At 53.4% G+C, this 55139-nt stretch carries 74 protein-coding genes (1 of these 74 running past the window's edge); 16 read left to right on the top strand and 58 right to left on the bottom strand.

Annotated elements, in window-relative coordinates; genetic code table 11:
• From flhA to JXO50_11430, 17 genes are all read right to left on the bottom strand, one after another.
• Positions 1-478: the start of a flagellar biosynthesis protein FlhA gene (flhA, locus tag JXO50_11510; GenBank protein MBN2333718.1), read on the bottom strand. It extends 1610 nt beyond the left edge of the window; only the first 478 of its 2088 coding nucleotides appear in the window; it begins with the start codon at positions 476-478; its stop codon lies beyond the left edge, outside the window.
• 103 nt (positions 479-581) lie between these two features.
• On the bottom strand, positions 582-1643 hold the full coding sequence (gene flhB / locus JXO50_11505) for a flagellar biosynthesis protein FlhB (protein MBN2333717.1): 1062 nt from the start codon (positions 1641-1643) through the stop codon (positions 582-584).
• A gap of 91 nt (positions 1644-1734) precedes the next feature.
• Complete coding sequence (fliR, locus tag JXO50_11500) at positions 1735-2529, bottom strand: flagellar biosynthetic protein FliR (protein MBN2333716.1); 795 nt, start codon at positions 2527-2529, stop codon at positions 1735-1737.
• A 6-nt stretch (positions 2530-2535) separates the two neighbouring features.
• Entirely contained in the window at positions 2536-2805 is a 270-nt protein-coding gene (gene fliQ / locus JXO50_11495) for a flagellar biosynthesis protein FliQ (GenBank protein ID MBN2333715.1), read from the bottom strand.
• A 26-nt stretch (positions 2806-2831) separates the two neighbouring features.
• On the bottom strand, positions 2832-3533 hold the full coding sequence (fliP, locus tag JXO50_11490) for a flagellar type III secretion system pore protein FliP (protein ID MBN2333714.1): 702 nt from the start codon (positions 3531-3533) through the stop codon (positions 2832-2834).
• Positions 3534-3653: 120 nt separating this feature from the next.
• Positions 3654-4706 (bottom strand): flagellar biosynthetic protein FliO, encoded by a 1053-nt coding sequence (locus tag JXO50_11485; GenBank protein ID MBN2333713.1) that lies wholly within the window; start codon positions 4704-4706, stop codon positions 3654-3656.
• Entirely contained in the window at positions 4703-5134 is a 432-nt protein-coding gene (gene fliN, locus JXO50_11480; protein ID MBN2333712.1) for a flagellar motor switch protein FliN, read from the bottom strand. Before fliN ends, JXO50_11485 begins: the two co-directional genes overlap by 4 nt.
• 86 nt (positions 5135-5220) lie before the next feature.
• Positions 5221-6213 carry a flagellar motor switch protein FliM gene (gene fliM / locus JXO50_11475; GenBank protein MBN2333711.1) on the bottom strand — a complete coding sequence of 331 codons (993 nt, stop codon included), beginning with the start codon at positions 6211-6213 and terminating at the stop codon, positions 5221-5223.
• Positions 6214-6234: 21 nt separating this feature from the next.
• Positions 6235-6753 (bottom strand): flagellar basal body-associated FliL family protein, encoded by a 519-nt coding sequence (locus JXO50_11470; protein MBN2333710.1) that lies wholly within the window; start codon positions 6751-6753, stop codon positions 6235-6237.
• A gap of 83 nt (positions 6754-6836) precedes the next feature.
• Entirely contained in the window at positions 6837-7571 is a 735-nt protein-coding gene (locus tag JXO50_11465; protein ID MBN2333709.1) for a flagellar motor protein MotB, read from the bottom strand.
• 76 nt (positions 7572-7647) lie between these two features.
• Positions 7648-8433 (bottom strand): OmpA family protein, encoded by a 786-nt coding sequence (locus JXO50_11460; protein MBN2333708.1) that lies wholly within the window; start codon positions 8431-8433, stop codon positions 7648-7650.
• Positions 8434-9192, bottom strand: coding sequence for a motility protein A (locus tag JXO50_11455; GenBank protein ID MBN2333707.1), 759 nt, complete (start codon positions 9190-9192; stop codon positions 8434-8436).
• Between the two features lie 536 nt (positions 9193-9728).
• Complete coding sequence (locus JXO50_11450; protein MBN2333706.1) at positions 9729-10316, bottom strand: helix-turn-helix transcriptional regulator; 588 nt, start codon at positions 10314-10316, stop codon at positions 9729-9731.
• 45 nt (positions 10317-10361) lie between these two features.
• Entirely contained in the window at positions 10362-10904 is a 543-nt protein-coding gene (locus JXO50_11445; GenBank protein ID MBN2333705.1) for a 2-oxoacid:acceptor oxidoreductase family protein, read from the bottom strand.
• A 45-nt stretch (positions 10905-10949) separates the two neighbouring features.
• Positions 10950-11702 (bottom strand): 2-oxoglutarate oxidoreductase, encoded by a 753-nt coding sequence (locus tag JXO50_11440; GenBank protein MBN2333704.1) that lies wholly within the window; start codon positions 11700-11702, stop codon positions 10950-10952.
• A gap of 66 nt (positions 11703-11768) precedes the next feature.
• Entirely contained in the window at positions 11769-12842 is a 1074-nt protein-coding gene (locus JXO50_11435; GenBank protein MBN2333703.1) for a 3-methyl-2-oxobutanoate dehydrogenase subunit VorB, read from the bottom strand.
• 5 nt (positions 12843-12847) lie between these two features.
• The gene (locus JXO50_11430) at positions 12848-13051 is read right to left on the bottom strand and encodes a ferredoxin family protein (protein MBN2333702.1); all 204 of its coding nucleotides are present in this window, start codon (positions 13049-13051) and stop codon (positions 12848-12850) included.
• A 552-nt stretch (positions 13052-13603) separates the two neighbouring features.
• Here JXO50_11430 and JXO50_11425 point away from each other — a divergent pair.
• The 4 genes from JXO50_11425 to JXO50_11410 all read left to right on the top strand — a co-directional run bounded on the left by JXO50_11425 (position 13604) and on the right by JXO50_11410 (position 17635).
• Positions 13604-14128 (top strand): hypothetical protein, encoded by a 525-nt coding sequence (locus JXO50_11425; GenBank protein MBN2333701.1) that lies wholly within the window; start codon positions 13604-13606, stop codon positions 14126-14128.
• 103 nt (positions 14129-14231) lie between these two features.
• A complete protein-coding gene (locus JXO50_11420) occupies positions 14232-15431 on the top strand; it encodes a PHP domain-containing protein (protein MBN2333700.1) in 1200 nt (399 codons plus the stop codon).
• Between the two features lie 170 nt (positions 15432-15601).
• Positions 15602-17014, top strand: a complete 1413-nt coding sequence (locus tag JXO50_11415; protein ID MBN2333699.1) for a dephospho-CoA kinase — start codon at positions 15602-15604, stop codon at positions 17012-17014.
• Positions 17015-17149: 135 nt separating this feature from the next.
• Positions 17150-17635 (top strand): peptidylprolyl isomerase, encoded by a 486-nt coding sequence (locus tag JXO50_11410; protein ID MBN2333698.1) that lies wholly within the window; start codon positions 17150-17152, stop codon positions 17633-17635.
• Positions 17636-17719: 84 nt separating this feature from the next.
• On the opposite strand, the gene JXO50_11405 is transcribed toward JXO50_11410, so the two are convergent.
• A complete protein-coding gene (locus tag JXO50_11405) occupies positions 17720-18151 on the bottom strand; it encodes a PaaI family thioesterase (protein ID MBN2333697.1) in 432 nt (143 codons plus the stop codon).
• Between the two features lie 140 nt (positions 18152-18291).
• On the opposite strand from JXO50_11405, the gene JXO50_11400 reads away from it, so the two are divergent.
• A complete protein-coding gene (locus JXO50_11400; protein MBN2333696.1) occupies positions 18292-18534 on the top strand; it encodes a hypothetical protein in 243 nt (80 codons plus the stop codon).
• 52 nt (positions 18535-18586) lie between these two features.
• On the opposite strand, the gene JXO50_11395 is transcribed toward JXO50_11400, so the two are convergent.
• On the bottom strand, positions 18587-19060 hold the full coding sequence (locus JXO50_11395) for a DUF1285 domain-containing protein (protein MBN2333695.1): 474 nt from the start codon (positions 19058-19060) through the stop codon (positions 18587-18589).
• A 241-nt stretch (positions 19061-19301) separates the two neighbouring features.
• On the opposite strand from JXO50_11395, the gene JXO50_11390 reads away from it, so the two are divergent.
• Positions 19302-19595 carry a hypothetical protein gene (locus JXO50_11390; protein MBN2333694.1) on the top strand — a complete coding sequence of 98 codons (294 nt, stop codon included), beginning with the start codon at positions 19302-19304 and terminating at the stop codon, positions 19593-19595.
• Between the two features lie 92 nt (positions 19596-19687).
• Here the strand turns inward: JXO50_11390 and groL are convergent, their stop codons facing one another.
• The 4 genes from groL to selD form a co-directional block, all read right to left on the bottom strand.
• Positions 19688-21337: a chaperonin GroEL gene (groL, locus tag JXO50_11385; protein MBN2333693.1), complete on the bottom strand. Its 1650-nt coding sequence runs from the start codon at positions 21335-21337 to the stop codon at positions 19688-19690.
• Between the two features lie 57 nt (positions 21338-21394).
• The gene (gene groES, locus JXO50_11380; protein MBN2333692.1) at positions 21395-21718 is read right to left on the bottom strand and encodes a co-chaperone GroES; all 324 of its coding nucleotides are present in this window, start codon (positions 21716-21718) and stop codon (positions 21395-21397) included.
• Positions 21719-21980: 262 nt separating this feature from the next.
• Positions 21981-24074: a U32 family peptidase gene (locus JXO50_11375; protein ID MBN2333691.1), complete on the bottom strand. Its 2094-nt coding sequence runs from the start codon at positions 24072-24074 to the stop codon at positions 21981-21983.
• Positions 24075-24092: 18 nt separating this feature from the next.
• Positions 24093-25148 (bottom strand): selenide, water dikinase SelD, encoded by a 1056-nt coding sequence (gene selD / locus JXO50_11370; protein ID MBN2333690.1) that lies wholly within the window; start codon positions 25146-25148, stop codon positions 24093-24095.
• Between the two features lie 323 nt (positions 25149-25471).
• On the opposite strand from selD, the gene JXO50_11365 reads away from it, so the two are divergent.
• From JXO50_11365 to JXO50_11350, 4 genes are all read left to right on the top strand, one after another.
• Positions 25472-26347: an HlyC/CorC family transporter gene (locus JXO50_11365; GenBank protein ID MBN2333689.1), complete on the top strand. Its 876-nt coding sequence runs from the start codon at positions 25472-25474 to the stop codon at positions 26345-26347.
• Complete coding sequence (gene lnt, locus JXO50_11360; protein ID MBN2333688.1) at positions 26344-27915, top strand: apolipoprotein N-acyltransferase; 1572 nt, start codon at positions 26344-26346, stop codon at positions 27913-27915. Before JXO50_11365 ends, lnt begins: the two co-directional genes overlap by 4 nt.
• Before the next feature lie 206 nt (positions 27916-28121).
• Positions 28122-29528 (top strand): aminodeoxychorismate synthase component I, encoded by a 1407-nt coding sequence (gene pabB, locus JXO50_11355; protein MBN2333687.1) that lies wholly within the window; start codon positions 28122-28124, stop codon positions 29526-29528.
• A 46-nt stretch (positions 29529-29574) separates the two neighbouring features.
• Entirely contained in the window at positions 29575-30435 is an 861-nt protein-coding gene (locus JXO50_11350; protein MBN2333686.1) for an aminotransferase class IV, read from the top strand.
• Positions 30436-30563: 128 nt separating this feature from the next.
• Here JXO50_11350 and JXO50_11345 read toward each other — a convergent pair whose 3' ends face one another.
• The 3 genes from JXO50_11345 to JXO50_11335 form a co-directional block, all read right to left on the bottom strand.
• Positions 30564-31307, bottom strand: a complete 744-nt coding sequence (locus tag JXO50_11345) for a hypothetical protein (protein MBN2333685.1) — start codon at positions 31305-31307, stop codon at positions 30564-30566.
• Complete coding sequence (locus JXO50_11340; protein ID MBN2333684.1) at positions 31304-32050, bottom strand: ParA family protein; 747 nt, start codon at positions 32048-32050, stop codon at positions 31304-31306. Before JXO50_11340 ends, JXO50_11345 begins: the two co-directional genes overlap by 4 nt.
• 103 nt (positions 32051-32153) lie before the next feature.
• A complete protein-coding gene (locus JXO50_11335; GenBank protein MBN2333683.1) occupies positions 32154-33632 on the bottom strand; it encodes a response regulator in 1479 nt (492 codons plus the stop codon).
• A 392-nt stretch (positions 33633-34024) separates the two neighbouring features.
• On the opposite strand from JXO50_11335, the gene cobU reads away from it, so the two are divergent.
• The 6 genes from cobU (at position 34025) to JXO50_11305 (ending at position 39077) form a co-directional block, all read left to right on the top strand.
• Positions 34025-34555: a bifunctional adenosylcobinamide kinase/adenosylcobinamide-phosphate guanylyltransferase gene (cobU, locus tag JXO50_11330; GenBank protein ID MBN2333682.1), complete on the top strand. Its 531-nt coding sequence runs from the start codon at positions 34025-34027 to the stop codon at positions 34553-34555.
• Between the two features lies 1 nt (position 34556).
• Positions 34557-35303 carry an adenosylcobinamide-GDP ribazoletransferase gene (gene cobS / locus JXO50_11325; protein MBN2333681.1) on the top strand — a complete coding sequence of 249 codons (747 nt, stop codon included), beginning with the start codon at positions 34557-34559 and terminating at the stop codon, positions 35301-35303.
• A gap of 118 nt (positions 35304-35421) precedes the next feature.
• A complete protein-coding gene (locus tag JXO50_11320) occupies positions 35422-36054 on the top strand; it encodes a histidine phosphatase family protein (protein MBN2333680.1) in 633 nt (210 codons plus the stop codon).
• 5 nt (positions 36055-36059) lie between these two features.
• A complete protein-coding gene (locus JXO50_11315; protein MBN2333679.1) occupies positions 36060-36728 on the top strand; it encodes a septal ring lytic transglycosylase RlpA family protein in 669 nt (222 codons plus the stop codon).
• Between the two features lie 95 nt (positions 36729-36823).
• Positions 36824-37984 carry a TIGR00303 family protein gene (locus tag JXO50_11310; protein ID MBN2333678.1) on the top strand — a complete coding sequence of 387 codons (1161 nt, stop codon included), beginning with the start codon at positions 36824-36826 and terminating at the stop codon, positions 37982-37984.
• Positions 37959-39077 (top strand): phosphotransferase, encoded by a 1119-nt coding sequence (locus tag JXO50_11305; protein MBN2333677.1) that lies wholly within the window; start codon positions 37959-37961, stop codon positions 39075-39077. Before JXO50_11310 ends, JXO50_11305 begins: the two co-directional genes overlap by 26 nt.
• A gap of 170 nt (positions 39078-39247) precedes the next feature.
• On the opposite strand, the gene rplQ is transcribed toward JXO50_11305, so the two are convergent.
• From rplQ to JXO50_11145, 32 genes are all read right to left on the bottom strand, one after another.
• Positions 39248-39796, bottom strand: a complete 549-nt coding sequence (rplQ, locus tag JXO50_11300; GenBank protein ID MBN2333676.1) for a 50S ribosomal protein L17 — start codon at positions 39794-39796, stop codon at positions 39248-39250.
• Between the two features lie 78 nt (positions 39797-39874).
• Positions 39875-40912, bottom strand: coding sequence for a DNA-directed RNA polymerase subunit alpha (locus tag JXO50_11295; GenBank protein MBN2333675.1), 1038 nt, complete (start codon positions 40910-40912; stop codon positions 39875-39877).
• Between the two features lie 24 nt (positions 40913-40936).
• A complete protein-coding gene (gene rpsD / locus JXO50_11290) occupies positions 40937-41563 on the bottom strand; it encodes a 30S ribosomal protein S4 (GenBank protein ID MBN2333674.1) in 627 nt (208 codons plus the stop codon).
• A 10-nt stretch (positions 41564-41573) separates the two neighbouring features.
• Entirely contained in the window at positions 41574-41966 is a 393-nt protein-coding gene (rpsK, locus tag JXO50_11285; protein ID MBN2333673.1) for a 30S ribosomal protein S11, read from the bottom strand.
• A 145-nt stretch (positions 41967-42111) separates the two neighbouring features.
• Entirely contained in the window at positions 42112-42480 is a 369-nt protein-coding gene (gene rpsM, locus JXO50_11280) for a 30S ribosomal protein S13 (GenBank protein MBN2333672.1), read from the bottom strand.
• A 23-nt stretch (positions 42481-42503) separates the two neighbouring features.
• Entirely contained in the window at positions 42504-42617 is a 114-nt protein-coding gene (gene rpmJ, locus JXO50_11275) for a 50S ribosomal protein L36 (protein ID MBN2333671.1), read from the bottom strand.
• Between the two features lie 57 nt (positions 42618-42674).
• The gene (gene infA, locus JXO50_11270; protein MBN2333670.1) at positions 42675-42896 is read right to left on the bottom strand and encodes a translation initiation factor IF-1; all 222 of its coding nucleotides are present in this window, start codon (positions 42894-42896) and stop codon (positions 42675-42677) included.
• A gap of 43 nt (positions 42897-42939) precedes the next feature.
• Complete coding sequence (gene map / locus JXO50_11265) at positions 42940-43692, bottom strand: type I methionyl aminopeptidase (GenBank protein ID MBN2333669.1); 753 nt, start codon at positions 43690-43692, stop codon at positions 42940-42942.
• Positions 43689-44327, bottom strand: a complete 639-nt coding sequence (locus JXO50_11260) for an adenylate kinase (protein MBN2333668.1) — start codon at positions 44325-44327, stop codon at positions 43689-43691. The genes map and JXO50_11260 overlap by 4 nt, the downstream gene beginning before the upstream one ends.
• A 68-nt stretch (positions 44328-44395) precedes the next feature.
• Positions 44396-45700 carry a preprotein translocase subunit SecY gene (gene secY / locus JXO50_11255; GenBank protein MBN2333667.1) on the bottom strand — a complete coding sequence of 435 codons (1305 nt, stop codon included), beginning with the start codon at positions 45698-45700 and terminating at the stop codon, positions 44396-44398.
• Positions 45693-46145: a 50S ribosomal protein L15 gene (rplO, locus tag JXO50_11250; GenBank protein ID MBN2333666.1), complete on the bottom strand. Its 453-nt coding sequence runs from the start codon at positions 46143-46145 to the stop codon at positions 45693-45695. The genes secY and rplO overlap by 8 nt, the downstream gene beginning before the upstream one ends.
• A gap of 43 nt (positions 46146-46188) precedes the next feature.
• Positions 46189-46374: a 50S ribosomal protein L30 gene (rpmD, locus tag JXO50_11245; GenBank protein MBN2333665.1), complete on the bottom strand. Its 186-nt coding sequence runs from the start codon at positions 46372-46374 to the stop codon at positions 46189-46191.
• A gap of 41 nt (positions 46375-46415) precedes the next feature.
• Entirely contained in the window at positions 46416-46913 is a 498-nt protein-coding gene (gene rpsE / locus JXO50_11240; protein MBN2333664.1) for a 30S ribosomal protein S5, read from the bottom strand.
• 86 nt (positions 46914-46999) lie between these two features.
• The gene (gene rplR / locus JXO50_11235; protein MBN2333663.1) at positions 47000-47365 is read right to left on the bottom strand and encodes a 50S ribosomal protein L18; all 366 of its coding nucleotides are present in this window, start codon (positions 47363-47365) and stop codon (positions 47000-47002) included.
• Between the two features lie 12 nt (positions 47366-47377).
• Positions 47378-47911 carry a 50S ribosomal protein L6 gene (rplF, locus tag JXO50_11230; GenBank protein MBN2333662.1) on the bottom strand — a complete coding sequence of 178 codons (534 nt, stop codon included), beginning with the start codon at positions 47909-47911 and terminating at the stop codon, positions 47378-47380.
• A 30-nt stretch (positions 47912-47941) separates the two neighbouring features.
• Positions 47942-48343, bottom strand: coding sequence for a 30S ribosomal protein S8 (gene rpsH / locus JXO50_11225; protein MBN2333661.1), 402 nt, complete (start codon positions 48341-48343; stop codon positions 47942-47944).
• Between the two features lie 15 nt (positions 48344-48358).
• Complete coding sequence (locus JXO50_11220; protein ID MBN2333660.1) at positions 48359-48544, bottom strand: type Z 30S ribosomal protein S14; 186 nt, start codon at positions 48542-48544, stop codon at positions 48359-48361.
• A gap of 26 nt (positions 48545-48570) precedes the next feature.
• Positions 48571-49110 carry a 50S ribosomal protein L5 gene (gene rplE / locus JXO50_11215; GenBank protein MBN2333659.1) on the bottom strand — a complete coding sequence of 180 codons (540 nt, stop codon included), beginning with the start codon at positions 49108-49110 and terminating at the stop codon, positions 48571-48573.
• A 26-nt stretch (positions 49111-49136) separates the two neighbouring features.
• Complete coding sequence (locus JXO50_11210) at positions 49137-49457, bottom strand: 50S ribosomal protein L24 (protein MBN2333658.1); 321 nt, start codon at positions 49455-49457, stop codon at positions 49137-49139.
• Positions 49458-49482: 25 nt separating this feature from the next.
• Positions 49483-49851 carry a 50S ribosomal protein L14 gene (gene rplN / locus JXO50_11205; protein MBN2333657.1) on the bottom strand — a complete coding sequence of 123 codons (369 nt, stop codon included), beginning with the start codon at positions 49849-49851 and terminating at the stop codon, positions 49483-49485.
• Positions 49852-49899: 48 nt separating this feature from the next.
• Positions 49900-50166: a 30S ribosomal protein S17 gene (gene rpsQ / locus JXO50_11200; protein MBN2333656.1), complete on the bottom strand. Its 267-nt coding sequence runs from the start codon at positions 50164-50166 to the stop codon at positions 49900-49902.
• Positions 50167-50177: 11 nt separating this feature from the next.
• Positions 50178-50372 carry a 50S ribosomal protein L29 gene (gene rpmC / locus JXO50_11195; protein ID MBN2333655.1) on the bottom strand — a complete coding sequence of 65 codons (195 nt, stop codon included), beginning with the start codon at positions 50370-50372 and terminating at the stop codon, positions 50178-50180.
• Entirely contained in the window at positions 50362-50784 is a 423-nt protein-coding gene (rplP, locus tag JXO50_11190; GenBank protein MBN2333654.1) for a 50S ribosomal protein L16, read from the bottom strand. The genes rpmC and rplP overlap by 11 nt, the downstream gene beginning before the upstream one ends.
• A gap of 49 nt (positions 50785-50833) precedes the next feature.
• The gene (gene rpsC / locus JXO50_11185; protein MBN2333653.1) at positions 50834-51487 is read right to left on the bottom strand and encodes a 30S ribosomal protein S3; all 654 of its coding nucleotides are present in this window, start codon (positions 51485-51487) and stop codon (positions 50834-50836) included.
• Between the two features lie 32 nt (positions 51488-51519).
• Entirely contained in the window at positions 51520-51855 is a 336-nt protein-coding gene (gene rplV / locus JXO50_11180; GenBank protein ID MBN2333652.1) for a 50S ribosomal protein L22, read from the bottom strand.
• 30 nt (positions 51856-51885) lie between these two features.
• Positions 51886-52164: a 30S ribosomal protein S19 gene (gene rpsS / locus JXO50_11175; GenBank protein ID MBN2333651.1), complete on the bottom strand. Its 279-nt coding sequence runs from the start codon at positions 52162-52164 to the stop codon at positions 51886-51888.
• A gap of 49 nt (positions 52165-52213) precedes the next feature.
• Complete coding sequence (gene rplB / locus JXO50_11170) at positions 52214-53035, bottom strand: 50S ribosomal protein L2 (GenBank protein ID MBN2333650.1); 822 nt, start codon at positions 53033-53035, stop codon at positions 52214-52216.
• Positions 53036-53074: 39 nt separating this feature from the next.
• Positions 53075-53371: a 50S ribosomal protein L23 gene (rplW, locus tag JXO50_11165; protein MBN2333649.1), complete on the bottom strand. Its 297-nt coding sequence runs from the start codon at positions 53369-53371 to the stop codon at positions 53075-53077.
• A complete protein-coding gene (rplD, locus tag JXO50_11160) occupies positions 53368-53988 on the bottom strand; it encodes a 50S ribosomal protein L4 (protein ID MBN2333648.1) in 621 nt (206 codons plus the stop codon). The genes rplW and rplD overlap by 4 nt, the downstream gene beginning before the upstream one ends.
• A 24-nt stretch (positions 53989-54012) precedes the next feature.
• Positions 54013-54645 carry a 50S ribosomal protein L3 gene (gene rplC / locus JXO50_11155; protein ID MBN2333647.1) on the bottom strand — a complete coding sequence of 211 codons (633 nt, stop codon included), beginning with the start codon at positions 54643-54645 and terminating at the stop codon, positions 54013-54015.
• 42 nt (positions 54646-54687) lie between these two features.
• Positions 54688-54996 (bottom strand): 30S ribosomal protein S10, encoded by a 309-nt coding sequence (rpsJ, locus tag JXO50_11150; GenBank protein MBN2333646.1) that lies wholly within the window; start codon positions 54994-54996, stop codon positions 54688-54690.
• 58 nt (positions 54997-55054) lie between these two features.
• A partial coding sequence (locus tag JXO50_11145) for an elongation factor Tu (GenBank protein ID MBN2333645.1) occupies positions 55055-55139 on the bottom strand: 85 nt, incomplete at its 5' end.

The following is a 55139-nucleotide window of genomic DNA, read 5'->3' as shown; positions in this document are numbered from 1 at the left end:
TGCCGGGCATGGCATCAAGGGTAAAGCGAGCCGCCACCTCGGCGATCCGCTCGGCACCCTTGGTGATGACAATAAAATTGATCAGCACCAGAATCAGAAAAATGATCGTCCCGACGACATAATTGCCGCCGACCACAAACTGGCCAAAGGCCCTGATAACCTGGCCCGCCGCCGCGGCGCCCTCGTTGCCCCTAAGGAGGATCAACCTGGTGGAAGCCACATTGAGGGAAAGACGAAACATGGTGGCAATCAGCAGCATCGAGGGGAAAATTGAAAAATCCAGCGCTTTAAGGACATACATGGAGATCAGCAGAATAACAATGGCCAAGGTGATATTCATGCTGAGGAAGGCATCCAGCATAATAGTCGGCAACGGCACAATCATGATCAGCAAAATGCCGATAACGCCCAAAGCCAGGAAGGCATCCTTGTTTTCTAGAAAATCGCTCAATGACAACTTCGCTAACCGTTCAGCCATGAACTCCATCCTTTATGAAACAGCCCTACATGATAGAGGGTATACTGTACACGGGCAAAAGCCGCCTGCCCCACACCTTGAACCTGTATCTAATGCCGTTCACTTACAGTTTTTTACCCTTTAAGCGGTAGACATGCGCCAGAATTTCGGCCACCGCCTGGTAAAGATCGGCCGGAATCATTTCGTTGATATTGACCATTTTAAAAAGAACCCTGGCCAGGGGTTTGTTTTCCATAATCGGCACCTGGTGTTGCCGGGCAACCTTCTTGATGTTTTCCGCAATCACCCCGGCACCTTTGGCAACCACCAGCGGAGCAGCGGATTTCTTCTTGTCATACAAAAGCGCCACCGCCAGATGGACCGGATTGGTAATCACCACGTCAGCCCGGGGAACTTCCTGCATCATCCGTTGACGAGCGGCTGCCATCTGCAGGCTGCGAATCCTGGCCTTCAGCTGAGGATCACCCTCCATCTGTTTGAATTCATCCTTCACCTCATCCTTGGTCATTTTCAAATCCTGGGTCCACTCCCAGCGCTGGTAGAGATAATCAAAGATGGCCAGCATCGTCAAAACCAGCCCGCACCGCCAGAGAATCTGGAACGAAATGGCGGCCAAAAATCGCAAAATCTCGGCAACCGGCTGGTTCAATAGCCCGAAAAACTCATGAAAATGGGCCCGATACACCGTGAAGGCCACATAACCAAGGACAATAATCTTGAAAAGCGATTTAAACAGGTCAACCAGCGAACGAAGGGAAAAAATCCTGCCAAAACCGGTTACGGGATTTATTTTGGAAAACTTGGGCGCAATGGGTTTGCTGCTCAGCATAAAGCCAACCTGCAAGACGTTGGCCAACACCCCCACCACTGCCAAACCCGCCATCAGGGGCGCGAGCAGCAGGAGAAACTGCTGCAGGGAAAAAAGCACCAGCTGATAAAAACCATCCGCCCCCAGGTCCATAGTCAGATAATTCTGGAAAATATTCTGCAGCAGCCGGCTGGAAGTCGTCATGAACCACTGGCCGCCGAAGTAGAAAAACATCAGGCTGGCCAGGAGAATCATCGCCGATGATACTTCCATACTACGGGCCACCTGCCCCTCCTTCCGGGCATCACGAATTTTTTTCGGGGTTGGTTTTTCAGTTTTGCTGGGATCACGGGCCATCTATTGCTGCTCCTCGCAAGAACGTACATGGTGCTGCATTGCAGCCACCAACCATTATTACCACCAGAAAAATTCTACCAAGGCAGCCCGTTCAACCGCTCCCTGATGCCTGCAGCACCAGAAAAATATCATTAAAAAGGTTCACATAAAGCCCCCGGAACATGGCCAGCATGTAGGGGGTTGAAAAAGCTAGCACCAGCAGGCCCAAGCCGATCTGCAGGGGATAGCCAACGATAAAAATATTCATCTGGGGAACGGTACGGGCCAACACCCCGAGGATGACGTTACAGAGCAACAGGGCCACCATCAACGGCGCCCCCAGCTTGATAGCAACGATAAAGATATTGGCGGCATAAGTCATGAGCATCGCAAGCAGCTCATCCGACAAGGTAAAGCCGCCCAGTGGAATAAGCTGAAAGCTGTCATTCATCGCCTTGATAAACCAACGGTGGGCCCCAAGCGACAAAAAGACCAGCAACGCAATCAAATACTGGAACTGGGCAATAATGGAAACCTGGACGCTGGAAACCGGATCAATGACATTGACAATCGAAAAACCCATTTGGAAACCCATCAACTGGCCGGCAGTCTGCACCGCCGCCAGCAGCATGGCGGCCAGGAAACCGACGGTAACCCCGATAGCCAGTTCACGGATAATCTGCAGCAGAACCATAACCAGCCCACCGGCGAAGAGGGGTGTGAATGAAGTCTGGCGCAGAAAGGGAAACAGCACTATAGCCAGCAGCAGGCTGATACCAGTTTTTAATAGTGCCGGAATTGCCTGGTCATTAAAGATGGGCACCATAAAAATCATCCCGGCAACACGAAACACAATCAGGACAAAAAGCTCTACCTCAGCAATGGAAAAGGCCGGGATGGTGATCATCTGCCGCTACCCGACAATCGATGGAATGCTGGCTAGCAGACGCACGGTAAAGTCAACCAGATAGCGCAGCATCCAGGGGAAAAAGATGATAATGGCTAAAAAAACCGCCAGAATCTTTGGAATAAAGGTCAGGGTCATCTCCTGGATAGAGGTAACCGCCTGGAAAATACTGACCAGCAAGCCAACCACCAGACCGAAACCCAGCATGGGCGCCGAAATGAGCAGGGTGGTTTCCAGGGCCTGTTTGGCAAAGCCGACAACAAAATCAGCAGTCATGCTCTCTCCTGAGACCGGATTGGGAGCTAAAAACTTTTCATCAGAGAACCGACCATCATATGCCAGCCATCAGCCAGCACAAAAAGAATCAGCTTGAACGGCAGTGAAATCATGATCGGCGGCAGCATCATCATCCCCATGGACAACAGCACACTGGCCACCACCATATCCAAGATAAGGAACGGGATATAGATGAGAAAACCAATCTGAAAAGCGGTTTTCAACTCGCTGATAACAAAGGCCGGAATAATAACATAGGTTGGAATGTCACTGACATTGCGGGGCTGCTCCAGTTTGGCCATCGAGATAAACATGGCCAGATCCTGCTCCCTGGTTTCATGAAACATGAACTGCCGCACCGGCGCCATCGCCTTTTCATAGGCATCCTGCTGGTTAATTTCCTTGGCCAGATAGGGCTGTACCGCCTGAACATTGATCTGTTGAAAAACGGGAAACATGATAAAGAATGTTAAAAAAAGGCTCAACCCGACCAGCACCTGATTGGGGGGCATCTGCTGGGTGCCCAGGGCCTGGCGGAGAAAATGAAAAACCACTACCAGCCGGGTGAAAGAGGTCATCAGCACCAAAATTGCCGGTGCCAGGGTCAAGACGGTCAGCAGCAGCAGAATCTGCATTGCTACCGAAATCTGCTGGGGATCGGACGAACCACTCAGACCGACCTGAAGTGCCGGCATCACCATCTCCTCGGCGGCCGCTGCCGGAGCCATAATCCAACAAAGGATCAGGGCGACAACAAAAATCAGACACGTTCCTCTTCCTGAAATCACGACCTATCCTTTTTTCCCGTTATACCATGTCGGCCGGCAGGCGACTGACCACTGCCCACCTTAAATCTGGTTCAACCCGTGCAGCCGGTCCTTGATCTGGTCCACCACCTGCCGGTAGCAATCCGGTTCAACCGCCTCGGCATAGCCGGCATGGCCGGACACGAACTCATCATTCATGGCTTTTGGGACGGTCATCGTGCCGGTCCCGAGGGAGCGAATAACCGCCATAAACGACGGCTGCTTCCCGGGCTTGGTCTGCAGCAGGCGCAAGGCCTCGACCTTTTCCGGGTCATCAATCTTGGTAAGCATGGAAAGGGTGTCACCGGAGATACCCACCACCAGCACCTCACCGGCAATATCGAGGAACATGACCTGACGTTTCATGCCGATGGGAACCGTTTGCAGCACGGTAACCAAGCGTTCATCAGCAGTGCCGCCGGTCTTGCGGAGCAGCCTTTTAATCGGCCTGTAACTGAACAGAATAAGGGCAACCAACACCGCCAGAACCCCGAAGATTCTCAGTCCTGAAGAAAGCAGGTTGGGAGATGAGACCTCAACAACATCTTCCTTGGCTACTGAAGGCAGCACAGCACCGGCCAGCAGGGTATTGATTTTTGCCAGTTTTTCCTGGTTGACCGACGGCGCCTGAGAGGGCAACCCTGCCCCGGATGATGCTGGCTGACTTTCAACTGCCAGCGGCCGGTACGGTTTAAAGAGGGTGACGATAAGCTGGCCGGCATCGCGATGAACTGCCAGATATCTGGTGAGGGAGAGAGCGGCATCCCTTTTATCAAATTGCCAGTACCAGCTGCCATCGCGCTGCTGGAGCCCGTAACCACTGAGCCATTCATCATTACAACGGGTGTAGATCGGTTCGGGGTTGATCAGCAGACCGTGGGGAAGCGGCAGCCATACCTGGGTGCCGGCATCAATAAAACGGGCCTCCACCTCCCCTCCCCCGGGGTTGACCGGCACTGTGAAGAATATCTGCTCATCATTGGTCGTCATCAGGGGATGACCACTTGAAGAAGCGTCAATCACCGGAACAGCCAGGCAGAAAAACCAACTACCCAAAAGCATAAGCAGGGCAAACAGGCGGCAGATTCTGATCATTTGAGCTGTTCTATCCTTTCGATGGGACTGATAATATCGGTCAGCCGGATACCAAATTTTTCATTGACCACCACAACTTCCCCCCGGGCCACCAGTTTATTGTTCACCAGCACGTCCAGGGGTTCTCCAGCAAGTTTTTCCAGTTCAACCACCGATCCCTGCCCCAGCTGCAGCAGGTCATTAATAATCATTCTGGTACGCCCCAGTTCCACCGAAAGTTGCAGCGGGATATCCAGGATAAAGTTAATATTGGGGGGCAGCGCCCTTCGCTGTTCGGCATCCAGGGACGGCAGCATGCCATTCTCCTTGCGGCCCTCATCGGCTACCGCCCGCTTACCGGCGGCACCACCTTTGGCTTCGTCCTTGATCATCTGCCGCTGCTGATCCAAATCAGCGGCAACATCATCCCAGGAAATCTCCTCAACCATTTCAGCGGCACTTTTCTCCGCTGCCTCGCCGGTCGCCTCACCCTCTTCCAACTCTTGATTCACTTGTTCAAACAGGTCATCGACCATTACTTGCCTCCCTCAATCCCGGTAATTTTCCTGCTGATTTTGACCGCTTTGGAACCTTTGGAAAAACCTGCCACCCCCCTGAACTTCTTCAGTTGTTCAATCTTCAGCAGGGGAAGTTCCGTTGAATCCTGCTGCAGGGTTATGATATCGCCAACCTCAAGACCCAATAATTGCCGGGGCGTTACGGAGGTCGTCCCAAGGGTGGCAGACAGCTCCACATCAACCTCCATCAACCGGCTGATCAACCGCTCCAGCCAAGTCACATCAACTTCAAGCCGCTCACTTTGAAATCCCGCATACAGCTTGTTGCGCATCGGTTCCACTAAGGAGTAGGGCAGACAAACAGTAATCGCCCCGGAAAACTCCTCCATCTCCAGAGTATAGGTGGAAAGAATGACCACATCGCTGGGCGGCACAATACTGACAAACTGGGGATTGATTTCCGAACGGACAAAGGAAAACTGCAGATCGTGGATTGGATTCCAGGCTTCCTCCATACAATGCAATGCCGCTTCCACCACTTTCTTAATCACCCGTTCCTCGATAGAGGTGAAATCCCGGCCCTCAACTTTAACCGTATCCCGGCCGCTGCCGCCAAAGAACATATCAATGAGGGAAAATACCAGCTTGCTTTCAACCACCATCAAGGCCAGCCCCCTTAAAGGATCCATCTTAAAGAGGTGGATACTGGCCGGCACGGGAATGGTTTTCAGGAATTCACCGAATTTCATCATGTCGGTAACCAGAGGGGTCACGTCGATGACCCGATGAAGCAGGCCGGAAAGCGCCGCCCTGAAATTGCGCGAAAAGCGCTGATTGATAATCTCCAGGGTGGGCATTTTCCCCCGGATAATCCGCTCCTGGCTGGTGAGATCATACCGGCTGACATCTTCCTCGGCCACGGGTTCAAACCCGGCCTCCGTTTCAATATCACCGTCACTCACGCCTTGGAGCAGGGCGTCAATTTCTTGTTGGGTCAGTACTTGACTCATGGTTTGCGCACCGTTGATCCGCTACTGGACAACAAACTCTTCCAGATAAATTTTGGTTATCTTGCCGGTGATGAGAAACGTATTGACACGTTTGACAATCTCCTCCCGGAGAATGAATTTGCCCTCCATGGAGTTCACCTCATCAGACGTCTTAGAACTCAAGAGCGTCAGAATCACGTCGCGTATCTGCGGCTGTCGTTTATCAATTTCCGCCAGCAGGTCTTCCGAACTCAATTCCAGTTTCATACTCACTTTCAGATATCGGCGGCCGGAGCCACCTGCCAGATTCACCACAAACGGCTTCAGGGAAAACACCGGCAGAATCTCCGGTTTTGGCCTTTTGGCTGCTTCCATCTGGGCCAGCTCTTCAGCGGTCGGCGGTTTCGGCGCCAGAAAAAAGTAATAGATTGCAAAACCACCGCCACCCACCACCAGCAGGGCAATAATGATAATGATGATCAGAAACAGTTTTTTGGGCTTCTTTCCCCCATCCTGTTCCGTAACTTCAGAATTTTCTTCACTGGTTTCTTTTTTTGCCATGAGAGATCTCCTCGTCAACGCTTTCTGCTCACCATACCAGTGGCAGTATTCTTCTTACTCTTAAGGCGTCAGCAACACAGGGGTTAGCTGTCACTATTTTCGGCCGGTGGATTCAGTCGGCTAACCCAACCGGACAACTTCATAACAATCCGCCGGTTACGGGACCGGTGTTCCGGGGTATCATTGGCCACCAGTGGCCGGTCAGGGCCAAAAGCCGCCAAAGACATGCGATCCTCTTTAATACCTTGCTGCCTCAGTTGGCTGGCGATGACATGACCGCGAACCGCAGCCAATACCCAGTTATCAGGAAAGGCTGCCGTATGCAGGGGAAAGTTATCGGTGTACACCTCAATGAGCAGGGGATCAGACTGATCGGCAATGAATGCTGCCAGCAACGCTAAAAACGGCCGGCCAGCTTTTTTCAGGGTCGCATCAAGGGTGCCAAAAAGAAAATCCGCGGCAACTTCGAGTTCCAAGTCATCATTCACTGCCTTCACTACCAGACTGTCCGGTGGCGCCTGAGTCTCCAGGTCATCCAACAGCCGGGATAAGGCGGGAGACAGTTTACGCAGGGCCGCCAGATCAGTAATGGCCCGGGGACTGAGGGTCGACGGCACAATCAACGTCTCCTTCCTGTCCACTGATGGCGTCCCCCCCCCAAGATGGAGAACCCCGAGCGAAGCGGGCAGCACCCCAAACATCTTCTTGAAAGTTTTTTTATCCATCGAAGACATGGAAATCAACAGGACAAAAAAGGTAAGCATCAGTACCAGCAGGTCTGACAGGGTCACCATCCAGGCATTATTCCTGCCCGACATCTGATACTGCCCCCTACGCTTCCGACTTGCCATGCGCCACCTTCACCTGATCCACCCTTGCCGGATCAATCATTCGTTATTTTCCGGTAATGGGAAGGGAAAAACCTTTAAAGCGATACGTCCTCTGCTGCCGACGCTGATCGGCGGCAATCGCTCCTCCCCTAATCACGATTTCAACCCGCCGCTGCGTTGCTGATCCTTCCCCGGCGGTACTTCCGGTTGAACCAAATCCTTGGACCTGCATCCTGTCAGGATCAAGGCCGCCATGATGAACCAACTGGCGAAAAACGGTGGCCGCCCTCAGGGCTGCCAGCGATATATTGGATGGCACAGGATTTCCGGCTTTTACCGGCACCGCATCACAATACCCTTTAATGCTCAGCTGCAGTTCCTCTACTGGACGCAGCAGATTGGCAAGCTTGAGCAGCACCTGCTCACCATCCGCGGACAGGTCATAGGAGCCTGAAGAAAAAAGCAGCGTATTCTCCAAGTCAACGGCAACCCCATCCTTCAGCTGGCGGACGGTGACCCCATCGGCAATGCCCCGCTGGACGAGAAAATCCCGCAGGGCCGTATCCAGCGCGTTGGCATTGTCGCTGACCAGCGATGGTAGCTGCAAAAGACGATCGCGCTGATTTTCGGAAACACTGAAGCCGCCCGGCATAAAACCAAAACTGCCGAGCAGGGAATCGAGCGCCGCCAACCGCCGCTGATCGTCAATAACTGCAATGGAATAGAGCAGAATAAAGAAAGCCAATAAAATCATACTCAACGCTGCCATTAAAACAGCAAAACTGTCCTGACCACCGGTCGACATCAATGAGCGATATCTGTTTTTAGCGCTGTCGAGCTGAGCGGCCATTTATCCCTCCCGACGGATCGCTGGGGGCAGAAAAGCTTCCAGCTTATGCTGCATGATCCGAGGATTTTCTCCCCGGGCAATGGATAGGACCCCTTCAAGAACCAACCCTTTGACAAAGATTTCCTGCTGGCTCTTCCGCTTTAACTTGCCGGCCAGGGGCAGGAAAATAAAATTTGCCAGGATGGCCCCATAAAAAGTGGTGAGCAAAGCAACGGCCATTGCCGGGCCAATACCGGCAGGCTCATCCATGGTCTGCAGCATCTGCACCAGTCCGATAAGGGTGCCGATCAACCCCATGGCCGGCGCCATATTACCCATACTGGTCAACACCTCAGCACCCAACTGGTGACGCTCCCTGGTGGAGTCCATATCAATGATCATAATATCTTCAATTGCCGCTGAATCCAGGCCATCAACCAACAGGGTCAGACCCTTTCGCAGGAACAGATCGCTGGCCACCTGGCTGGCATCTTCCAAAGCCAGGATGCCGCTTTTACGCGACTTACGGGATAATTCCACCAATTCATCGATAGTTTCCCACACCGGGAAGGATTTTTCAAAAAAAGCATTTTTCACTACCTTGAGAATGCCAATAACTTCCGTCAAAGGATAGTTGATAAAGGTAGCCCCCAATGTTCCACCCAGAACAATCAACGATGAGGGATAGTTCCAGAACACAGCAAAACCGCTGCCACCGGCAATCGCCAGAAAAACCAGAAAAAAGGCGGAAATAACGCCAATGATGGTTGAAAAATCCATTCTCTCTCCCTTCTGAAAAATCATATTGCAAAACGCATACCGTAGTTATGAATTCTCTAACCCTTTAATATTCGCCCATTCCCCATAATTCTTGAGAAAAAGAAAGTCAAAAACACCACCATAGCAGGTCAGTTTTTTGACGATTATCACCATCGCCGGCGGCCACGACCATGGCGCTGGTTGGCCATCACCTCCATGGGAACAAGTACCGGGATAGCAAAGCTCCAGCACCTACGGCCAAGCAATTTTGCCATGGGGAAACTTATAGTGATATGGGAAAGCTACGGCACTATCGGCCGGGAACGGCTGGCCGGCATGGGTGGCAGACGGACCCAGACCACCCTGGGCAGTCCTAGTCATTTGATGCGGCGGTTACAAAACAGGAGGAAGAGCGTAAAGGAGAACCATCATTCCTCACGACCTTATACGGCGGTGGCGCCTGCAGTTGCAGACAAAAGCAAAAAAGTCCCTGGACCCCATGGCGGAATCTCATGAGATAGCTATGCTATCAGGGTAGCTGAAAGCAGCGGCCCTCGTCAGGGGTGGACTACTGCCAGAATTTTCGCCGACTGGTCACCATGGCAGCGGACCAGATGGGGAATGCTCGATTCATAGTAGATACTGTCACCGGCCTCCAGCAGATCAGTATGCTCCAGGATGGTCACATCGATCTTACCCTCGAGGACATAGATAAACTCCTCCCCATCATGGGTGGAACAGGTATCAGACTTAATGGTTGCCGGTTCAAGGGTCACCACAAAAGGCTCCATCTTCCGGTCTTTCTTGCCAGCCCCCAGGGATTCATAGGTATAACCGTAGCGTACCCCCTCTTTTGAAGCAAAACGGGAAACCGTCTGCCGCTCATGCTGACGGATAATGGTAAAAGGTTCCGTATCCTCCCGGTTGAAAAAGCCGCCCAGGGGGACATGCAAAGCCTTTGCCAGACGGACCATGGTTCCCAGGGAGGGGGAAACCAGATGGTTCTCAATCTGCGAGAGAACAGCGGTTGAATAACCGGTCCGCTGGGCCAGTTCCTGCAGGGAAACCCCCTGATTTTCCCTGATTTTCTTGATCGCCTCTCCTACTTTAACAGCTTCAACGGGCTTCGTCTCACAAGTCATCATCCACTCCCTGCATAGTCTGAAAAGATGCGGTAGAAAGAGGTAAGATCAGCGTACCAGAGCAGCACCCTGCTCAATGGCTCGCTGATTCACCGGTATCATGCTATGGTATTTAGGGTTCAGGGCATCCTCCAAGGCGGCAAGGACCGCAGCAACAGCAACCACCCCGGTTTTCTCCACATATGCCCCCAGGGCAACCATATTGGCCAGTTTGGAGTTGCCAACCTCTTCCTGCGCTATCTGGATGAGGGGCAGCGCAATCATCTCGATATCGTCACGGCTGCCCTCCTCCGCAGGGACCAGAGATGAGTTGAGAATCAACACTCCCCCCGGCTTCATCCACGCTTCAAACTTGACCAGTGACGGCCGGTTCATGATGATCAACGAACTCGGCAGGCCAACCACCGGCGAGCCGATCTCACGATCAGAGATAACCACTGAACAGTTGGCCGTACCACCCCGCATTTCCACCCCGTATGACGGCAGAAAGGTGACATTTTTTTCCTCATGGATAGCCGCATAGGCCAGCAGATTGCCGATCAGCATAATCCCCTGGCCGCCAAAACCAGCCATGATTACATCGCTATACATTCATCACTCCTTCTCTCCACCGGCTCGTCTACCTGCACCGGGAAATCACAGCACATCAACTACATCTTTCTGTTTGAAAATCCCCAACGGGAAATAGGGAATCATTTCATCACTGACCCGCTTGGTCGCCTCCTGGGGACTCAAGCCCCAATTGGTCGGACAGGCAGACAGCACCTCAACAAAGGAAAAACCTTTATTGTCAACCTGCATTTGAAATGCCTGGCGGATAATCTTGCGGGCTTTCTTGACATTGGCCGGTTTATCCACCGCCACCCTCGCCACCAGCGATGGACCTTCAAGGGCCGCCAGCATCTCGGTCATTTTGATCGGATAACCGTCACGATGATAATCCCGGCCGTAGGGAGAGGTCGTACTCCGCTGGCCCAGCAGCGTGGTAGGGGCCATTTGGCCACCGGTCATTCCGTAGATGGAGTTATTGACAAAAATCACGGTGATATTTTCGCCCCGGTTGGCTGCGTGGATAATCTCCGCCGTACCGATGGCCGCCAGATCGCCATCTCCCTGGTAGGTAAACACCACCCGGTCATCTAGAACCCGCTTGGTGCCGGTGGCCACCGCCGAAGCCCGCCCATGGGGGGCCTCAATAACATCAATGGCAAAATAGTCGTAGAGAAAGACGGAACAGCCCACCGATGCAACACCGATGGTTGATTCACGGACATTAAAATGATCCAGCGCTTCGGCAACCAAACGGTGGACAATCCCGTGATGACATCCGGGGCAGAAATGGAAAGCTTTATCCGTCAGTGATGCCGGCCTTTTAACAACTTGTTTCATGAAAACTCCCCATAAGGAAACGGTTTACAGTAACGGCAGATAATTACCAGTGTACCATACGGGATGCTACTGCCGGCACGCGTCATAGGCCTCTTTGATGCGGTCAAAAATTTCTTCCGGGGTCGGCACAGAACCCCCCGGCCGGCCATAAAAATCAACGGTCGCATTGCGGCTTACTGACAAACGAACATCCTCTACCATCTGACCGGTATTCATTTCACAGACAAGAAATCGTGGAACAGATTCAGAAATCATGCTGATGATCTCACCAGGAAAGGGAAAAACAGTGATAGGCCGAATCAGTCCCACCTGCATCCCCTGTTCCCGAGCCCGGACAATGGCTGTTTTGGCAATCCTGGCCATGCTGCCAAAGGCAACCACCACCAGTTTGGCATCATCCGTATCCCTGGTTTCCACCATCACATCCTCAGCCGCCATCCGCTGGTATTTTTTCTGCAGCCGCCAGTTATGTTTTTCCATCTCCCCATCAGCAAGGTACAGGGATTTGATCAGCCGGGGCGGCCGTCCTTTGGCACCGGTAATCAGCCAGTCACGGTCAGGATCGCCACCAACCTGTTCCGGCTTCCAGGGATCGATGGGTTCCTTGATCTGGCCGAGAATCGCATCCCCCAGCAGCAGGGTCAGACAACGATACTTTTCCGCCAGTTCAAACCCCTTGATGGTCAGGTCATACAACTCCTGGCCAGTGTGCGGCACCAGGACGATGAGATGGTAATCCCCATGGCCGCCCCCCTTAACCGCCTGGAAGTAATCCCCCTGGGTCGCATTGATGCCCCCAAGACCGGGACCTTGGCGGCTCATATTGACCACTAGGGCCGGCAGTTCATTACCGGCAAAATAGGAGAAGCCTTCCTGCATCAGGGAAATTCCTGGACCGCTGGAAGAGGTCATCACCCGGACGCCGGTGGCGGCCGCTCCAAGCATCATATTAATTGAGGCAATTTCACTTTCCGCCTGGAGAAATTCCCCCCCCACCTCGGGCAGATGTTTGGCCATGTATTCAGGAATTTCATTCTGCGGCGTGATGGGATAACCAAAATAGTAATGACAGCCGGCGTTGATCGCTGCTAGGGCGATGGCCTCATTGCCTTTGAGAAAAACCTTCTTCAATGCTGGCATCTTGCCTACCTCCACACCGTAATGGCCAGATCCGGACACATTTCTGCGCACAGGGCACAGCCGCTGCAGCCTTCCGGATTGAGTACCACGGCGTAATAATAGCCGCTCAGGTTGACCTCTTCCCCCACCCGCAGAATGTCTTCCGGACAGGCGGCAAGACAAAGACCGCAACCTTTACAACGCTCCTGATTAATCTCAACTTTGGGCATTACCTCTTCTCCACTTACCGCCGACAAAACCCGCCGGGCGACATCGTTGCCAACCGGAAAACAACCATGTTCGGTTGGCTAATCTGCGGTCCCGGTCTTCTTAACCGCCTGGTTATTGAAACCTAGCCTCCACATGCTGATCGACAATGGCAGAAAACCATCCGGTGCCGAACATCCTTTAACAAGGGTGGCCACCATTGTGCAATTGATGGTACGAGCTGCCACCGACTTCAATCTGCAGGTGGGCACATTCTCTAGTGCAACGGAAAACGTCGCTCGACAGACGCCTGGTGCCATCCCTCACCTTGGTTGACAGAACCTGGATGCCCCGCGAACTCCGGCAACTGCCTTGAACAATGATCATCAAGAGCACCGCTTACAGCAAACTGGCAAAATAGACGTTCAACAACAATTTGTCAACGACAAATTGCCAGCAAAATGCTCAACTTACCAATTCAGGTACGGCGGAACTCCTTGACAGCCCTTCAGCAGACATGCTACTCTTTAACAGTTTCCGTAAACTGGCATCTGACAAAAAGGAGATCCCTGACAATGTCCAACAATATCCTGATATTTTCCATGAACCGCAACACCAGCGTGGAAAAGATTAATGACCAGATGCTGGAATCGGTTTGCCGGCTGACAGATACCGTCACCAACGCCGAGATCCGGATCAGGGTAAAAATGCCCGATTTAGAAATCTCGGCCATCGATGGTTTTTTTCATCACACGTATTTTGAACCGGTTGACAACCTTCAGGCACGGCTCCAGCACGTTGTTGGAACCCGCGTCGGTGCCGGTATGCTGAAGATCATTAAAGGCCTCATCGGCAGTGATGACAACCTTGAGCAGGTGGTCTACATGGTCGAGGAGTGCTGCCACGGCATTATCCTCTCACTGACCAGGAAAGTGCTGTTAAAAGCACCGGATGACGAGCCGGGGAAAGTGAGATTCTATTCCGATATGGTCCAAAACAGCATCCGACTCTACGATCGCTGCGCCGCGTTTGCCAAAGGAGGGCCACTGGTACGGGAACTTGAGGCGGCGGCTGAAAAAACGACTGGCGCCCCCCGGTAAATCGACATCCTGCTGCCGCAAACAACGTTCCATGGCCAACCAAGATGGTTGGTGAGTACCAGTTGGATGCTGCAGTCACGTGGCCGGCAACAGTTAACCCTTTATGAGGCTTGAGAATACTACCATGCGGGAATTCATGCGCAACAAACTGGTCAGTGTGGCTCGCCGGGATGATGAAACAATCCTGGTACATGCTGTATTGGATGATTCAATCTACAGTCTTGAAATTGATCTTACGGTTACCATTGACAACCTGGTCTGCACCTCCATCGTCGGCCGCTGGCTGCGCTGGACGACACCCGAATGCCCGCGTGCCCTGGACTTTCTTGGGGAAGCCGCCGGCTTCTGCCTGGCCGCCGGCATTGAGGATACCATCCACAAAACCATCGGTCGCAAATCCTGCCGCCACTACGCCAATCTCCTGATCGAATGTGCCCATGCTGCCCGGGAAGCGGTGAAAATCATTAACCAGCAGAAGGATGGCGGGAACAATAGCCGATCTTTACTGGCAACAGCAACGCACAAACCGGCGGCGCCATCAATTGCAGCCGACAGCAGCCCACAACCAGGGTCAGCAACGCCAATACCACCTTTCACGGCGCCGGCAAACCAAAAGCCTGAATCAAGCAGAACGACAACCGCCGCCAGAATGCGGCAAGACAAGCAAGCTGGACCTTTTATCATTGATCTCCATGTTCACACGTCGCCGGCATCCCCCTGCGCATCGGCCTCCGCAGAAACCATGATTGAGGAAGCGATGCGCATCGGCCTTGATGGCATCTGCCTGACGGACCATAACCATGTATGGACCGCTGAACAGATTGAGACGTTGCGGCAACAGTATGATTTTGTTATTCTGCGGGGCAATGAAATCGTTACCAACCAGGGCGACATGCTGGTGTTTGGCTTTGATGAGGATATCCAGGGGGTCATCAAGCTTGAAGAACTGAAACGGCGGGTGGCTGCAGCCGGAGGCTTTCTTGCCGCCGCCCATCCCTTTCGGGGCTTTCTGACCTTCGGTGCGGGCGATGTGGGACTCACCACCGACCAGGCGATTGGCCGGGAGATGTTCCGCTTTGTTGATGCCATCGAAGCACGAAACGGCAAAGTGACTGATAAGGAAAACGGCTTAGCCGCCGAAGTTGCCGAACGCCTGAACCTGCCGGCCACCGGCGGCAGTGATGCCCACGATGAAACCACTGTTGGCGTTTACGCGACCCGTTTTGACCAGCCGATCAACAACGAAACAGAACTGGTGGCGGCTCTGAAAGCGGGTAGATACAAACCGGTCGCTTTTCGTTAAACAGCTCCCTAACAGGATGTAAAAAATCCCGTCAGTGAGGCAGCTGATGAAAAACCATTGAAGTTACCGGAAACACGCTTTGTCAGGCCAGACAGCATTAACGACAATGGTTCAACTGAACAACAGTGCTTTTTCGATCAATTACCTCGTTTCATGCAGGAGATGCTACCATGGAAACAACACGTGACTGGGGAAAGATAATTCAGCGGATCGAACGCCTGATGCGTTTGAAGTCATTTCCCGTGGCTTTTAAAATGCTGGAGAAAAAGGAAGATCTGGACAAAATTTCCTTTCTCCGACGGCCGCAAAACAAAATGACCATGTGCCAGATGATCAACTTAGCCCGCAATTTTGACTGGACCGTGGGTGCCGACCTGGATGACTTCCTTTTCCCCTCCTGCTCCTCCATCATTGGATTGCAGGAGGTTCCTGCAACCCATCAGGATGGAACCTTCCGCAACATTGTCTGGGTAGCCACCAAGGAAGATGGCAGAAAGTTTGAGCAGGCAATTCCCCGGCTGCCGGTGGGCCGCTATGAAGCCCTGGCCATGGCTCCCCTGGTCTACAACCCTTTCGAACCGGATATTGTCCTCATTTACGCCAACCCGGCCCAGATTATGCTCCTGATCAACGCTCTGCAGTTCAGCAACTACGAGGCAATGCAATTTGGCTGCGTCGGAGAATCGTCCTGTTCCGATGCCATCGTCCGCTGTTACCAGAGCGGCAAACCATCGCTGGGTATCCCCTGCTATGGTGAACGGCGGTACGGTCATGCTCAGGATGATGAACTGGTGATGGCCGTCCCGGCAGCCCTGATGACCAAAGCCTTGTCAGGCATGGAAGCCCTCTACCGGCGCGGAGTCCGCTATCCCATCAGTTTTGCCGGCGCCGAAGGCGACCTGTCGGTCGAATTTCCGGTTACCTATAAAAAGCTGGATGAGATGATGGCCAAAGTACGCGGCCAGGACCAACGGCTGCTGGTGGGGGTAACCGGAGGGATCGCCAGCGGCAAGAGTACCGTTTCAAAGATGCTGGAGGAATTCGGCGCACCACTGATCGATTTTGATCTTATCGCCCGCCAGGTGGTTGAGCCGGGCACCCCGGGACTGGCTAAAATTGTTGACTATTTCGGCTCCCAGGTACTGGATGAGCACGGCGCTCTTGATCGCAAAAAACTTTCCGATATCGTCTTTGGCGATATGGAAAAGCGAAAAAAGCTGGAAGGCTTCACCCACCCGCCCATCTATGAAGAGTTTTTCAAGCAGGCTGATGCCATTGCCGCCAAAGATCCCAACGCCATCATCCAAGTGGCCATCCCCTTACTGGTGGAGCTGAATCTGCAATATCTCTTTGACCAGCTGATTGTCGTCCATGTACCGGCGGCAACCCAGATTGAACGGCTGGCCCTGCGGGATGGCATCACCGAAGAGGCAGCGGCAACGATTCTCAAAGCCCAACTGCCGATTGATGAAAAACTGCAATTTGCCAATTTTGTTGTTGACAATACCAAGGATGTAGCTGAGACTAAACAACAGGTTGAGGATATCTGGCATAAGCTGACGCAGCTGCAGCGCAAAGAGTGAAGCCAGGCAATAGCCGCCTGAAAATCACCATGCGGCCGCTGAGTCAGCCCATGGGAATCATCAACAAAAGGGGCACGACTATTTCCGATCCCTTTTTTTACCGCAAAACATGATCTTAGCGTGAAGGAGTTTCAGATGATAAAAAAGCAATGGGACACACCGCCGGCAATGCAGATTGAACCAACTAAAACCTACCGGGCGACCCTGGCAACAATCAAAGGAGTCATTACCCTGGACCTCTATCCGGAATACGCTCCCAAAACGGTCAATAATTTTGTTTTCCTGGCCCGGGAGGGCTATTATGACGGCGTCACTTTTCACCGGGTCATCAATGATTTCATGATCCAGGGTGGCGATCCCACCGGCACCGGCATGGGTGGTCCCGGCTATTCATTTGCCGATGAATTCACCGGCAACCCACTGACCCACGAAGCCAAAGTCATTTCCATGGCCAATGCCGGTCCCAACACCAACGGCAGTCAGTTTTTCATTACCCACTCCCCGCAGCCGCATCTTGATGGCCGCCACACCGTCTTCGGCAAGGTAATTTCCGGGCAGGAGGTGGTTGACGCCATTACCCAGGGTGACGACATCACCAGCATGACCATCAGCGAGGCATAAAAACTTCTTCGTGCAAGCCGTCTTCATGCTGCCTCTGCCAGCTGCTGTCTGCCGGAGGCAGCGGTCATCGAAAAAACAGGGCATCTAGCAAGAAAAGTGGGCGGCTGGCAGGACCATCAGGGTAACCATGGCTTTGGCAACGATTTTCTCCCGCCCATCGCCGGCAGCATGAAGATCAGATTCGGCCACCATGATTTTCTTTCCACGGCTGATCACCCGGCTGCTACAGGTAATCAGATCACCGGCAGCCGGTTTGAGGTAGTTGATCTTAAACTCGATGGTCAGCACCCGGGCACCACTGTCAACGAGGGTATAGGTTGCATATCCAGCAGTATGGTCTGCCATGGTGGCCATCACCCCGGCATGCACCAAGCCGTCCTGCTGACAATGGTGCGGCTGCACCGGAAGACAGGTAACAAAAAGACCCGCCTCCACCTGCACCACATCAATGCCGCAAAAAGCGGGGAAACCCTGCCGAAAGTCGGTTCGCAAAAACTGTCGTCGGTTGTCGTCCATCGCTTCTCCCCTGGCGTAGGAACTTTTTGAAAAACTTACTTTTAAGCTCAATTACAATTGCTTTCTGCCGATAGAAGTAGAAGAACAACTGCCACCACTCACCCCGGCTCCAGCCTGGAACATAAAGGAAGCCAATCGGCATGAATGAAGTAAAAATGACCCCCACTAAAAGCGTCAAAGTAAAAATACGGTTGACCGACGGTTCGATGATCCTCGGCGAGGTTAACCTGCTGGCTGAAGGAGGCATCAACCGGCTGAGCGAGTTGTTCACCAAAGGAACCAGCCCTTTTATTGTCGTCTTCAACGCTATGCAACAGGGCCGCGGGGGACAAACGTTCGTCGTCAGCAAAAATCACATTGTCTGGGTGACCCCTGAAGAGTGACCTCCCCCACCATCAGTTCTAGCATCTTTGGGCTATCGGGAACCATTGACAACTAGGGGCTAACACCGATCCGAAAGTTTTCTCCACCAAGATACAGATGGAAGATACCCTCAGCATCTTCTTCCAGCAGTTCCGCCAGCCGAAAGTGGGCTGTCGGCTGGCAGCGGGCACAAAATCTGCCTTCTTTTACCAGTGCCTGCAGCACCCCCTCCTTATCCATGGTCAGCTTTCGGGGATCTAGTGTTTCCCGACTCTGATCATCAAGCAGCAGGATCACCTCTTTCGGTCTGTCGTCGGGATCCCGGACAAGCTCAATATCATGAATAAAAAAAGGACACAGGGCAACCTCGACCGGGGCGGTTTTACCTTGGGCATGGATAGCATAGTCTCCGGTCTGAGGGTCTCTCTGCAGTGACTTTTTAAAATAGGCCAAGACATCCTGATGAATAATCTGGTTTCCCTGATACCACCACCGTCCCTGACGATCAATGGAGATCATCTCTGAACGATCTATTGTTTCCTCCATCGGCTACTCCTTATACTAAGAGGTTGCTTTCACCGCAGACATTACCAGTGCGGGCGGCCATCCGTCAATCGCATTTCCACTTTTCACGCAAACCAGCACCGTAAAAGCATGACCAGTCACCATCCATTGTGCCACAGAAGGGCCCTTGACAAATTATAATTCCCTGCTATGGTTGTAGACAGATAAACCTCGACATCCCGGCCATTTTTCGTTGGGACAACCAGAACAAGGAGGCAATACCATGAAGGCGGCAATTCTGTTTACCGGTACCGGCCCGATTCTTATTCTCACTACCTATGACGTCTTGACCGATAACGATTTTATCACCAAACTGGAAAGCAAGAATATCCGTAAATTTATCATGTACGAAGTGCCCATCAACTCCTGCCAGCAGAAATACGGCAACTATTACGAACTGGTTGCCCAGGATCTCAGCGAGAAAAATGATATGCGGGTACTTGACTATATCGGCAGCCACATCTTTCTCAACTTTTCCTTTCAGGAGATGGGCGAACCCGTACTCAAACATGAATAAGGCCACCGGCCAGCAAACAAAAAAAGCTCCCCGACCACCAGGGTCGGGGAGCTTTTTGTTTTTTTGACACCAAAACTACGGTGGGAAAGCCTTTACATCATGCCGCCCATGCCGCCCATGCCGCCCGGCATACCACCCGGCATGCCACCACCATGACCTTCCTTCTCGGGCTTCTCAGCCACCATGCACTCGGTGGTCAGCATCAGACCGGAAATACTGGCCGCATTCTGCAGGGCCGTCCGGGTAACCTTGGTGGGATCGATGATCCCGGCTTCATACATATCGATATAGCGATCTTTGGCCGCATCGTAACCGAAAGCACCGCTTTCCTTCTTGAGATGCTCAACGATAACTGAACCTTCCTGGCCGGCATTATTGACAATCTGGCGCACCGGCTCTTCCAGGGAGCGGCGGATAATGTTGACACCCATCTTCTCATCGTGGGTCAAATCCTGCAGGTCATCCACCGCGCTGATGGTCCGCAGCAGGGCCACACCACCGCCAGGCACAATCCCTTCCTCAACCGCAGCCCGGGTAGCATTGAGAGCATCCTCAACACGAGCTTTCTTTTCCTTCATTTCGGTCTCGGTTGCGGCGCCCACATTGATCACCGCAACACCGCCGATCAGTTTAGCCAGGCGTTCCTGGAGTTTTTCCCGGTCGTAGTCAGAGGTGGTTTCTTCAATCTGAACCCGAATCTGCTTCACCCGTGACTGGATATCTTCCTGGGTGCCGGCGCCATCAACGATGGTAGTGTTATCTTTGTCGATGCTGATCCGTTTTGCCTGTCCGAGATCACTCAGGGAGGCATTTTCCAGTTTCAGGCCAACTTCCTCGGAAATCACCTGGCCACCGGTCAGCACTGCCAGATCCTGCAACATGGCTTTACGACGATCGCCAAAACCAGGGGCTTTCACTGCTACACAGTTCAAGGTACCCCGCAGTTTGTTAACCACCAGGGTTGCCAGGGCTTCGCCGTCAATATCTTCAGCAATCAACAGGAAGGGACGGCCGGCTTTAGCAATCTGCTCAAGAATCGGCAGCAGGTCTTTCATGCTGCTGATTTTTTTATCGTGGATCAGGATATAGGGGTCATCAAGGATAGCTTCCATCCGTTCCGGATCGGTCACAAAATAGGGAGAAAGGTAGCCGCGGTCAAACTGCATCCCCTCGACGATATCAAGAGAGGTTTCCATTCCCTTGGCTTCTTCAACGGTGATAACCCCTTCCTTGCCAACCTTGTCCATCGCCTCGGCAATGATGTTGCCGATGGTTTCATCACCATTGGCAGAAATGATCCCCACCTGGGCAATCTCTTTGTGGGTCTGGGTCGGGTTGCTCATCTCTTTGAGAGCGGCAACAATTTTTTCAACCGACAGATCAATACCCCGTTTCAATTCCATGGGGTTGGCACCGGCAGCCACCATCTTGGAGCCTTCACGATAGATGGCCTGAGCCAGTACCGTCGCCGTCGTCGTACCGTCACCAGCCACGTCGCTGGTTTTGCTGGCCACTTCCTTGACCAGCTGGGCGCCCATATTTTCGAATTTATCTTCCAGTTCAACTTCCTTGGCAACGGTTACCCCATCCTTGGTAATGGTGGGTGAGCCAAAGGATTTATCGATGATAACGTTGCGACCCTTGGGCCCCAGAGTTACTTTTACCGCATCCGCCAGAACATTCAGGCCGGCCAGAATCGCATTTCTGGCGTCCTGATCAAATTTAATCTCTTTTGCTGCCATTGTCTCTATCCTCCTGTAACAATTATTTTTTTAAGGTGGTGTCCGATCCCGGGGGTCTTAGGCGCTGCAACCGCAGCCACAACCACAGTCACCTTCACCAATAACACCAAGTACATCATCTTCACGCATAATCAGATATTCAACCCCGTCCATTTTGATCTCGGTACCGGCATACTTGCCGAACAGAATCCGGTCACCAGCCTTCACATCGAGGGGCATCACTTTACCATCCTCACCAACCTTGCCTTTGCCAACGGCAATCACTTCACCCTGCATGGGCTTTTCCTTGGCAGCATCAGGAATAATGATCCCACCTTTGGTTTTTTCCTCTTCCTCAACCCTTTTGACAATCAGTCGATCCTGCAGCGGTCTGATATTCATCCTCTTTCCTCCTCAACCTGTTCTTTTTTCAAAGTGTTTACGTTGTTTTCATGGTTCAAGTCAACCACCATGACCGCCGGCAGAACAACCGCCCCCGGCTGGGCATCATTATTAGCACTCACTACCGTGGAGTGCTAACGAAGCGAATACTACACAGGTTGCGATGAAAAATCAAGCATGAAAAAAGCAGGTTAAAGATTATTAATATCTGATAATGGATAAAAGAAATGATTAATATCCCATAGCTTCGATTTCAACCTTATTACTGCCATTTTCGCGATAAATTAAAGGATGAAGCCCCGGAAATCGGTTTTCCCTGGCGGATCGCGGCCAGCATGGCGGCTGGCTTCCAGCCGGGAGGATACCAGGAGAAATCAAGCAGAAAGGCAGGTGACGTATGAGGAAAAAGTTTCTTCAACAGAGAAGTCACCATCAGCGGCTGGCCGGGGACCAGGTAGGTAAGGCCATCACGGATAATTGGGTGGAAGATTTCCCCATGGGGTGAGGTTAAAGGGATTTTTTTGGCCGAAACCGGCAGACTCATGCGGGTCACCAGCAGTGGCTGGAAGCCAAAAGCCAGCACCATCAATTCAAGGTCAGCCGGCGACCGTTCACAGAGCACTTTCAGCGACTGCCGATCCATCTCTGCTGACAGCATGACGCTGGTAAAGCCCCAGGATCGATAAGCAGCCACTGCCGCCAGGTTGGTTGCCGGCAGAAAGGAACCGGTTGCCAGGTGCAGTCCCTTTGGTGAGCGGTCGGCAAACAGCTCCAGCTGGCCCAGGTTATTGAGATAAAATTGCCGGAATCCGGCCGCCAACAAGCGCTTGACCGCCTCAGCCAACGACTGTTCCTGACCAGGAAAGTGCACCGGCGGCAGCCACCAGGCAAGCCGGCGGCGATAGCGGCGGAAGATGGCTGCTTCCTGGCCGGCAAGCTGGGCAATCAGGCGCAGGTTCAAATCCGCAATCAGAGTACAGTCTTCTTCCCGGGAAAACTGCTGCACATGCTCCCAGGATGCAACTTTCAGCCGCCATCTGGTCCGGTGAGTGCCACGGTTGGTTGTCACCGCTGCCGGTGTGGAAACCAGCAACCGCTGTAGATCATAGCATTTCGGACCGGCCGGGGAGCACGGGGCGACGGAAACCTCCTGCTTCAATTTCTCCAGCCAGAAGCGGGATCCCTTACTGCTGTAATAGTCCTTGCCCCCCACCTTCACCAGCAAATCACCAGGATGGCAGTCAACTGGCACCGGCAGCCACACCTCTTTACCATGCAATCCATTCCCCTCAACCCCTTTGCTAATCGTAAAGGCGTTATCCTTGCCATCCCGCCCACCACTGATCACTTTTAGCCGATCGCCGGCCAGCAGATCATCCGACAGACTGACCCGGACGCTCCGGTTACGAACCGCCAACACCGTGCCAATCTGTTGTCCCATACTGCCGTGCTGGCGGGGATCAATCATCACCGGCGAATAAACACCCGACAAGTTGGCACTGTTCAGTGGCCGGGTAAAAGCACTGCGCAACCGCCGGGCCAGAGCCGCCTGCCGCTCAGGCTGCAGAACACCATCCCGAACAATTTCATCGATGGCCTGGCGAAACACCCCGGTTACGGTGCCCACATAGTGAGAACTTTTCAGACGTCCTTCAATTTTACAGGAAGTGATACCCAATGCCATCAGTTGGGGAAGAAAGGGCAAAGCACTGAAATCGGCAGGCGAAAGATAGTAGCCCGTTTTGCGGCTCTGGGCATAGAGGCGCCGACACGGCTGGGTACAGCGCCCACGATTGCCGCTCTGCCCGCCGAGAAAACTGCTGAACAGACACAAACCGGCGACTGACAGGCACAAAGCACCAAAGACAAAAACTTCCAGTTCCAGGGAGGTCTCTCGGCTGATGGCGGCGATCTCTTCCAGCGAGAGCTCCCGGGCCAGCACCACCCGCTTGCAGCCCAAGCGGTCCATTCGCGCAACCCCCCAGGCGTTATGGATGCTGGCCTGGGTGGAGATATGGACCGGGAGTTCGGGAAAATCCCGCCTCAGCAGGTGGATAACCCCGGGATCCTGAACAATAAGGGCATCAACCTCCAACCGCCGGAGAAAGCTGAAAAAACGGTAGAGGGAAGGAAGCTCCTCCTCCTTCAGCAGCGTATTGACCGTCACATAGATTTTCACTCCCCGCTGGTGGGCGTAGGGAATCATGCGTTCCAGTTCATAGGAGGAAAAATTTTTGGCCCGTTGCCGGGCACTGAACTCCTTGCCTCCCAGATAGATCGCGTCAGCACCGGCATCGAGAGCGGCAAAAAAGGTTTCCAGATTACCGGCCGGCGCCAGCAGTTCAGGCTTCTTCATAATTGAGGCACCGTGCTTTCAGACAACCCTGATGCGGCCGGGAAATTCAGCTGTGCAATGGCCGATTTCCCAGCACTCCTGGCCGCTGGCGGCAAAAGCCCGGCAGACCGAGGCCACCCCTTGGGGATCAACGGCCAGCAGCAACCCACCGGAAGTCTGGGGATCAAAGAGCAGATCATAGAGGATATCATCGCAGGTCTCTCCACGGGTGACCCGGCAACTGAAAAAATTCCGGTTCCGAACTCCTCCCTCAGGAAATAACCCCATGGAACAGTAGGTCCGTACTTTGGGTATCAAAGGAACACGCGCCCCATCAAGCACCACACCGATTTTTTCATCAGCCACCATCTCATTGAGATGACCGAGTAGCCCGAAACCGGTAATATCAGTACAGGCATGAACTCCCTGACGCCACTCCCCGCCGGGCGGTTCCGGCGGCAGTTTATTCAGTCTGGCCATCAACGCCAGGGCATCCTCAATCCCATCCTCACAGCAGAATCCTGCTTTCAGGGCGGTGGCCAGGACGCCATTCCCCACAGGCTTGGTCAACAGCAGCACATCCTGGTCGTGGGCACCGGTATTGCGCCACAAATGCTCAGGATGGACTAATCCGGTAACGGACAGGCCATACTTGATCTCAGGATCATCAATGCTGTGCCCACCGGCCAACACCGCCCCCGCTTCGCGGATGATGGCAATCCCACCAGCTAAAATAGCCCGCAGAATCCCATGGTCAAGCTTGGCAATAGGAAAGGCAACAATATTCATCGCTGTGAGCGGCTCGCCGCCCATGGCATAGACATCGCTGAAAGCGTTGGCGGCCGCTATTTGGCCAAAACGGTAGGGATCATCGACGATGGGCGTGAAAAAATCCAGCGTCTGGACCAGCGCCCGCTGGTCATCGAGCCGAAATACGCCGGCATCATCAGCACCCTCAATGCCGACCAGCAGGCGGGAATCAACGGGCAGCGACAATCCCGACAATATCTTCGACAGGTCCGACGGACCTATTTTTGCCGCTCACCCGGAAGCGGCAGACTGGGCTGACAGGCGAATCTTGCCGGCATCGTCCATGCATTCCTCCTTTCCACCAGCCGGGAGTCCCACCAGCTGGCCATCGATATGCCAAAGCATACTAACCGAAACACCCTTCCTTTGACAAGCGGTAACTTGGCGTCACCATGAGGCAATGCTGTTTCGTCGCCCAGCCATACCCGGCGGTCAATGGCGATACCAGGCGGCCGGGCAGAGAATAGGTGCTTGTTTTTCCCCTTTTTTTGCTATATATTCTCCCACCAGCCGTCCTGTTTAGCCGCCCCGGAGCTGATTCTGCAGGCGCAGAGAGGGTTTAGACACGATCATGGAAATCGGCACGTTGTTGACTAATGGTAAAAAACATGCTTACGGGAACCAGTTTCATTGAACGATTGAAAAATCTGCTGAAGAAAAATGACGGCCAGCCAATGACGGAAGAGGCCCTCCAGGAGATTATCGACACCAGCGGCGAAGCCGGTTTTATCACCGGGGACACCCATGAAATGTTAAGCAGCATCATTGAGTTTAAGGAAACTCTGGTTCAGGAGGTGATGATCCCGCGGACCGACTTCGTTGCGGTGAAAGCTGCAACCTCGCTGCAGGAAATGGTCGCCATTATCGGCACCTATGGTTATTCCCGCTATCCGGTCTACGAGGAAAATCTTGATAACATTATCGGCATTCTCTATGCCAAGGACCTGCTGAAATATCTCCAGGATGATTTAGCCAAAGTCCCGGTGCGTCAAATCATGAGATCGGTGTATTTCATCCCCGAAACCAAGAAGATCCAGGAACTGCTGCAGGAATTACGCAAAAAAGGGATCCACATTGCGGTTGCTGTGGATGAGTACGGCGGCACCTCCGGGCTGGTTACACTCAGCGATTTGGTGGAAGAGATTATTGGCGAAATCTACGAGGAAGCTCCCAGCCAAAAAATTGAGGAGAAAAACATTATTCCTCAGGATGATGGCTCCTATCTGGTAGCCGGCAAAACTGAAATCGAAGCCATTGAAGATCTCTTCCATTTCGAAGTGGACAACCGGGGGAAATTTGAAAGCGTCGGCGGCCTGGTTATCTATCTTTTCGGCAAAATACCGGCAGCCGGCGAACAGACCACCTACAATAGATTCGCCATCACCGTCACCGCCGCTAATGAGCGGCGGGTTGAAAAAGTTCTTTTCACACCCCTGGCAGACAATGCCGATACTGATGAAACTACCCCCCCTGGGGACAGATGATGCAGTCAGCACGACTGTCGCAGCGTTGGTTTCACCGGTTGCCGCCCATCCTCCTGCCAATGGCCAGCGCCCTGCTGCTCCATGCGGGTTTCGCCGTACCGTCCGCCGGCCTCTGCTCGTGGTTTGCTTTTCTGCCCCTCTTCTGGTCCATCACCCGCACTAACACCCTGCCGGCGTTTATCCAGGGGATGATCACCGGCTTTATCTTCTCAGCCATCAACTTATGCTGGATTACCAACGCCATCCGCAATTTCACCAGCCTCCCCCTGGTGGCAACCCTGCTGATCATGGCTCTCTTGGCCGCCTATCTCAGCCTCTATTACGGACTGTTCGCCCTGCTGGTGGCAAGACACCCCCCTGGCAGCTGGATTGGCACTCTTTTTCTGGCTGCCAGCTGGACCCTGCTGGAATGGCTCAGGGGAACAATTCTCTACGGTTTTCCCTGGAACCTCCTGGGGTATACGGTCGGCGAGCACTCCTTCTACCTGAACATTCTGCCCTATGGCGGCATCTACAGCCTGTCTTTCCTGGTCATCTATGGCAACCTGGCACTCTTTGTCCTGTTCAACCGCCGGCACCAAGCAATGGATTTTCTTCGGCAAGCGGCCTTGCTGCTCACCGTGCCCGCCCTCTTTGCTCTCTTTGCAGCTATGGGTCTGTCTCCTGTTGCCCAACTGAACCGACAGACGATCCAGGTCACTATTGTCCAACCAAATATTCCCCAGGCGGAAAAATGGGCCCCAGCTTTTCGCGAACAGAATTTTGCCGTTCTCGAGCAGCTAAGCCGGCAAGCAGCATTACAGACCTCCCCAGACTCCCCTCATCTGATCATTTGGCCGGAAGCGGCAATTCCCGACTTCCTCCAGGATGCGCCGGATTTCCAGACCGCAATTGCCCTCCTGCTGGCCAGCACCAACAGTTATCTCCTGGCCGGTTCACCGCGCCATCTCGGCTGTGAAGATTCCCCCCCGTACCGCTATTACAACAGCGCCATGTTCTTTACTCCTGAAGGCACCATAGCCAGCCTTTATGATAAGATCAAGCTGGTCCCCTATGGCGAATTCACCCCGCTGGCAGAACTCCTGCCATTTCTGGGTAAAATGGTTCCGGGGGCTGACTTTTCCCCCGGCAATCAGGTTATAACTCCTTTTCTGAACGGCACTCCCTTTGTTCCGTCAATCTGCTTTGAAGGGATTTTTCCCGAATTCATCGCCGGGGCCATGGCCGATGGGGCCGGTTTTCTGGTCAACATCACCAATGACGCCTGGTTCGGCCTGAGTGCCGGTCCCCGTCAGCATCTGGCCAACACAAGGATGCGGGCCATAGAACACCGCTGCTACCTGCTCCGCTGTGCAAATACCGGCATTTCGGCGATAATTGACCCTACCGGCAGAATCATCGACCAACTGCCCCTGAATTGCCGGGGTGTTTTACAGGCCGCCATCACCCCGATGACCACCCCGACATTCTATGCCCGCCATCCCTACGGGTTCATTGTCTGTCTGGCAGTCATGGCGGCGATCACCGGCATATGCCTGGAAACCAGCAAAAATGATGGTTTTTCTTGACACCGACCAGTCACTTCGGTATAGGGTGACCCGGCGACCTGAACCAAAGCCAGCGGGCTCATTGCCGCCTGAAATCATCATGGTCGGTCTGCTTGGCAACAGCCCATGGCAGGAGGGGAGTTTGGTTTTCCCATTTTCACCAGCATGGGGGCTCGCCGGCACCAAGATCGCTCTTTTACCCGCACCTGACTGCTGCACACAATCGCATGGATATTATTGAATTATCATGGGTTCCTGACCCCGTCGCCGTCGTTGAACAGCTCCATTCCCAGCCCTATCCTTTCTGGCTTGACTCGGGGGTTGACCACCAGAAACTGGGACGCTTCTCTTTTCTTGGAGCGGATCCTTTTTTCCAGGTTGTTGCCGATGACCGACAGGTCAGAACAACAAACTTCCTGACCGGAAGTGAAAAAATCTCTACAAAGCCGCTTTTCACCTTGTTGCAGGAGCTGCTATGCCGCTGGCAGCGCCCTAAAACAACAACCCTGCTGCCCTTTGAAGCCGGAGCCGTGGGTTACTTTGGTTACGAACTGGGACATCTGATCGAGCAGTTTCCCCAAACCACCGTCAATGATCTGCAGATGCCCGATGCTTTTCTCTCATTTTATGACACCATCCTGGCAATTGACCATCTGGAACAGAAATCATATATTATTTCAACCGGTTGGCCCCTGACCGATGAAAAATCCAGGAAGCACCGGGCGGCTGATCGCCGCCGCTGGCTGGAGCACATCGTCAGTCGGGCAGGAAACCGGAGCGCACCCCTCCTGCCGCCCCGGCCACTACAGGTGGGCAGCACGGTGAGTTGCAATTTCACCCACGACCAGTACAACACCGCCATCGGAAAAATTCTTGAATATATCAGGGCCGGCGATATTTATCAGGTGAACCTGTCCCAACGCTTTGTCATAGATTGCAACGGCAACCCCTGGGATTTCTACCGTAGATTTCGGACACTGAGTCCAGCTCCCTTTGGCGCCTACCTGGTCACTGATAACCACACGGTAATGAGCAACTCGCCGGAACGCTACCTGCTGATTCAGGGGGACTACATTGAAACCCGTCCCATCAAGGGCACCCGCCCCCGGGGAACGACTCCTGAGGAAGACAACCGTCTGCAGCAGGAGTTACAGCAGAGCAGCAAAGATCTGGCTGAGCATATCATGATTGTTGATCTAGAGCGCAATGATCTTGGGCGGATCGCCCGGTATGGCAGCGTTCAGGTATCGGAAATGGAAATCATTGAGTCCTATGCCAACGTCCATCATCTGGTATCCACCGTCGCCGCCCGGATCGACCCCCGCTACAGCACCATCGACTGCATCATCAACTCTTTTCCCGGCGGCTCCATTACCGGTGCCCCCAAGCTCCGTTCCATGGAAATCATTGATGAGCTTGAACCGTGCTGCCGCGGGGTCTATACCGGCTCCATCGGCTATCTGGATTTTTCCGGCGACAGCGACCTGAATATTGCCATCCGCACGGCGGTCCACCACCGGCAGCAGCTATATTTCCAAGTAGGCGGCGGCATTGTCGCCGACTCAGACCCCCAGATGGAATACGAAGAAACCATTACCAAGGCCGAATCCTTTCTCAAAACCCTGAAGGCATAAACCGCTTGCCGGGCAAGGCAAGGAACCATCCTGGAAAAAGGTCCGTATGGCAACAATCCACCTGTACCAAAACGGCCGTTATCTGCCGGCTGACAAAGCGGCTATCTCGCCTTTTGATGGCGGGTTTTTGTACGGCAACGGTGTTTTTGAAACCATCCGCCTCTACCAGGGCATCCCCTTTCTCCTGCAGCGCCATCTGGAACGGCTGCAACAGGGACTGGCGATCCTGAACATTGCCCTGCCGTCAATGCCCGCTGACTTCGAGGCCATCATTGACCATCTACTGACACTCAACAAGCTGTCGTCATCTGATGCCATGGCCAGGATTGTGGTCAGCAGCGGACCGTTGCCGGATACCGACCATCAGTCAACCTGCATCGTCCAGGTTTTGCCTCTCGACCTGAAAACCCAACAGCAGCGTCAACAGGGACTGAAAACCATTTTTCTGCCATGGAGACGGGATGGCCACCACCCCCTGCTGCGGATCAAAAGTCTCAATTATCTGGATAATCTTTTCGGCCGGCGCCTTGCTGTCCGGCAGGGTGCTGATGAGGGAATCTTTCTCAATCAGGATGACCACCTGTGTGAAGGGACCTTCTCCAACCTTTTTCTGCTGACGGAAGACAATTGCCTGGTGACGCCGCCGGTGGAAGCCGGACTGTTGCCGGGGATCACCCGAGCGGCAATCATCGAATGCTGCCGGACTGCGGAAATCAACTGCCGGATTGAACCGATTCCCATGGCGACCATATCCCGCTATCGGGGCGGCTTTTTAAGCAGTTCTCTGATGGAGCTGGCCCCCTTGAAAACCTTGGGCACCTTGCATTTCGATCCACAGCAGGCAGCTCTTATCCAAAATGCTATCCTGCAAACCTATGAAAACATGAAAGCCAAGATACGGCAGTAAAGCATGTCGTCCAAGGCGGCCACCCACTTGAGTTCAGCATGCTCGCCCCGAAGCCGCATCTTCCCAAGAAAAAGAGGGCGGCACTATCAGCGCCGCCCTCTATGAGCATCAGAAACAACTCTAAACTATTATTTCAGCTCCACAAGTGATTTTTGCATCTCCACCTGCATCTTTTTCAGCAGCTCAGCAGTTTTAGGATCAGCATTGGCAGCCAGAGCATTAATGGCTTCCAGAGAGTCATTCACCGATTTGACCAGTTTTGCCTTTTCAGCGGCAACAAACTTGGCATCCAACGCGCTTACCTTGGCATCAAGCGCATCAATCTTCTCCACCAGCTCAACCTTGCTCTTCTGCAGATCATTGAGCACCGAGGGGGAGCCGGTTGCGGTTGAGGCGTAAAACCACACCAATGCCAAAGCGGCAATCGCCGCAAACAAGGCCACAAAACCCACCATATTTGATCCACCATCATTACGTTGACAGCTTCCCTGTGTTTTTCCTGACATCTTCGCATCACCTTTCGCTGAATCGTTTTTGTTTACACTCTCTTGCCGATTATCTTTGGCCCCCGCTTTCCCAGGGGACGGTTTTACTGCTGACAGCGGTTCTTTGGCTGCCGCTGCCTTGGGGGGCTCAGCGGGCAGGTTCTTCACATCCACTTTTACCGCAACTTTTGCCAGATGTTTTTCAGTCTCAGGAATCGGTGTACTATCTTTGGTTTTTCCAGCCATCATATCTCCCTCCCGGGTTTCAGAGTCAAAAAAAGCGGCCATTTTCTGTCTAGCTACCGGAGCCCGTTCAGGGACCTCGGCCAAGGCCTTTTTCCTCTTGCCTGTCCCAGCTGCCGGTTTCCGGCGTTTGGTTGCACTCATGGGAACAACTCCTCACCAACCTGCAGGTAATCGAAAGCTGCCCGACTCTTCTCATGGAACTCAAAGATTGTCTGGCGGGCACTCGATGCCTGTTTCAATTTCGTATCAACACGTACCGGCGACATAACCAGAGAACCATACTGCTCCCGCAAAGCAGCCAGCACTTCCTTACTCATATTGACCCGCTTATCAAAAAACGTCGGAACAATACCTAATATTTTCAGTTTTTTATGGAAATACTCCTCAATCATCCCCAGGTTATCAAAGACATGGTTGGCTCCGACAAGTGCCAGGAAATCCATACTGACCGGGATAATCAGCTCATCGGCATACACCAGGGCATTCTGACTGAGAATAGAAAGGGAAGGTGAACAGTCCAGCAACACCACCTCCACCCCGGGCAGCACCTCTGCAACCTGGGACAAGCCACGGCTCAGGATTTCTTCCCTGCGGGTCTTGGCCACCAAAATGGTTTCACAGGCTGCCACCGACTGATCTGAGAGAAGACAGTAGAGATTCTCCCGGGCTTCGATAACGCAATCGGCTAATGGACAGTTATCAATGAGCAGCTCATAGAGGCCATGTTCAGCCTCGACGCCAAGGCTTACCCCCACACTGCCCTGGGCATCAAGGTCGACAACCAGAACCTTCCGCCCCTGCTGGGCCAGATAATGGGCAAGATTGACCACCGTAGTGGTCTTTCCTGTACCACCCTTCAAATTTTGGCAGGCTATTTTCCTCAAAGGCTGTTTTAATCAGATAGGATTGAAGAAACTGAGACGATATAGCAAATCGGCTGGACTTTTGTCAAGGACTTTATGGCCGGACACACCCTCGGACCCCTGGTCAACGTAACACCATCAACTGCTCAACGACCTGACGCTGACGTTGAAAAATACCGACCAGCAGGGGATCAAATTGGGACCCGGCACAAGCACCCAACTCCTGAAAGGCCTCCTCGGTTGCCATGGGCTGGCGGTAGGCCCGGTTTGAGGTCATGGCGTCAAAAGCGTCAGCAACCGTGAGAATCCTGGCCATTAAAGGGATCTTCTCTCCCTGCAGTCCTTCCGGATATCCCCCGCCATCCCATCGCTCATGGTGGTGGTAAACAATGGGAACAATGGGCGCCAGCGAACTGATCGGCGTCAGGATGTGTTTACCGGTAACCGGATGCTTTTTGATAACCTGAAATTCCTCGTCAGTCAACCGCCCCGGTTTATTGAGGATTGCCTCGCTAATGCCGATTTTACCAATGTCATGGAGCAGCGCGGCCTGAGTCAGCAGGTTGATCTGCTGGGGATCAAGCTTCAATCCCTGGGCCAGGATTTCCGCATAGCGGGTCACCTGCTGGGAGTGGCCATGGGTATACTGATCTTTTGCCTCCAGAGCATAGGCAAAACTTTTGATTGTCTGCAGATAGTTCTGCTGGGTATTTTCATACAAAAAGGCATTTTGAATTGCCGAGGCGCCTTTGGCCGACAAGATATACAAGGCCCGGCTTTCTTTCTCACTGAAGGTAAAACCGGGGGTCAGGGAAAAGAGATTAAGGATGCCCAAATAACGGTTGTTGGCTTTCAATGAGATGCTCAGCAAAGAGTGAAATTGCTGCTCGGTTGACGAGGTACGCATCATGGGCTCAACCGAGCGATCTCCAGGGTCGAAAATCCTTGACCCCTGGCCGTCAAAAATATCCGGTAGCCACGAAATATCAATATCACGGGCCAGGGACTGCATGAATTCAGCCCCCTCCAGCTCAGCAAAATCGCCGGACCGGTGGCGGGCAACCGAAAGCAGTGAGCCATCATCCTCACGCAGGTAAAGAACGGCAAGATCCGCCCTCGATTGAGCAAAAGCGGCTTCCAGCATCACATCGATAATCGTTGACGTCTGCAAACTGGAACTGATGGCTTCGCTGGCATTATACAGCACCACCATCTCTTTGAGCTGAACATTTTCCTTCTCCAGCCGCCTTTTTTCCACCGCCCGATGAACCGCATGGAGCACCTGATCCATATTGAAGGGTTTGACCAGATAATCATAAACCCCCAGTTTAATGGAGTCGATTGCCGTTTCCATAGTGGCATAGGCGGTAACGACGATAACCACAGGGGGATTCCGCAGTTTCCTGATCTCACCCAGCAGTTCCATCCCGCCCATCCGCGGCATCTTCAAATCGGTGAGCACCAGGTCAAAATTTTTCTGCTGCAATCGCTCCAGGGCGGCAACACCGTCATGGGCGGTGGCAATTTGATAGCCCTCCGCCATAAGTACCTGTGATAACATTTCAACAACAGGAGGATTATCATCTACGAGCAGAATATTCATACACCTACGATCCCCAAAGACAACAACGAATGGCAAGGATGTGCTAAAATGGAGAAGCCCCTGAGCCGATGGCCGCCGGCATCCCACTGCAAACAGATGTTACATCGGCAAAAAGGAAGGAAAACTTGACATGTTTCCAGCTGACTATCATACCATTGATTCGCCCACCTTACCACAAACAAAAGCAGGTGAATGGGTATGGCGCCCAGCAACATGGTCAGGGACCAAGCGCTTGCAAAGCTACCGGACCCCTACGGACAACAAAGACACCAGGCGCGGACATGGGCGGACGGGAAAGGCAGACCGCCACAAACAATAAAAAGGCATTGACACTGAGCACTATTTGGGTTAGGTGAATAATGTCAATAAACATAGATGGTTAGCAAACGATTATGGATCATCAATCAACAATTTTGATAACCGGCGGGGCCCGCAGCGGTAAAAGCACCTTTGCCCAGCAGCTGGCTGAGCAGCTGCCCGGGCCACGGGCTTATCTGGCAACCGCCCAGATCCACGACCAGGAAATGGCCGTCCGGGTTGCCAGACATCAGGAACTGCGTGGCAGCGCCTGGCAGGCCACCATTGAGGAACCCTACCAGCTGCATGACACCCTGCAGCAAGCCGCCTCGCAGTACCAGGTCATCTTGGTGGACTGCATAACCCTCTGGCTGACCAACCTGCTGCTGAGCAACGAGCACAATCCTACCGCCGTTTTGAGGCTCGTGGATGCGTTTCTCAGCTCTCTGCCGCAAATTCCGGCAACCATTATCTTCGTCACCAATGAAGTGGGCAGCGGCATCGTTCCCGACAACCCCCTAGGACGCGCCTTCCGTGATCTGGCCGGCACCGCCAATCAGCGGCTGGCTGCCGTCTGCCAGGAGGTATACCTGGTCTGCTGCGGCTTGCCGCTGAAACTTAAATAAGATGTTCACCTCGTTTCATTTTGCCCTCTCCTTTCTGACGATCCTGCCGTTCCCTGTACAGAAAACCCTGACTCCCAGGGAAATCGGCGCCTCACTGTGCTGTTTTCCCCTGGTGGGGCTTTTGCTGGGCGTCATCCTTGCCGTTGTCTACCTGCTGCTCGCTCCCCTGCTGCCCAAGGCTGTCATTGCCGCATTGCTGCTGCCTGTCCAGATTCTGCTTACCGGCGGCTTCCACCTCGACGGGCTGGCGGATACCGCCGACGGCTTGCTCAGCGGCCGCGACTGCCGGGATGATATTCTTAAGATTATGAAAGACAGTGCCATCGGCACCATGGGTGCTCTGGCACTAATCACTGTTCTGCTGCTGAAATATGCCGCCTTGTCCAACCTTCCCGGGCACACTATGGTTTCCTGCCTGATCCTGCTGCCGGCCTATGGCCGGTTTGCCATTGTCATTATGGCCCACCTCTCTGTCTATGCCAGACCCGAGGGAGGGCTGGGGCAATCAATCACTGAACAGGTAACCATTCGGGAACTATGGACCGCCGCCACAATCACCGCAGTAGCAACCCTCATGGTCAGCGGCCTGTCCGCACTTCTGCTCATGGGGGCGGTCGGCATATACAGCTGGGGGGCAAGCCGCTATTTTCACCGGCGGCTTGGCGGCGTCACCGGCGATCTGCTGGGCTTTGTCTGTGAAACCAGCGAAGCCCTGGCCCTGGTCGGCTGGCTGGTGCTCTATGGCTAGCATTACCCTGCGCTGCTGAACATCGGATGAACTCCATTATCGTAATGGTTTCACATCGAAAGAGTACCCCCTTTTATAGCAACGGCTGCCCGCAGTTTTGTCACGGCCGTCGTGCATTATGAAAACTATGACCGACGCGCCAGCCACCACGCTTTTTCTCCTCCGCCATGGGCAAACGATCAACACCCTTGACGGCGAGTTTCGTTACAACGGCCACATTGACATCGAGGTCACTGATAAATCGCTGCAAACCATGGAAACCATGGCAAGCCAGCTGGCTGCCTATCCCATCACCCGGGTTTTTTCCAGCGATTTGTCCCGCAGTTACCAGGGGGCGGCGGTTATTGCCCGCCACCTTGATCTGCCCCACACATCACTGGCAGCATTTCGCGAAATCAAGATGGGGCGCTGGGAAGGATTGACCTTTGCCGAGGTAAAGGAACGTTATCCAGACGATATAAAAAAGAAATTTTCAAATTTTATCAACTATCGCATTCCCGGGGGGGAAACAATTCCAGAGGTTGAAGCACGGGTATTTGGCGCCCTGGATCAGATTCTGGCAAACCATGCGGGAGAACACATGATCCTCGTGGCTCATGGCGGCATCAACATGCTCATTCTCTGCCGGGCCTTGACCTTGGCTGCAGATCACCTTTTCCGCCTGAAGCAGGATTTCTGCTGCATCAACCGGATCGATTATTTTCCTGACTTTTCCCAAGTCAGCCTGCTCAACGGCTCATGTCTGCCCTGAAAAAAATGAAATGGTTCTGGCTGCTGGCGCTGCTGGCCACCGGCTGCTGGGGATGCATGGCCAAGCATTCCCGGTATGATTATTCCCTGCCGGCCAAGCCGCGCCTCCTGGCAAGCCAGGAAGGGATTGCATCCTGGTATGGCAGTGATTTTCACGGCAAGTCAACCGCCAGCGGCGAGCTTTATGACATGCACCAGCTTACCGCCGCTCATAAGGAACTCCCCCTGGGCAGCCGCGTCAAGGTTACCAACCTGGAAAATCGCAAGAGTGTCACGGTTTTCATCAATGACCGGGGACCATTCATCAAGGGCCGGATCATCGACCTTTCCCATGCGGCAGCCGAAGCGTTGGACATGGTTGACCAGGGCACTGCCCTGGTGCGCATAACCCTTCTTGAAGCCCCGGTAGCCGGGCAAACCCGGTTTTCCCAGACGCGCTACTTTGGCGTCCAGTTGGGATCCTTTGCCGAGCGGGACAACGCCCGCCAACTGTACGAAAACCTGCAGCCGTTCACCAACTCGCTTTTCATGCAGACTGCCGACTGTGGCAACAACACCTGCTACCGGGTACGGGCCGGCTGGTTCTCCAACCGTGACCAGGCCGAAGACCTGGCTGACAGGCTGCGAGCCAGGGGCTATCAAGCCATCGTCATTATTCAGGACCATGACCAGTAGCAGCCCGCAGACGCTGCAGCAGGAAACAAACCATCTCTTTCCAGGGAAAGAACCCTACTCTCGGACATACTCTCCGCGATCATAAAGGAACTGCCATGTCCCATCCAGACATCATCACGGTTACCGATGACCAAGCAGCGGCTGCCGATTTTCTCCAGCATGCTCTCGGACGGCCGCCGCTTTTCATCTGCACCATTGCCACCACCGAAACAGCGGCCATCCCCGGCATTTCGGCGGCCGGCGCCAATGCTGAGCTTATCCGTTACACGGCCGCCGCCGATGTGGAGGCACTCTACTATGGTCGGGCCCGCTGCCTGGAAAAAATTCCGGAAAACCCCAGCGGCCCACCCTCTCCGGTTATTATTACCATGGCAGCCCAGCTGCTGCTTTCCTGCCCGACGGTAATCGTCGACGCAGGGAACTCCATCACCCCCCAGGTTCCCTTGCTGGTTGCCGGCCGCACCCCCGGAAAGGCAATCACCGATTCGTTGCCGGTGGAAAACGTCCATGAACTGCTGCTTCAGGGCATGATTATTGGTGAAAACCTCGGACTCCTTGGCCATACCCTGATTATCGGGGAAAGCGTTCCCGGCGGCACGACCACCGCCCTATCATTAATGGAGGGGCTCGGGCTGGATTCTTTTGGCAAAATAAGCGGCAGCATGCCGGGCAACAACCCTTCGCTGAAAGAACAGGTGGTTACCCGGGCTATGGTTGACAAAGGCCTGATCCGCGGTTCATTGGCCACCGATCCGTTGGCCGCCGTCGCCTTGCTGGGGGATCCCATGCAGGTGGTGCAGGCCGGCATGGCTCTGGCAGCCAGCCACCGGACACCGGTCCTCCTTGGCGGCGGCAGTCAGATGCTGGCAGTAGCTGCCCTCATCGGGGCTATGATGGCGGAGAAAAACATCGACAACATCACAGCACTGCACCAAGAGCGGGTGGCAACGGTGCTGCGCCGTGCGGCGACAACCAACATTGCCGTGGCAACCACCGGCTGGGTTTCGGAAGATCCGCATGCCGACATCAGAGGGCTGGCCCGCCAGCTGCCCACGGCAATGCCGATGTTTGCCGCACGACTCAACTTCTCTGCCTCCCGGCATCGAAATCTACAACTCTATGAGCAGGGCTTTGTCAAGGAAGGGGTCGGCGCCGGAGCGATGGCGCTGGCGGCCATGCTCTATCGGCAGCTGGACAACCATGCCCTGCTGCCGGCCATCGAAGTCATCTATGAACGCATCTATCTCTCAAAATGATCTGCCCGAACCCCTGGCTGCTCTGGTCGCTGGTTTTTTAACCATCCCGACGGCCGGCAAGGGGACTTTTTCCGCTGCCCTGCTGGCTGGAGACGGCTCCGATCGACGCTATTTCCGCATTAGATCAGCCTTTCATTCCCAGCCGCTGATCGCCGTCGATGCCCATGGCGGCAGCCAAAAATTTCGCCGCCTTGGCCAGCATCTGGTTACCGAAAACCACTCCTTCCTCTTGGTGGCTCAGCACCTTGCCACCCTACAATTCCCCATTCCCAAGGTGCTGGCCAGTAGTCCCTGCGCCTGCTATTATCTTTTGGAGGATCTCGGCGATACCACCCTCTATGATCTGGCCGCCAATGATCAGTGGAGCACGGCAACCATCGCCCACTATCAGCAGGCGCTCTGCCTGTTGGCGGCACTGCAGCAACAGGCCGCTGAGGGCTTTGATCCCTCATGGTGCTACGCTGGTGGCCATTATGACCGGCAGCTGATCATTGCCGGTGAACTGGAGTATTTTCTCAATTCCTTTGCCATTCCGTTGGGCCGGATAGAACTCTCCGCTGCTCAACGCCGGCAGTTCAGGAAAGATTGTGCCCTCCTGGCAGACGTTGCCCTGCAGGCGCCGGGTCATTTTTTTCTCCATCGCGATTTCCAGGCAAAAAACTTGATGATCTGCACCAAGCATATCCGGGTGATCGATTTCCAGGGCGCCCGACTGGGACCCATCTATTACGACTTGGCTGCACTGCTCACCGACCCCTATGTCGCCATGCCTCCGGCACTTCAGCAGGAACTGCTGGAATACTATTACCATACGGCGGCACCCCGGGCACAGCTTTCGCTGCCTGAACCTGGGGTCTTCAACCATAACGTCAGCTGCTATTCCCTTATCCGCGGCATGCAGGTTCTTGGTGCTTTTGGTTTTCTCTCAACGGTGAAAAAACGGCTCCATTTTCGCCAGCATATTCCCCAAGCCCTCCTTCAGTTGCAGCGCTTGGCTGCCGATGCCCCCCTTGCCCCCCAGATTCCGACTTTAGCCCGCCTGATTCGCCGCCTCAGCCATATCCCGACCTGCCCACCAGACGAGAGCAACTGACATCATAGCATTGGCACTGCTGCCATGGCGGCACGAGTACACAAACAGGTATCAAGGGAAAATATACTGCGGGATTGCGCCGCACAACCGGCAGCCTTAACCCGGCCATAAAAAAAGCATGGCCCGCAGGCCATGCTTTTGAAATCTTACCGCCAACCGGGTGGCGGAAACTATTCTTTGGTTTTTTCAGCTGTGTCCTCAGCAACTTCTTCAGCCACAGGTTCTGCCGCAGGCGTCTCCTCATTGGCGGCAACCGCCCCAGCTGCCGGCGCTTCCGCCGCCAGTTCCGCCTCAACACCCTTCTTCACCTCATCGGCAATGCTTGTCGCTCTGTTAGCTGCCGCCTTCTCCTTCTTCACCAGCTCTTTGGCTGAAAAGGTAACCAGCGACATGGGCGCGTTATCACCGACTCTGAAACGTGTTTTGATCAGCCGGGTATAACCGCCGGGACGCTCCTTGAACCGCGGGGCGATCTCGTCAAAGAGCTTTTTCACCAGCCCATGATCATTGAGTACCTTATACGCCTGCCGCCGGGCATGGAGACTGTCTTTTTTACCCATCGTCACCAGACGATCGGTAAGCCGCCGCAGCTCTTTGGCCCGCGCCAACGTCGTTTCAATGGTCTCATATTTGATCAGCGACCCAGCCAGGGACCGCATCATAGCTTTCTGGTGGCTGGGTCCATACCCCAACCTTCTTCCTACCACACGATGTCGCATCTCTTCATCATCTCCTTGTTCCCTGACAGCACTACATTCACCAGACACCTTCCTGCAAACATGGTCCCTGGGGGTTTCCTACTCTTCGTAGTCGTCAACCATTACTTTTTTGATCATTTCTGCATTTTCAGGATCAAAGTCCACAACCTTCATCCCCAGGGAAAGTCCCATCTGACTCAGGATATCCTTGATTTCATTGAGTGATTTGCGGCCGAAGTTTTTCGTCGTCAGCATCTCCGTCTCGGTCTTCTGTACCAGCTCACCAATCAACGAGATATTGGCATTTTTGAGACAATTGGCCGAGCGCACTGACAATTCAAGCTCATCGACGCCACGGTAGAGGTTCTCATTGACCGCCACCGGCGGCTCCTCGTCCACCTCAACCACCACCGGCGGTTCAATATCCTCATCAAAATTGATAAACACCATCAATTGATCCTTGAGAATCTTCGCCGCATACCCCAAGGCATTTTCAGGTCTGACACTGCCGTCGGTCCAGATCTGGATCGTCAGCTTATCATAATCCGTCTGCTGACCAACCCGGGCGTTGGAAACCACATAGGTCATCTTCTTGATGGGCGAAAAAACACCATCAATGACAATCGTTCCCAGGGGAAGCTTCTGTTTTTCAACCGCTTCCTCAGCCGGCACATACCCCTTGCCGGTCTCTGCAGTCAGGGTCATTTTCAGGACAGCATCACTGTTCAGGGTGGCGATATAATGATCGGGATTGAGAATCTCCACGTTGCTGTCGGTTTTGATATCACCGGCGGTGATAATCTGCTTATCGGAACCTTTCACGTCAAGAAACATGGTTTTTGGTTTGTCCACATGCATCTTCAAACAGACCCCTTTGAGATTGAGAACAATTCTGGTAACATCCTCAACCACTCCGGGAATGGTGGAAAATTCATGTTGAACCCCGTCGATATGAACCGACGTAATGGCGGCTCCCTGGAGCGAAGCCAGCAGAACCCGCCGCAGAGCATTGCCCAAAGTCACACCGTAACCGATTTCAAGGGGCTCTATGGTAAATTTGCCGTACTCCGTGGTCAGGGTTTCCTGATCTATCTGCAGTCCCGACGGCTTGATCAGTTCCCGCCAATTTTTATACATCAATGATTTATCCATAGCTTTCCCTTAACGAGAATAGAATTCAACAATCAGCTGTTCATTGATTGCCTGAGCAATGTCATCACGTTTAGGCAGAGCGTTCACCGTACCTTTGAAGTTATCCTTGTCCAGGTCAAGAAATGCCGGCAATCCACGACGACCTGCAGCCTCCAAGGCCTCAACAATACGCCCTACCTTGCGGCTCTTTTCCCGCAGTTCAATAACATCGCCGACTTTCACCTGAAAGGAGGGAATATCAACCTGGCGTCCATTGACCAGAAAGTGGCCATGGCGAACCAGCTGCCGCGCCTCGCTCCTGGTATTGGTAAATCCCAGCCGATAAACAATGTTATCCAGCCGACGTTCCACCAGGATCAGCAGGTTTTCACCTGTCACTCCCTTCTGTCTGTCAGCCTGTTGAAAATAACGGCGGAACTGTTTTTCCAGCAGGCCGTAAATCCGCCGCACTTTCTGCTTTTCCCGCAGCTGCACACCATACTCGGAAAATTTGCTGCGCCGCTGGCCATGCTGGCCGGGAGCATACGCCCGCCGGTCAACGGCACATTTGTCCGTATAGCAACGGTCACCTTTTAGAAAAAGTTTCACTCCCTCCCGGCGGCAAAGCCGGCATACTGATTCCCTATATCGTGCCAAAACAGCCTCCTTAGACCCTTCTCCGCTTCGGCGGCCGACAGCCGTTATGCGGAATAGGCGTTATATCGCGAATAACATTAATGGTTAAACCGGCGGCCTGAATCGCCCGAATAGCCGATTCGCGCCCGGACCCAGGACCCTTCACATGGACGTCGACACTGCGCATGCCATGATCCATTGCCCGCCGGGCGGCTTCTTCTGCGGTCTGCCGGGCAGCAAACGGCGTACTTTTCCGTGATCCCTTGAAGCCGACCACTCCTGCCGTTGCCCAGGCCACCACATTACCCTTGATATCGGTGAACGTAACCTGCGTATTATTAAAGGTCGCTTGAATATGGGCTACCCCCACCGGAATATTCTTTTTAACTTTTGCTTTTGCCGATTTTTTCTTTGGCTTGGCCATCTTTTCTCCCCACCACTGATAACCCTGACGATGTTTAGTATCTCTGCCCCGCAGAGCAGTTGTCTTCTATGGCAATCAATCCTCCCCCGAACGTGCTGCCGCGACTGGCAGCTCTACCATCTCGCAGCCCCTCGGGAGTGGATTGCTATTTTTTCTTGCGGGCCACCGGATTTCTGCCTGGTCCTTTGCGGGTTCTGGCGTTGGTTTTGGTCCGCTGTCCCCGAACCGGCAGTGACCGGCGGTGGCGCAAACCGCGATAACAGCCGATGTCCATCAGCCGTTTGATATTTCCACTGATTTCCCGTCGGAGGTCGCCTTCAATTTTATAGGTTCCCTCCAGGGTTTCACGAATACGTCCCAGTTCATCATCCTGCAGCTGATCTGCACGGATATCGTGGCTGACCTGAGCCGCATCAAGTACTGCCTGAGCCCGACTTTTGCCAACCCCATAGATATAGGTAAGGGCGATCACTATCCGTTTATTCGGTAAAACTACCCCTGCAATTCTAGCCAATTGCCGTTCCTCCTCTGGTTACATTATCCCTGACGCTGTTTATGTTTCGGGTTTTCACAGATCACCCTGACAACTCCGCGCCGCTTGATTATTTTACATCTGTCGCAGATTTTTTTTACCGATGCCCGTACTTTCATTTCTTCTCTCCGCCTCGTCTATGCCATAACAGCATCGCACTTCATCTTTGGAACCCACTACTTCGCCCGGTAGACAATCCTTCCCCGGCTCAGATCGTAAGGAGATAATTCCATGGTCACCGTATCGCCGGGGAGGATCTTAATAAAATGCATGCGCATTTTCCCGGAGATATGAGCCAGCACCCGGTGGCCGTTTTCCAGTTCAACCCGGAACATGGCATTCGGCAGGGTTTCAAGCACCTTTCCCTGCACCTCGATAACATCCTCTTTTTTTGCCATTATCTCCTCACCATTGTTGTGCCAGCACCATCCGACACCTCCATCATAACCTTTTGCTCAAAATCTCCGGTCCACCATCCGTAATGGCAATCGTATGTTCATAGTGAGCCGATAAAAGCCGGTCTCTGGTCACTGCAGTCCAGCCGTCAGCCAGGACGTCAACTTCATGGGTCCCCATATTGACCATCGGTTCAATGGCGATGACCATGCCTGCTTTCAGGCGTATCCCGGTACCCTCAACGCCAAAGTTGGGCACCTGCGGCGACTCATGGAGCTGGGTGCCGATCCCATGACCGACAAAATCGCGGACGACACTGTAACCACGTGCTTCCACATAACGCTGAATACGCGCCGAGACGGTAAAGAGATGCTCACCGGGCCAGGCAGCCTGGATACCCTCAGCCAGAGATTCCTCGGTTACCTGCATTAATCTCCGGGCCGCGTCACTGACCTCACCCACCGGCACCGTGATCGCTGCATCACCGTAATAGCCGTGCAATTTGGCTCCCACATCAAGACTGATAATATCACCGGCGGCTAAGATAATATCCGCACGGGGAATGCCATGGACAATAACTTCATTGACCGAGGCACAGAGGCTGGCCGGAAAACCGGCATAGCCCTTGAAAGCGGGTGTGCCACCGCGTTCGCGAATCAGCTTCTCGGTGATGGCATCAAGCTCGAGGGTTGATATTCCCGGTTGTACTGCTTCCCGCAGACGCTCCAGGACTTCAGCAACAATCTGGTTTGCCGCCCGGATCTTTTCAATCTCGCGCCTCGAGCGCAGGGTAATCATGTAACGGCATTCATTATCGCAGCAAAGATATCATCAACACTTCCGGTACCCGGAATGGGCCGAACCTTATCCCTGTTGGAATAGAACTCAATCAACGGTGCTGTCTGTTTATGGTAGTTGACCAGTCGTTCGGTGATTGCTTCCTCCCGGTCATCGTCACGATGGTACAGGGCTCCACCACACAGATCACAGACACCTTCTTTTTTCGGTTTATTAAACATGACATGGAAGCTGGCACCACAGGAACACATACGTCGGCCGGTCAAACGGGCCAGAAGATCGCCATCAGGGACGTCAATACTAACCACATGGTCAATGTCCTGATTCATCGTATTGAGCATCTTCTCCAACGCTTCAGCCTGGGCAACCGTCCGGGGGAACCCATCAAGGATGTAACCAGCGGCACAGTCACTCTCTTTGATGCGATCGGCAATGATGCCGATAACCACCTCATCGGGAACCAACTGACCGGCGTCCATATACTTTTTGGCCTCAATCCCCATCGGGGTGCCGTCTTTAACAGCAGCGCGGAGAATATCGCCAGTGGAAATCTGCGGGATCTTCAGCTGATCGACCATTTTTTTTGCCTGGGTGCCCTTGCCGGCCCCGGGAGGTCCCAACAAAATCAAGTTCATGCCCTTCCCTCCTTTTTTTAGCCTCTAATTGGTCTATCTACAGCTCAGCGCCGAGCCAATAATCATTCTTACCGGCGGCCACGAGCTCCTTTTTTCATCAGCCCGTCATAGTTGCGGACAATCAGGTGCGACTGGATCTGCTGAATCGTATCAATGCCAACCCCGACTATAATCAACAGGGCGGTACCACCAAAATAGAACGGGACATTAAACTTGCCGATAAAAATCATCGGCAGCACGCAGACGACGCTGACATAGACCGCCCCCCAGAAGGTCAGGCGGGTCAGGATACGATCAAGGTATTCAGCAGTTTTTTTGCCCGGCCGGATGCCAGGCACATAGCCGCCGTATTTTTTCAGATTATCAGCCACATCATCGGGCTTGAAGGTCACAGCCGTGTAGAAGTAGCAGAAGGCGAAGATCAGGGCAACATAAAAAAGGTTATAGGTAATGGTTGACGGCATGAAAAGGGCCGAAACTTTTTTCATGATCGGCAGATCGATAAAGTTGGCAATGGTAGCCGGAAACATAATAATTGATGACGCAAAAATGGGCGGTATAACCCCAGCCGTATTGACTTTAATGGGCAGATGGGTACTCTGGCCGCCGTACATTTTGCGGCCCACCACCCGCTTGGCATACTGGATCGGCACACGCCGCTGCCCGGTTTCAACAAAAACAATAATCGCCACCACCGCGGTCATCAGCACCAGCAGCATCAGCATGACAAAAACACTCATTTCACCTGTTTTTATCAGCCTGATGGTATTGATTACCGCCGCCGGGGTCCGGGCAACAATTCCGGCAAAAATGATCAGCGAAATGCCATTGCCGATCCCCCGTTCGGTAATCTGCTCACCGATCCACATGATAAAAGCAGTGCCACTGGTCAGGGTAATCACCGTCAGTAGACGGAACCCCCAGCCGGGAAACATAACCACCATCTCCCCCGCCGGTCCCTGCATGCTTTCTAGACCTACAGCAATACCAAAACTCTGTACCGTACTCAGCAGGATGGTGCCATAGCGGGTATAGGTGACAATCTTCCGCCGACCGGCTTCCCCTTCCTTCTTCAAACGCTCAAGGGTGGGAATGACCATGGCCAGCAGTTCAATGATAATTGAAGCACTGATATAGGGCATAATCCCGAGGGAAAATACCGACAACCGGCTCAGGCCACCACCGGCAAACATATCGAACATGCCCAGCAGAGTCCCTTTGGCCTCGGCAAAAAAAGATGCCAGGGCCTGGCCGTCAATACCCGGAGTGGGGACATGAATACCGACACGATAGATAAACAGTAGGAAAAAGGTCCAGCCGATCTTCCGCTGCAGCTCAGGGATGCTGCCGATATTCTCCATTCCTTTAAGCAAGGGAGATCTCCTCAGCCTGACCTCCGGCCTGAACAATCTTGTCCCGGGCCGTCGCACTGAATTTGTGCACTTTAACCGTTATTTTTCTACTCAACAGTCCGTTGCCAAGGACTTTCACCAGCGAGCTGCTTTTGCGCACCAAACCGTTCGCCTGCAGGGCCGCCAGATCAACAATATCACCATCCTGAAAGCAATTCAGCTGGTGAACATTGAGAATCTCATATTCAGTACGGAAAATGTTGTTGAAGCCCCGTTTTGGCAACCGGCGCTGCAGGGGCATCTGTCCCCCCTCAAACCAGACAGGAATGGTCCCGCCGGAACGTGATTTCTGTCCTTTATGTCCCCGGCCGGCGGTTTTATGATAACCGGAACCAGTTCCCCGGCCGATTCTCTTTCGCTTACTGCCGGCTCCGGGATTTTTACCTAAATTCGCTAATTCAACCATGGTATCCTCTCACCTCAGGATCACTATTGCAACTGTCTATAACTTATTCCGCATCCGGCAGCTGTTCGACGTCAACCAGATAGGAGATACTGTCAACCATTCCCCTGATCTGCGGCGTTTCCCGATGGATAACGCTTTGTCTGATCCGCCGCAATCCCAGAGCCTGGGCCGTCGCCACATGCTTTTTCAGCCGGCCGGCACAACTTTTTTTCAGTGTTATTTTCAACATACCCTTACACCTTGCACTAGCTGTTAGTCTGCCGATCAACCTTACGAGGCAACGTTCACCGGCTTATTGCGATTGCGAGAAACATCCGCCGCTGTTTTCAGCTGCAACAGGCCCTCAATGGTAGCCCGCACCGCGTTATGAGGATTATTTGAACCAAGACACTTGGTCAGGATATCCTTAATGCCGGCTGATTCCAGTACCGCCCGTACCGCGCCGCCAGCAATAACCCCGGTTCCGGGGGATGCAGGCCGCAAAAGCACTCTGCCGGCCCCATAGTGACCGGTAACCTGAAAAGGAATGGTGGTCCCCAGCATGGAAACCTTCACCATGGTCCGGCGAGCCGCTTCGGCACCTTTACGAACCGCTTCGGGAACCTCATTCGCCTTGCCGAGGCCAAAACCAACCCGGCCATGGCCATCACCAACAACAACCAACGCACTAAAACTAAAACGACGGCCACCCTTAACAACCTTGGCCACCCGGTTAATCTTGACCACTCGATCGATCAGTTCAACCTCTCCGACTCTGGCAGTGTCCAACAATCTACCTCCCCTGACTTTCCGACGTTATCCGTCCAGATTGCTCTTTTTGTTTACACGGTAGTACGCTCTACCGTCGACCCCTGCTAAAACTGCAGCCCGGTTTCCCGCGCGGCATCGGCTAGCGCCTTCACCCGGCCATGATACAAAAAACCATTCCGGTCGAAAACCACGTTCTTGATCCCCAGTTCAAGCAGACGGCCGGCAATCAGCTTCCCCACCTGCTGGGCCGCCTTGACATTGCCGCCATTGGCATCGGTAAAATCCCGTTCCGTTGTCCCGGCACTGGCCAGAGTCCGACCCGCCAGGTCATCAATCGCCTGCACATAGATATGGCTGGCAGATCGGTAAACGGAAAGCCGCGGACAATCTCCCTGGCCGGATATCCGACTTCTGATCTTGATCTTTTTTTTAGCCCGCAGCTGGCTGCGTTTTTTAATCCTGTTCACCACCACACCTCACATCTATTTCCCGGCTTTACCGGCTTTACGCAGAACGCGTTCATTAGCGTACTTAATGCCTTTGCCCTTGTAGGGTTCAACCGGCCGATACCCTCTGATTTTGGCGGCCACAGCACCAACCTGCTGTTTGTCAATACCCTGAACGGTAATTTTTTCCCGCTCCACCGAGACGGCAATCCCATCAGGGATGGGGCAGTTAATGGGATGGGCAAACCCCAGGTTCATATTCAGAACATCACCGCTGACTTCGGCCCGATAACCGACACCGTTGAGCTCCAGCGTTTTGGTGAACCCGGTGGAAACCCCGGTAACCATATTGGCAATCAAGGCGCGCATCAACCCATGGAACGACCGGGACCGCCGGTCATCGCTCTGCCGGGTAACAACAACAGCATTGTCCTCCACCGCCACCTGAACGCGCTCCACCAGGGACTGGCGCAACTCACCCTTCGGTCCTTTGACGACAACGGCCCCATCTTGAATCTGCACTTCTACCCCCTGAGCCAGGGGAATTGGTTGTTTACCAATGCGGGACATGGTTTATCTCCTTACCACATGAAACGACGACTACCAGACTGAGCAGAGAAATTCTCCGCCAACATTGAGCTTTCTGGCCTGCTCTCCGGTAATGACCCCTTTCGAGGTTGACAGAACAGCAATCCCCAACCCATTAAGAATAGGGGGAATTTGATCAGCTCCAACATATTTCCGCAACCCGGGCTTGCTTTCCCGCCGCAACCCGGAGATCACCGGCTTGCCCTGGTCATCATATTTCAGATAAAGACGCAAGACTCCGTAGGTTTTGCCGTCTTTTATCACCTTGACATTCTTGATGTAACCCTCTTCTTTGAGAATCTCAGCAATGCTTTGATTCATCCGGGAAAAGATAACATCCGTACTTTCGTGTTTTGCCATATGCGCATTGCGCACCCGCGTCAGCAGATCGGCAAGCAGATCATTCATCGACATAATGTTCTATCCTTCTTACCAGCTTGATTTGACGACCCCGGGAATTTCACCTTGGGATGAAAGGCTCCGAAAACAGATACGACACATATCAAACTTACGCAGGTATCCCCGTGGCCGGCCGCACAGTGGACAACGGTTATGGTCCCGAACCTTGAATTTCTTCGGCCGTACCGCCTTGATCATCATTGACTTCTTAGCCATCTATATCTCCCTTGCCCCAATCAAGGTTATTTGCGGAACGGAAAACCAAGCATGGTCAGCATGGCCTTCCCCTCTTCGTCTGTTTTGGCCGTATTCACCACGACAATATTCATCCCCTTGACTGTATCCACTTTTTCCAGATCAATTTCGGGAAACACCGTTTGCTCGCGAAGTCCAAGAGTATAATTGCCCCGGCCGTCAAACGCCTTGCCCGAGATTCCCTTGAAATCTCGTATCCGGGGCAGAACAACGCCAACCAGCCGTTCGAGAAATTCGTACATGGTATCCCGGCGCAGGGTAACCATGCAGCCAATGGGCATCCCTTCACGCAATTTGAAGGACGCGATCGACTTGCGCGCCTTGGTAATCACCGGCTTCTGGCCGGTAATGGCCGCCAGTTCTTCCACCGCAGAATCGAGAATCTTGATATTCTGCACCGCGGCGCCAAGGCCCATATTGACCACAACCTTTTCCAACCGCGGCACCTGCATGCAGTTGCGATAACCAAACTGTTTGGTCAACGCCGGAACCACTTCATTGATATATGTATCTTTCAGGACACTCATCGTCCAACCCGCCTCCCTGATCCGTACTATTTATCCAGCAGTTCGTTACAGCTTTTACAGAAACGGACCTTTGACTTGTCAGTCAAGGTCTTAAAACCGATCCGCACCGGCTTATCACATTTATCACAGAACATCATGACATTGGACAGGTGGATGGAGGCTTCCTTCTCCAGAATGCCACCCTGAGTACCCATCCCAGGTTTCGTGTGGCGCTTGATGATATTAAGCTTCTCCACGATAACCCGCTGTTTTTCAAAGTCGACTTTTTTTACTTTGCCGCTTTTCTCTTTATCTTTGCCGGCGATAACCATGACCTTATCGCCTTTTTTTATCCGTGCTGTTGCCATTGTCAACGTCTCCAATTTCTCGGTCTTATAAAACTTCCGGAGCCAGGGAAATAATTTTCATAAAGCGCTTGGCGCGCAGTTCACGGGCCACCGGGCCGAAAATACGGGTGCCAATAGGCTCCTGCTGGGCATTAATCAGCACCGCCGAATTGCAGTCAAATTTGATGTAGCTGCCGTTGCTCCGCCGGATCTCCTTGGCCGTACGAACCACTACCGCCTGCATGACGTCGCCCTTCTTCACTTTGGAATTGGGAGCCGCCTCCTTTACCGACACTTTGATAATATCGCCGACCGTAGCATATCGCTTCCGTGAACCGCCCAGAACCTTAATGCACTGCACCTTTTTGGCCCCTGAATTATCAGCAGCATCGAGAACAGTTTCTACCTGAATCATCTTCCTTCTCCCTCCCGGCTATTACTGCCGGAAAACGGCAACCGATTGCTAAGCTAGAGCTTTTTCCACCACTTTGCTGATCCGCCAGCATTTGTCCTTGCTCAGCGGCCGGCATTCAGTAATCTGGACCTTGTCACCAATGCTGCACTGGTTTACTTCGTCGTGCGCCTTGTATTTTTTACTCTGCTGGACATACTTTTTATAGGTCGGGTGCTTCACCTTGGCGGACACCCGGACCACTACCGTCTTGTCCATCTTGTCACTGACCACCACCCCAACCATCGTCCGTTTTATGCGTCGTTTTGCTTCCTGCATCTCATTCCACCTTATTCCTGGATCTCGTGTTCACGGATGATCGTTTTTAATCGAGCCCGGTCCCGTTTGAGTTCCTTTAACTTGGCCGTATCCTGCAACTGGCCGCTGGATTTCTGAAAACGGAGATTGAACAGCTCGTGTGATAATGCTTCCACCTTCTGCTGCATCTCTTCTGGCGACAACAGTCGGATCTCTTTAGCCTTCATTACTCATCTCCCGCGCTACCATTTTGGTTCTGATGGGCAGCTTATGAGCTGCCAGTCGGAGAGCTTCCATGGCCCGCTCGCGGTCCACCCCCTCCATTTCATAGAGCATTCTGCCGGGCTTCACCACTGCCACCCACTCTTCCGGTGAGCCCTTCCCTTTTCCCATCCGCACTTCAGCCGGTTTTTTGGTCAACGGCTTGTCAGGGAAGATACGTATCCAAACCTTGCCGCCACGCTTGATATAGCGGGTGATGGCAATACGGGCAGATTCGATCTGCCGGTTGGTAATCCGTCCCGGTTCCAGGGCCTGCAGACCGTAATCACCGAATGAGAGACTTGAACCCCGCTTGGCGTTGCCCTTGATGCGTCCCTTCTGCTGTTTTCTATATTTAACCTTTTTAGGCATTAACATGGCATGAATCCTACCTTCCCGTGCTTACCAGCCGACGCTGCCCCTATTATTAGGCGCCGGCGGCCAGTTCACCTTTCTGAGCAACAATCTCACCTTTAAAAACCCACACCTTGACACCAATAATCCCATAGGTGGTGTTTGCCTCCGCAAACCCATAATCGATATCCGCCCGGAGCGTATGCAGAGGCACCCGACCATCGCGATACCATTCTGAACGGGCTATTTCAGCACCACCCAGACGCCCGGCAACCGCCACCTTGACACCTTTAACACCGAGCTTCATGGCCATGCCGACGCTGCGTTTGATCGCCCGACGAAAGGCAACCCGGCGTTCCAGTTGCAGGGCAACATTTTCGGCAATCAGCTGGGCATCAGTTTCCGGCCGTTTCACCTCATTGATATTGATAAACAGCTCACCGGTGGTCAGCTTCTGGAGCTCTTTTTTCAGCGTCTCGATCTCCGACCCCTTCTTCCCGATGATAATCCCGGGACGGGCGGCAAAGATATTGATCCGGATACGCTTGGCTGCCCGTTCAATCTCAATCTTGGAAATCCCGGCGTGGTACATCTTCTTCTTGAGGTACTTCTTCAGCCGCAGATCTTCATGGAGGAACGTTTTAAAGTCCTTGTCGGCGTACCAACGAGAACTCCATGTTTTGACAATACCTAAGCGAAAGCCTATGGGGTTAACTTTCTGTCCCAAGTTCCAACTCCTCTCACGGGTTTTACTGGTTGTTAGCGCTCATCATCCAAGATGACGGTAATGTGGCTGGTACGTTTGCGTATCCGGTTGGCCCGTCCCATGGCCCGGGGTTGAAAACGGCGCAGGGTGGGACCTTCATCGACATAAGCATTATGAACATACAGGGCATCAACATCCACCGTCCCCTGCTGATCAGCATTGGCAACCGCGGATTGCAACAATTTCATTACGGCAGCCGCAGATTTCTTCTGGGTAAACCGCAGAGTTTCAATGGCCCGGGCCACGTCCATCCCTTTTACCATATCGGTAACCAGACGAACCTTGCGGGCAGACGCCCGATAATGGCGAAGGCGTGCTTGTACTTGCATGGACAACTCCTTGTGTTGTTCTAGAACGGATTACCGCCGCACCTTGGATTTTTTATCGGCAGCATGCCCGTAGTAAGTTCTGGTGGGGGCAAACTCTCCCAGCTTGTGGCCCACCATCTCCTCGGTAACAAACACCGGAATAAACTTGCGTCCGTTGTGGACCGCAATGGTATAGCCAACCATCTCCGGAATAATCGTCGACCGCCGGGACCAGGTTTTGATCATCTTATTATTGCTGTTGACCAGCTTTTCCACCTTGGTCAGCAGGTGAGCATCAATAAAGGGACCTTTATGTACTGAACGCGCCACGAAATCCTCCTCAATCAAGAGCTGGCAGCCATAACCCCGCTGTCACTGGTTATTTGCGCCGTTTAACTATCTGCTTGTCAGTTGCCTTGTTATTCCGGGTTTTGTGACCCTTGGTGGGCACGCCCCAGGGGGTAACCGGATGCCGGCCGCCCGATGATTTCCCCTCACCGCCGCCATGGGGATGATCAACCGGATTCATGGCCACACCTCGAACAGAGGGACGACGTCCCAGCCAGCGGCTGCGGCCAGCCTTGCCGATGGAGATGTTTTCATGTTCGATATTGGCCAGCTGGCCAAGGGTGGCCCGACACAGATGGTGCACCAGACGAACCTCACCGGACGGCAGTTTGACCTGTACCTGGGTTCCCTCTTTGGCCATCAACTGGGCATAGCTGCCGCCGCTGCGCACCATCTGGGCACCCTTGCCGATCTTCAGCTCAATATTATGAATGATGCTGCCCAGTGGGATATTTTTCAGGGGCAGGCAGTTGCCCGGCTTGATATCGACATTTTCGCCCGACTCAACCTGGTCGCCAACCTTAATTTTCAGCGGTGCCAGGATGTAGCGTTTCTCACCATCGGCATACTGAAGCAGCGCCAACCGGGCCGAGCGGTTCGGATCGTACTCAATGGCCGTAACGGTCGCCGGGATATTATCCTTGCAGCGCTTGAAATCGATCAACCGATACTTGCGCCGCACCCCGCCGCCGCGGTGACGGACGGTAATCCGGCCGGCATTATTCCTGCCGGCTTTGCTGTTCAACGGTTCCAGCAGCGATTTTTCCGGCGTCGTTTTGGTGATTTCATCAAAACTGGATGACGTCTGGAACCGCTTTCCCGGTGATGTTGGTTTATATTTTTTCAATGCCATCTGCCACTCTCCTTAACAACCGATCGAACTGCCAGCGCCCTACACGCCCTCAAAAAACTCTATCTTCTGCTCAGGCAGCAAGGTAACCACAGCCTTTTTCCAGTCTGGCCGTTTGCCCATGTTGCGGCCGACCCGTTTCACTTTGCCCCTCACCATCTGGGTGCGAACCGACTGCACCTTGACTTTGAAAAGGGCTTCAACCGCCTTTTTAATTTCCACTTTATTAGCCTGGCGGTCGACAGCAAAGGCGTACTGATTGTGGGCTTCCTTCGCTTCCATGGTCTTTTCCGTCAGCATGGGATAGCGAATCAAATCATAGTATGCTGATTTTTTCATTGTACCAATGCTCCCTGGATGCTGGCAAGGGCATCTGCCGAAATCAGCAGATGATCATGCTTCATGAGGTCATAGACGTTTACACCCCGATGACCAACGGTCATCACCCGGGGGAGGTTGCGGGCCGACAAGGCAAGGTTGCGGTTGTCATCGCAGACCAGCATGGCGCTGCTGACCCCGAAAGTAGACAGCATCTCTGCAACGGTTTTGGTCTTGATCTCATCAATGGCAAAAGCATCCAGCACCAGCAGTTTCCCCTGCAGGTGCTTCTGGGTCAACACCGAGATCAAAGCCTGCCGCTTCACCTTCTTGGGCAGTTTATAGTCGTAGCTGCGCGGCTGGGGGCCAAAAACAACGCCGCCGCTCCGCCAAATGGGTGACCGGCTGGTACCACTGCGGGCCCGTCCAGATCCCTTCTGGCGCCAGGGCTTGGCGCCGCCGCCGCGAACCTGCGAGCGGCTCTTAACCGCCGCCGTACCACTGCGACGTTTGGCCAGCTGCCAGATGACCATCTCCTGGATGAGGTGCTCCTTGACTTCAGCATTGAATATTGCCTCGGACAGCTCGACCTCGCCAACTTTTTCCTTTTTCATATTGTACAGATCAACAACGGCCATGGGATACTCCACCAACTGCCTTAATTATTGCACTTTTTTAATAAACAGAACGCCATTTTTGCTGCCCGGAACGCCACCTTTGATAAGCAGCAAGCCCTGCTCCGGACGAACACCGATAACCGTCAGGTTTTTCATGGTCACCGTCTGGTCACCCAGCATGCCGGCCATTTTCTTGCCTTTCCAAACCCGGGCCGGCCAGGCGGAAGTCCCCACCGAGCCACCCGAACGATGGACCTTATGGACGCCATGGGAAGCACCGGCACCCCTGAACCCCCAGCGCTTCATAACCCCGGCAAAGCCTTTACCCTTGCTGGTACCGCTGATATGAACAAGATCACCGGTGGCAAACATCTCGGCACTCAGCTGGTCACCCACCTGATAGTCATCGGGGTTGTCGACCTTGACTTCCTTAAGGGTGCGAAAAACCCCTTTGCCGGCCTTGGCACAATGTCCGATTTCAGGCTTTATGGCCAACTGCAGCTTCTTTTCATCAAAGCCGAGCTGCACAGCGTTATAGCCATCTTTGGCATCACGCTTGATCTGGACCACCGTACAAGGGCCAACCTTGACCACGGTTACCGGGATCTCCTCACCCAGCTCATTAAAAATCTGGGTCATACCAATCTTTTTACCTAACAGTCCCTTTATCTGGGCCATCACTCTATCCTCAACCCGTCCGCAGACTAACGCAGCCTGCCCTTACAGTTTTATCTCAACATCTACCCCGGCGGACAAATCCAGCTTCATCAGCGCATCAACAGTCTGCTGGGTCGGCTCGACGATATCAATAAGGCGCTTATGGGTCCGCACCTCGAACTGCTCACGAGATTTCTTATTGACATGGGGGGAACGCAGGACACAATACTTGTTTATACTGGTCGGCAACACAATCGGGCCGGCAATCCTGGCTCCGGTTCTTTTCGCCGTATTGACAATCTCAAGGACCGACTGATCAAGAATTTTATGATCGTAAGCCTTCAATCTGATTCTGATTTTCTGGTTGGTAATGGTCATCTTCACCTACTCCGTGTTTCCTCTATCATTCCCCGTTTATGGCCAGCCGTCGTTATTCAATAATCTCGCTGACGACCCCGGCACCAACAGTCCGGCCGCCTTCACGGATCGCAAAACGCAGCCCATCCTCCATGGCA

The sequence above is a fragment of the Candidatus Anaeroferrophillus wilburensis genome (assembly GCA_016934315.1).
In the GTDB taxonomy this organism is placed as follows: domain Bacteria; phylum Desulfobacterota; class Anaeroferrophillalia; order Anaeroferrophillales; family Anaeroferrophillaceae; genus Anaeroferrophillus; species Anaeroferrophillus wilburensis.
This window is presented reverse-complemented; position numbering and strand designations above follow the sequence as displayed.

Coding starts and splice junctions, on each gene's coding strand:
- rpsH (MBN2333661.1), bottom strand. CDS start 48,343: ATGTCGATGAATGATCTGCTTGCCGATCTGCTGACGCGGGTGCGCAAT.
- fliR (MBN2333716.1), bottom strand. CDS start 2,529: ATGATCACCATCCCGGCCTTTTCCATTGCTGAGGTAGAGCTTTTTGTC.
- JXO50_11350 (MBN2333686.1), top strand. CDS start 29,575: ATGGCAACAATCCACCTGTACCAAAACGGCCGTTATCTGCCGGCTGAC.
- fliQ (MBN2333715.1), bottom strand. CDS start 2,805: ATGACTGCTGATTTTGTTGTCGGCTTTGCCAAACAGGCCCTGGAAACC.
- JXO50_11295 (MBN2333675.1), bottom strand. CDS start 40,912: ATGTATAAAAATTGGCGGGAACTGATCAAGCCGTCGGGACTGCAGATA.
- cobS (MBN2333681.1), top strand. CDS start 34,557: ATGTTCACCTCGTTTCATTTTGCCCTCTCCTTTCTGACGATCCTGCCG.
- JXO50_11485 (MBN2333713.1), bottom strand. CDS start 4,706: ATGATCAGAATCTGCCGCCTGTTTGCCCTGCTTATGCTTTTGGGTAGT.
- JXO50_11405 (MBN2333697.1), bottom strand. CDS start 18,151: ATGGACGACAACCGACGACAGTTTTTGCGAACCGACTTTCGGCAGGGT.
- JXO50_11260 (MBN2333668.1), bottom strand. CDS start 44,327: ATGAACTTGATTTTGTTGGGACCTCCCGGGGCCGGCAAGGGCACCCAG.
- flhB (MBN2333717.1), bottom strand. CDS start 1,643: ATGGCCCGTGATCCCAGCAAAACTGAAAAACCAACCCCGAAAAAAATT.
- fliN (MBN2333712.1), bottom strand. CDS start 5,134: ATGGTTGAGGAGATTTCCTGGGATGATGTTGCCGCTGATTTGGATCAG.
- pabB (MBN2333687.1), top strand. CDS start 28,122: ATGGATATTATTGAATTATCATGGGTTCCTGACCCCGTCGCCGTCGTT.
- rplW (MBN2333649.1), bottom strand. CDS start 53,371: ATGAAAAAATCAGCATACTATGATTTGATTCGCTATCCCATGCTGACG.
- rplO (MBN2333666.1), bottom strand. CDS start 46,145: ATGGTTGAATTAGCGAATTTAGGTAAAAATCCCGGAGCCGGCAGTAAG.
- JXO50_11435 (MBN2333703.1), bottom strand. CDS start 12,842: ATGCCAGCATTGAAGAAGGTTTTTCTCAAAGGCAATGAGGCCATCGCC.
- fliP (MBN2333714.1), bottom strand. CDS start 3,533: ATGGCTCCGGCAGCGGCCGCCGAGGAGATGGTGATGCCGGCACTTCAG.
- JXO50_11465 (MBN2333709.1), bottom strand. CDS start 7,571: ATGTCGGGCAGGAATAATGCCTGGATGGTGACCCTGTCAGACCTGCTG.
- rpmC (MBN2333655.1), bottom strand. CDS start 50,372: ATGAAGGCTAAAGAGATCCGACTGTTGTCGCCAGAAGAGATGCAGCAG.
- JXO50_11420 (MBN2333700.1), top strand. CDS start 14,232: ATGAGGCTTGAGAATACTACCATGCGGGAATTCATGCGCAACAAACTG.
- rplB (MBN2333650.1), bottom strand. CDS start 53,035: ATGGCATTGAAAAAATATAAACCAACATCACCGGGAAAGCGGTTCCAG.
- rplP (MBN2333654.1), bottom strand. CDS start 50,784: ATGTTAATGCCTAAAAAGGTTAAATATAGAAAACAGCAGAAGGGACGC.
- cobU (MBN2333682.1), top strand. CDS start 34,025: ATGGATCATCAATCAACAATTTTGATAACCGGCGGGGCCCGCAGCGGT.
- JXO50_11305 (MBN2333677.1), top strand. CDS start 37,959: ATGAACGCATCTATCTCTCAAAATGATCTGCCCGAACCCCTGGCTGCT.
- JXO50_11460 (MBN2333708.1), bottom strand. CDS start 8,433: ATGGCCGCTCAGCTCGACAGCGCTAAAAACAGATATCGCTCATTGATG.
- JXO50_11395 (MBN2333695.1), bottom strand. CDS start 19,060: ATGGAGGAAACAATAGATCGTTCAGAGATGATCTCCATTGATCGTCAG.
- JXO50_11335 (MBN2333683.1), bottom strand. CDS start 33,632: ATGAATATTCTGCTCGTAGATGATAATCCTCCTGTTGTTGAAATGTTA.
- rplD (MBN2333648.1), bottom strand. CDS start 53,988: ATGGCCGTTGTTGATCTGTACAATATGAAAAAGGAAAAAGTTGGCGAG.
- JXO50_11425 (MBN2333701.1), top strand. CDS start 13,604: ATGTCCAACAATATCCTGATATTTTCCATGAACCGCAACACCAGCGTG.
- JXO50_11375 (MBN2333691.1), bottom strand. CDS start 24,074: ATGAAGAAGCCTGAACTGCTGGCGCCGGCCGGTAATCTGGAAACCTTT.
- infA (MBN2333670.1), bottom strand. CDS start 42,896: ATGGCAAAAAAAGAGGATGTTATCGAGGTGCAGGGAAAGGTGCTTGAA.
- JXO50_11445 (MBN2333705.1), bottom strand. CDS start 10,904: ATGTATAGCGATGTAATCATGGCTGGTTTTGGCGGCCAGGGGATTATG.
- rplE (MBN2333659.1), bottom strand. CDS start 49,110: ATGAGTGTCCTGAAAGATACATATATCAATGAAGTGGTTCCGGCGTTG.
- JXO50_11450 (MBN2333706.1), bottom strand. CDS start 10,316: ATGATGACTTGTGAGACGAAGCCCGTTGAAGCTGTTAAAGTAGGAGAG.
- JXO50_11430 (MBN2333702.1), bottom strand. CDS start 13,051: ATGCCCAAAGTTGAGATTAATCAGGAGCGTTGTAAAGGTTGCGGTCTT.
- JXO50_11415 (MBN2333699.1), top strand. CDS start 15,602: ATGGAAACAACACGTGACTGGGGAAAGATAATTCAGCGGATCGAACGC.
- rplV (MBN2333652.1), bottom strand. CDS start 51,855: ATGCAAGTACAAGCACGCCTTCGCCATTATCGGGCGTCTGCCCGCAAG.
- JXO50_11470 (MBN2333710.1), bottom strand. CDS start 6,753: ATGGCAAAAAAAGAAACCAGTGAAGAAAATTCTGAAGTTACGGAACAG.
- JXO50_11440 (MBN2333704.1), bottom strand. CDS start 11,702: ATGAAACAAGTTGTTAAAAGGCCGGCATCACTGACGGATAAAGCTTTC.
- JXO50_11220 (MBN2333660.1), bottom strand. CDS start 48,544: ATGGCTAAGAAGTCAATGATGATCAAGGCGGTACGGCCGAAGAAATTC.
- JXO50_11315 (MBN2333679.1), top strand. CDS start 36,060: ATGAAATGGTTCTGGCTGCTGGCGCTGCTGGCCACCGGCTGCTGGGGA.
- groES (MBN2333692.1), bottom strand. CDS start 21,718: ATGAATATCAGACCGCTGCAGGATCGACTGATTGTCAAAAGGGTTGAG.
- rpmJ (MBN2333671.1), bottom strand. CDS start 42,617: ATGAAAGTACGGGCATCGGTAAAAAAAATCTGCGACAGATGTAAAATA.
- fliM (MBN2333711.1), bottom strand. CDS start 6,213: ATGAGTCAAGTACTGACCCAACAAGAAATTGACGCCCTGCTCCAAGGC.
- rplC (MBN2333647.1), bottom strand. CDS start 54,645: ATGGCCCAGATAAAGGGACTGTTAGGTAAAAAGATTGGTATGACCCAG.
- rpsK (MBN2333673.1), bottom strand. CDS start 41,966: ATGGCCAAGCCAAAGAAAAAATCGGCAAAAGCAAAAGTTAAAAAGAAT.
- rpsQ (MBN2333656.1), bottom strand. CDS start 50,166: ATGCAGGAAGCAAAACGACGCATAAAACGGACGATGGTTGGGGTGGTG.
- map (MBN2333669.1), bottom strand. CDS start 43,692: ATGATTACCCTGCGCTCGAGGCGCGAGATTGAAAAGATCCGGGCGGCA.
- rplF (MBN2333662.1), bottom strand. CDS start 47,911: ATGTCCCGCATTGGTAAACAACCAATTCCCCTGGCTCAGGGGGTAGAA.
- JXO50_11210 (MBN2333658.1), bottom strand. CDS start 49,457: ATGGCAACAGCACGGATAAAAAAAGGCGATAAGGTCATGGTTATCGCC.
- rplQ (MBN2333676.1), bottom strand. CDS start 39,796: ATGCGACATCGTGTGGTAGGAAGAAGGTTGGGGTATGGACCCAGCCAC.
- rpmD (MBN2333665.1), bottom strand. CDS start 46,374: ATGTTGAAAATAACACTGAAAAAAAGTTGTGCCGGCCGGCTGAAAAAG.
- JXO50_11310 (MBN2333678.1), top strand. CDS start 36,824: ATGTCCCATCCAGACATCATCACGGTTACCGATGACCAAGCAGCGGCT.
- JXO50_11410 (MBN2333698.1), top strand. CDS start 17,150: ATGATAAAAAAGCAATGGGACACACCGCCGGCAATGCAGATTGAACCA.
- rplN (MBN2333657.1), bottom strand. CDS start 49,851: ATGATTCAGGTAGAAACTGTTCTCGATGCTGCTGATAATTCAGGGGCC.
- JXO50_11345 (MBN2333685.1), bottom strand. CDS start 31,307: ATGAGTGCAACCAAACGCCGGAAACCGGCAGCTGGGACAGGCAAGAGG.
- JXO50_11455 (MBN2333707.1), bottom strand. CDS start 9,192: ATGGATTTTTCAACCATCATTGGCGTTATTTCCGCCTTTTTTCTGGTT.
- JXO50_11320 (MBN2333680.1), top strand. CDS start 35,422: ATGAAAACTATGACCGACGCGCCAGCCACCACGCTTTTTCTCCTCCGC.
- JXO50_11400 (MBN2333696.1), top strand. CDS start 18,292: ATGAATGAAGTAAAAATGACCCCCACTAAAAGCGTCAAAGTAAAAATA.
- JXO50_11365 (MBN2333689.1), top strand. CDS start 25,472: ATGCTTACGGGAACCAGTTTCATTGAACGATTGAAAAATCTGCTGAAG.
- lnt (MBN2333688.1), top strand. CDS start 26,344: ATGATGCAGTCAGCACGACTGTCGCAGCGTTGGTTTCACCGGTTGCCG.
- JXO50_11390 (MBN2333694.1), top strand. CDS start 19,302: ATGAAGGCGGCAATTCTGTTTACCGGTACCGGCCCGATTCTTATTCTC.
- groL (MBN2333693.1), bottom strand. CDS start 21,337: ATGGCAGCAAAAGAGATTAAATTTGATCAGGACGCCAGAAATGCGATT.